This window comes from Micrococcales bacterium, assembly GCA_009784895.1.
Taxonomy (GTDB): domain Bacteria; phylum Actinomycetota; class Actinomycetes; order Actinomycetales; family WQXJ01; genus WQXJ01.
In genome coordinates this window covers 1-57,671 of record WQXJ01000003.1, presented here as the reverse complement: position 1 = coordinate 57,671, position 57,671 = coordinate 1, and the positions used below count along the sequence as shown (strand labels likewise).

At 63.5% G+C, this 57,671-nt stretch carries 44 protein-coding genes and 1 tRNA gene; 28 read left to right on the top strand and 17 right to left on the bottom strand.

Going from position 1 to position 57,671, the window contains the following annotated elements; genetic code table 11:
- Window positions 1–274: 274 nt before the first annotated feature.
- From FWD29_01145 to FWD29_01125, 5 genes are all read right to left on the bottom strand, one after another.
- Window positions 275–1,063: a hypothetical protein gene (locus FWD29_01145; protein ID MCL2802552.1), complete on the bottom strand. Its 789-nt coding sequence runs from the start codon at window positions 1,061–1,063 to the stop codon at window positions 275–277.
- A complete protein-coding gene (locus FWD29_01140; GenBank protein ID MCL2802551.1) occupies window positions 1,053–1,694 on the bottom strand; it encodes a hypothetical protein in 642 nt (213 codons plus the stop codon). Before FWD29_01140 ends, FWD29_01145 begins: the two co-directional genes overlap by 11 nt.
- Complete coding sequence (locus FWD29_01135) at window positions 1,691–4,486, bottom strand: hypothetical protein (protein MCL2802550.1); 2,796 nt, start codon at window positions 4,484–4,486, stop codon at window positions 1,691–1,693. The genes FWD29_01140 and FWD29_01135 overlap by 4 nt, the downstream gene beginning before the upstream one ends.
- A 152-nt stretch (window positions 4,487–4,638) precedes the next feature.
- Window positions 4,639–5,247 carry a GNAT family N-acetyltransferase gene (locus tag FWD29_01130; protein ID MCL2802549.1) on the bottom strand — a complete coding sequence of 203 codons (609 nt, stop codon included), beginning with the start codon at window positions 5,245–5,247 and terminating at the stop codon, window positions 4,639–4,641.
- A 20-nt stretch (window positions 5,248–5,267) separates the two neighbouring features.
- Window positions 5,268–6,212 (bottom strand): UTP--glucose-1-phosphate uridylyltransferase, encoded by a 945-nt coding sequence (locus tag FWD29_01125; GenBank protein MCL2802548.1) that lies wholly within the window; start codon window positions 6,210–6,212, stop codon window positions 5,268–5,270.
- Between the two features lie 261 nt (window positions 6,213–6,473).
- Between FWD29_01125 and FWD29_01120 the strand changes: the two genes are divergently transcribed.
- The 3 genes from FWD29_01120 to FWD29_01110 all read left to right on the top strand — a co-directional run bounded on the left by FWD29_01120 (window position 6,474) and on the right by FWD29_01110 (window position 8,557).
- On the top strand, window positions 6,474–7,211 hold the full coding sequence (locus FWD29_01120) for a 5-formyltetrahydrofolate cyclo-ligase (protein ID MCL2802547.1): 738 nt from the start codon (window positions 6,474–6,476) through the stop codon (window positions 7,209–7,211).
- A 65-nt stretch (window positions 7,212–7,276) separates the two neighbouring features.
- Window positions 7,277–7,651, top strand: coding sequence for an FmdB family transcriptional regulator (locus FWD29_01115; protein MCL2802546.1), 375 nt, complete (start codon window positions 7,277–7,279; stop codon window positions 7,649–7,651).
- A 273-nt stretch (window positions 7,652–7,924) separates the two neighbouring features.
- On the top strand, window positions 7,925–8,557 hold the full coding sequence (locus FWD29_01110; GenBank protein MCL2802545.1) for an SAF domain-containing protein: 633 nt from the start codon (window positions 7,925–7,927) through the stop codon (window positions 8,555–8,557).
- An 86-nt stretch (window positions 8,558–8,643) separates the two neighbouring features.
- Here FWD29_01110 and FWD29_01105 read toward each other — a convergent pair whose 3' ends face one another.
- Window positions 8,644–9,033, bottom strand: coding sequence for a hotdog fold thioesterase (locus FWD29_01105; GenBank protein ID MCL2802544.1), 390 nt, complete (start codon window positions 9,031–9,033; stop codon window positions 8,644–8,646).
- 378 nt (window positions 9,034–9,411) lie between these two features.
- Here FWD29_01105 and FWD29_01100 point away from each other — a divergent pair, with 378 nt between their 5' ends.
- On the top strand, window positions 9,412–11,025 hold the full coding sequence (locus FWD29_01100) for an acyl-CoA carboxylase subunit beta (protein ID MCL2802543.1): 1,614 nt from the start codon (window positions 9,412–9,414) through the stop codon (window positions 11,023–11,025).
- Entirely contained in the window at window positions 11,022–11,264 is a 243-nt protein-coding gene (locus FWD29_01095; protein MCL2802542.1) for a hypothetical protein, read from the top strand. Before FWD29_01100 ends, FWD29_01095 begins: the two co-directional genes overlap by 4 nt.
- Here the strand turns inward: FWD29_01095 and FWD29_01090 are convergent.
- Window positions 11,239–12,078 (bottom strand): Bax inhibitor-1/YccA family protein, encoded by an 840-nt coding sequence (locus FWD29_01090; GenBank protein MCL2802541.1) that lies wholly within the window; start codon window positions 12,076–12,078, stop codon window positions 11,239–11,241. The genes FWD29_01095 and FWD29_01090 overlap by 26 nt on opposite strands.
- Window positions 12,079–12,154: 76 nt before the next feature.
- Here FWD29_01090 and FWD29_01085 point away from each other — a divergent pair, with 76 nt between their 5' ends.
- On the top strand, window positions 12,155–13,078 hold the full coding sequence (locus tag FWD29_01085) for an ATP-binding cassette domain-containing protein (protein ID MCL2802540.1): 924 nt from the start codon (window positions 12,155–12,157) through the stop codon (window positions 13,076–13,078).
- Between the two features lie 89 nt (window positions 13,079–13,167).
- A complete protein-coding gene (locus tag FWD29_01080) occupies window positions 13,168–13,965 on the top strand; it encodes an ABC transporter permease (protein MCL2802539.1) in 798 nt (265 codons plus the stop codon).
- Between the two features lie 13 nt (window positions 13,966–13,978).
- On the opposite strand, the gene FWD29_01075 is transcribed toward FWD29_01080, so the two are convergent.
- Entirely contained in the window at window positions 13,979–17,656 is a 3,678-nt protein-coding gene (locus tag FWD29_01075; protein MCL2802538.1) for a hypothetical protein, read from the bottom strand.
- Between the two features lie 322 nt (window positions 17,657–17,978).
- On the opposite strand from FWD29_01075, the gene FWD29_01070 reads away from it, so the two are divergent.
- Genes FWD29_01070 through FWD29_01060 form a run of 3 tightly spaced genes read left to right on the top strand, consistent with a single transcriptional unit; the run spans window position 17,979 to window position 22,422 of the window.
- A complete protein-coding gene (locus tag FWD29_01070; GenBank protein ID MCL2802537.1) occupies window positions 17,979–18,893 on the top strand; it encodes an AAA family ATPase in 915 nt (304 codons plus the stop codon).
- On the top strand, window positions 18,890–20,035 hold the full coding sequence (locus tag FWD29_01065) for a DUF58 domain-containing protein (protein MCL2802536.1): 1,146 nt from the start codon (window positions 18,890–18,892) through the stop codon (window positions 20,033–20,035). Before FWD29_01070 ends, FWD29_01065 begins: the two co-directional genes overlap by 4 nt.
- Window positions 20,032–22,422 carry a DUF3488 and transglutaminase-like domain-containing protein gene (locus tag FWD29_01060; GenBank protein MCL2802535.1) on the top strand — a complete coding sequence of 797 codons (2,391 nt, stop codon included), beginning with the start codon at window positions 20,032–20,034 and terminating at the stop codon, window positions 22,420–22,422. Before FWD29_01065 ends, FWD29_01060 begins: the two co-directional genes overlap by 4 nt.
- Here FWD29_01060 and ilvD read toward each other — a convergent pair.
- The 4 genes from ilvD to FWD29_01040 form a co-directional block, all read right to left on the bottom strand.
- The gene (ilvD, locus tag FWD29_01055; protein ID MCL2802534.1) at window positions 22,378–24,231 is read right to left on the bottom strand and encodes a dihydroxy-acid dehydratase; all 1,854 of its coding nucleotides are present in this window, start codon (window positions 24,229–24,231) and stop codon (window positions 22,378–22,380) included. The two genes, FWD29_01060 and ilvD, sit on opposite strands and share 45 nt — an antisense overlap.
- Before the next feature lie 281 nt (window positions 24,232–24,512).
- On the bottom strand, window positions 24,513–24,953 hold the full coding sequence (locus FWD29_01050; GenBank protein MCL2802533.1) for a type II toxin-antitoxin system VapC family toxin: 441 nt from the start codon (window positions 24,951–24,953) through the stop codon (window positions 24,513–24,515).
- Complete coding sequence (locus tag FWD29_01045; protein ID MCL2802532.1) at window positions 24,950–25,201, bottom strand: Arc family DNA-binding protein; 252 nt, start codon at window positions 25,199–25,201, stop codon at window positions 24,950–24,952. Before FWD29_01045 ends, FWD29_01050 begins: the two co-directional genes overlap by 4 nt.
- A 51-nt stretch (window positions 25,202–25,252) precedes the next feature.
- Entirely contained in the window at window positions 25,253–26,767 is a 1,515-nt protein-coding gene (locus FWD29_01040) for a phospholipid carrier-dependent glycosyltransferase (protein MCL2802531.1), read from the bottom strand.
- A 58-nt stretch (window positions 26,768–26,825) separates the two neighbouring features.
- Between FWD29_01040 and rsmI the strand changes: the two genes are divergently transcribed.
- Complete coding sequence (gene rsmI, locus FWD29_01035) at window positions 26,826–27,755, top strand: 16S rRNA (cytidine(1402)-2'-O)-methyltransferase (GenBank protein MCL2802530.1); 930 nt, start codon at window positions 26,826–26,828, stop codon at window positions 27,753–27,755.
- Window positions 27,756–28,006: 251 nt separating this feature from the next.
- Here the strand turns inward: rsmI and FWD29_01030 are convergent, their stop codons facing one another.
- A complete protein-coding gene (locus FWD29_01030) occupies window positions 28,007–28,591 on the bottom strand; it encodes an isochorismatase family protein (GenBank protein MCL2802529.1) in 585 nt (194 codons plus the stop codon).
- Between the two features lie 190 nt (window positions 28,592–28,781).
- Here FWD29_01030 and metG point away from each other — a divergent pair, with 190 nt between their 5' ends.
- The 5 genes from metG to FWD29_01005 all read left to right on the top strand — a co-directional run bounded on the left by metG (window position 28,782) and on the right by FWD29_01005 (window position 34,891).
- A complete protein-coding gene (gene metG, locus FWD29_01025) occupies window positions 28,782–30,608 on the top strand; it encodes a methionine--tRNA ligase (GenBank protein ID MCL2802528.1) in 1,827 nt (608 codons plus the stop codon).
- A 78-nt stretch (window positions 30,609–30,686) separates the two neighbouring features.
- Window positions 30,687–31,586 carry a TatD family hydrolase gene (locus FWD29_01020; GenBank protein ID MCL2802527.1) on the top strand — a complete coding sequence of 300 codons (900 nt, stop codon included), beginning with the start codon at window positions 30,687–30,689 and terminating at the stop codon, window positions 31,584–31,586.
- Window positions 31,587–31,830: 244 nt separating this feature from the next.
- The gene (locus FWD29_01015) at window positions 31,831–32,967 is read left to right on the top strand and encodes a ubiquitin-like domain-containing protein (protein MCL2802526.1); all 1,137 of its coding nucleotides are present in this window, start codon (window positions 31,831–31,833) and stop codon (window positions 32,965–32,967) included.
- A gap of 32 nt (window positions 32,968–32,999) precedes the next feature.
- Entirely contained in the window at window positions 33,000–33,974 is a 975-nt protein-coding gene (gene rsmA, locus FWD29_01010; protein ID MCL2802525.1) for a 16S rRNA (adenine(1518)-N(6)/adenine(1519)-N(6))-dimethyltransferase RsmA, read from the top strand.
- Window positions 33,971–34,891: a 4-(cytidine 5'-diphospho)-2-C-methyl-D-erythritol kinase gene (locus FWD29_01005; protein ID MCL2802524.1), complete on the top strand. Its 921-nt coding sequence runs from the start codon at window positions 33,971–33,973 to the stop codon at window positions 34,889–34,891. The genes rsmA and FWD29_01005 overlap by 4 nt, the downstream gene beginning before the upstream one ends.
- Window positions 34,892–34,919: 28 nt before the next feature.
- Here the strand turns inward: FWD29_01005 and FWD29_01000 are convergent, their stop codons facing one another.
- The 4 genes from FWD29_01000 to FWD29_00985 all read right to left on the bottom strand — a co-directional run bounded on the left by FWD29_01000 (window position 34,920) and on the right by FWD29_00985 (window position 38,714).
- A complete protein-coding gene (locus tag FWD29_01000; protein ID MCL2802523.1) occupies window positions 34,920–35,462 on the bottom strand; it encodes a hypothetical protein in 543 nt (180 codons plus the stop codon).
- Window positions 35,463–35,568: 106 nt separating this feature from the next.
- Window positions 35,569–37,542, bottom strand: a complete 1,974-nt coding sequence (locus FWD29_00995) for an ATP-binding cassette domain-containing protein (GenBank protein ID MCL2802522.1) — start codon at window positions 37,540–37,542, stop codon at window positions 35,569–35,571.
- Window positions 37,542–38,084 carry a MarR family transcriptional regulator gene (locus FWD29_00990; GenBank protein ID MCL2802521.1) on the bottom strand — a complete coding sequence of 181 codons (543 nt, stop codon included), beginning with the start codon at window positions 38,082–38,084 and terminating at the stop codon, window positions 37,542–37,544. Before FWD29_00990 ends, FWD29_00995 begins: the two co-directional genes overlap by 1 nt.
- A 24-nt stretch (window positions 38,085–38,108) precedes the next feature.
- Window positions 38,109–38,714 (bottom strand): TetR/AcrR family transcriptional regulator, encoded by a 606-nt coding sequence (locus FWD29_00985; protein MCL2802520.1) that lies wholly within the window; start codon window positions 38,712–38,714, stop codon window positions 38,109–38,111.
- Between the two features lie 107 nt (window positions 38,715–38,821).
- Here FWD29_00985 and FWD29_00980 point away from each other — a divergent pair.
- From FWD29_00980 to FWD29_00925, 12 genes are all read left to right on the top strand, one after another.
- Window positions 38,822–38,893, top strand: a tRNA-Gln gene (locus tag FWD29_00980).
- Window positions 38,894–39,066: 173 nt separating this feature from the next.
- Entirely contained in the window at window positions 39,067–40,464 is a 1,398-nt protein-coding gene (gene glmU / locus FWD29_00975) for a bifunctional UDP-N-acetylglucosamine diphosphorylase/glucosamine-1-phosphate N-acetyltransferase GlmU (protein MCL2802519.1), read from the top strand.
- A 176-nt stretch (window positions 40,465–40,640) separates the two neighbouring features.
- Complete coding sequence (locus tag FWD29_00970; GenBank protein ID MCL2802518.1) at window positions 40,641–41,585, top strand: ribose-phosphate diphosphokinase; 945 nt, start codon at window positions 40,641–40,643, stop codon at window positions 41,583–41,585.
- Window positions 41,586–41,743: 158 nt separating this feature from the next.
- Window positions 41,744–42,307, top strand: a complete 564-nt coding sequence (gene ahpC / locus FWD29_00965; protein ID MCL2802517.1) for an alkyl hydroperoxide reductase subunit C — start codon at window positions 41,744–41,746, stop codon at window positions 42,305–42,307.
- Between the two features lie 250 nt (window positions 42,308–42,557).
- On the top strand, window positions 42,558–43,181 hold the full coding sequence (locus tag FWD29_00960) for a 50S ribosomal protein L25/general stress protein Ctc (protein ID MCL2802516.1): 624 nt from the start codon (window positions 42,558–42,560) through the stop codon (window positions 43,179–43,181).
- 16 nt (window positions 43,182–43,197) lie between these two features.
- Window positions 43,198–43,794, top strand: coding sequence for an aminoacyl-tRNA hydrolase (gene pth, locus FWD29_00955; GenBank protein ID MCL2802515.1), 597 nt, complete (start codon window positions 43,198–43,200; stop codon window positions 43,792–43,794).
- A complete protein-coding gene (gene mfd, locus FWD29_00950) occupies window positions 43,791–47,528 on the top strand; it encodes a transcription-repair coupling factor (GenBank protein ID MCL2802514.1) in 3,738 nt (1,245 codons plus the stop codon). The genes pth and mfd overlap by 4 nt, the downstream gene beginning before the upstream one ends.
- Window positions 47,529–47,603: 75 nt before the next feature.
- Window positions 47,604–48,398: a hypothetical protein gene (locus FWD29_00945; GenBank protein ID MCL2802513.1), complete on the top strand. Its 795-nt coding sequence runs from the start codon at window positions 47,604–47,606 to the stop codon at window positions 48,396–48,398.
- Between the two features lie 44 nt (window positions 48,399–48,442).
- The gene (locus FWD29_00940; GenBank protein ID MCL2802512.1) at window positions 48,443–49,066 is read left to right on the top strand and encodes a MazG family protein; all 624 of its coding nucleotides are present in this window, start codon (window positions 48,443–48,445) and stop codon (window positions 49,064–49,066) included.
- A 5-nt stretch (window positions 49,067–49,071) separates the two neighbouring features.
- Window positions 49,072–50,619 carry a Re/Si-specific NAD(P)(+) transhydrogenase subunit alpha gene (locus FWD29_00935; protein ID MCL2802511.1) on the top strand — a complete coding sequence of 516 codons (1,548 nt, stop codon included), beginning with the start codon at window positions 49,072–49,074 and terminating at the stop codon, window positions 50,617–50,619.
- Between the two features lie 6 nt (window positions 50,620–50,625).
- On the top strand, window positions 50,626–52,074 hold the full coding sequence (locus FWD29_00930) for an NAD(P)(+) transhydrogenase (Re/Si-specific) subunit beta (protein ID MCL2802510.1): 1,449 nt from the start codon (window positions 50,626–50,628) through the stop codon (window positions 52,072–52,074).
- A 593-nt stretch (window positions 52,075–52,667) separates the two neighbouring features.
- A partial coding sequence (locus FWD29_00925; GenBank protein MCL2802509.1) for an Ig-like domain-containing protein occupies window positions 52,668–57,671 on the top strand: 5,004 nt, incomplete at its 3' end.

Genomic DNA, 57,671 nt, shown 5'->3' with positions numbered 1-57,671 from the left:
GAGCCCGCGACGACTTGTTGGCCGGCTCGTCCGTCCGGACCGGCTCGATTAGCCTGGCTGCCTCAGAAAACCTGTCCTCCGTTGGCACCTGCGACGCCTGGTGACGCCGGCGGGCAACATGGGGCATCAGGTAGCCAAGGCAAAGCAGCAGAACCGCAATAGCGGCGGGTGCTGTGGGCATCGATTCGGCCATGTGACCCCAAGGTAGAGGCCCAGATGGCCCCCAAGGCGGACCCGGGCCGGAGTGTCGGACTGCAAATCACACTGATGTGATTTAGCCAACTTCCTCCGCAGGTTGAGTTAGCTGGTGTGTCAGTTTGACCGCCAAAACCGGCTGGCCGGCCGGATCCGGATCGAAACCGGCCGTCCAGCTGCCGGTGGCCGGATCAAGCTCGGTGCCAAGGGCATTGGAGCCGGTCACGGTCACGGTGTTGTGATAGGGCGAGGGCGAGTATTCCAAAACTAGGCACCAGGGCTGGTTGACCGTGGTGCCTGCGGGCCTAGCCACGGCTGACGCTTCGACCCCAATGATCTGGCCGTCCGCGTCGACAGGCGGAGTGGCCGGGTCCTCGGCCGCCTCGACGGTGCAGCCGGCGGCCCCCACCTGAAAGGCGGTCCAAGTCGCCAAGCCCAGCACGGTGTCAGGTCCGCCCACCGGCAGGGTCATGTCGAATGTCATGCCGTATTTGCCCGAAACGGCCAGGTCAACGTCAAAGGGCAGAGCCAAGACCTGATCAGGGGCGGCCATCAAGGCGGTGGCCTCATCTGGGCCAAGGGTGAAACCGACACTCGCGTCGGTCCCGTCAGAGCCGGTGGCAACGTCCGTCTGGCCATCAAAAGTGACGGCGAAACCAACCGTGGCCGGTGTCACACCAAGACCAGCGGCCGTGCCCTGAGCCGACCACAGAGCCAAAGACCATTGGGAAAACCAGCCAAGCAAAACAGCCAGCAGCCCAGCCGCGAGGCGGCGCTGCCAGCGGGTAACCCGGCCGGGGTGAGGTGGACGACCCGAGGCCCGGTGGGCGGGACCAGATCGCCCAGATGGCTCTATCTCAGTGTCCATCGATGAACCCCTGCCCTTCCCGGGTCTGGTGGGCTGCCAGCTTCAACTGGCCAAAGCTGGTTGCAAGCGTCAGGCCGCCGGGTTTGGTCGGGTCAAGATAAAGCGGGTCGCCTTCAGGGAACGTCACAGTCACAACCACCCGCCATTCGGTCGGTTCTGGGTTGACCAGATCAGCTACGGTCAGGGCCTGGCCCATAGTGGCTTCGCCACTAGCGGGGGCAACCTCCACCCCACTGGCACTTTCCAAATGCCAGGTCGAGCCGACGGCATCGGGCAATTCGCTCCAGTCGAGCTCAATCCAAACAGCCAAGTTGGAGCCAGAGAAGGTGCCGGTGAAGGCCTGGGTTATGACCAGCATGTCACCCGGGCTGGCGACGAATTGGGCCAAGGATTCCTGGTCCGCGCCTTGCAGCCCAGCAGTTGGGCTGGTCCAGGACAATTCCCCCAGAGTCAGGTTGAAGCTGCCGCCGGTAATAACGATTTCGTGACTGGCCTGGTTGGTCCACCAGGCACGAGCGCTACCGCCCAACAAACAAGCCAAAGCCAACGCCAGCATCGCGGCCAGGACTGAGCGGCCCCAGCGGCGCGCCTCGGCCCGGCGGCTGGGCTGGTGGTGCACTAACTGTCTCATTGGGCCACCGCCTGGCCCAGGCAGCCCATTGACTGCCCTGGCAACAGCACCGGGGCTGGGCTGGGGCAAATCACCTCAACTTTGGGGTCAGAATCGGCCACCACCAGGTCGCCCACGCCCAGGTTTTGGGTCGTCAACCGACTAGACGCGGTGCCCAGCTCGGTGTAGGTAACTGTGTAGGTCCACCACAGCGGAGTGCCAATGGCCAACCGGGAACCGTCAGCGACCTCGACCGCCCCAGCGCTGCCGTCCAAGATGTCTTCATAAGTGGCGCCTTTCGGCACATCGATCCAGGCCCGCTTAACCACGGAGATGACGGAGTCGACCGTGGTCACGGTGACCGGCTGAGCCGCCAACAACAGGCCGTCGTATTGCGGGTCGGCAGAACTCACGGTAAGCGCCAATTCGTCAGTCGGGTTGGCTGGGACCACCGGGGCGCTGATCGTGACGGCGGCGGATTCACTCTCGCCTGCCGTGATGGTGTAGGCCGGGCCCGGGTCCAGGACCAGACCTTCTAGCTCGGTGGGCAGGCCGATGTCGATCGTTACGCTGGCACCCGGCAGCGGCGCCCCGTCTTTTAGCCTCAGGATTGAGACGTAGGCCCCGGCGCTAGAACCGGCCATTGTCAGATCAGTCATGACCTGGGCTGGGTCGGCCGGTTCCAGTGGATTGGCAAAGGTGATGATGTTGTCGGTATCGGGTGTGGCGCCGGTGGTCGAAGCTTGATTGGTAATGGCGGTGCCGGCCATGGCGACAACCCCAGCGGGCAATGACAGTTCGATTGTGCCGGAATCATTGGCCTGGCAAGTCACCAGGTAGTAGTCATCATTGGGGCTCAGGGGCCCGCCCTGCTGCTTGGCCACTGAGACAACTTGGGCGCCGGGGGCGGTCGAACCAGCCAAGGAGAACATCGCCGCGGTTGGCCCGGATTCGAGTTGGACGTCAAAGCTGAGGCGGAACTGAACCTGGCGGGTCATGGTCTCACCAGCCTGGAATTCGGTGTCGCCATAGGCTTCGGCCTGCTCAATCAGCGCGGCGGGCTGGCAGGTACCGGCCAAAGCAATGGTCCTGGAGTATTGCGAAGACTGTGGCTGGGCCCTGCCGCCGCCTTGGGTCTGGAAGCGGAGATAGCCGGAAACCGTGCCGTCTGTGGCGATAGCCTCCGCCGGCAAGGGCACGTTCAGCTCGGTGGCATCCGTCACATTGGCGTAGGAGCCAAGAAAGACCTCGGCTGTCCGCTCAACCGTCCAATAGGCATCCAAAGTGACTGGTGTTTGCGGCAGGACGCTGCCTGGTGAGGCCGCGCTGGGCGGGACCACCTCGACGTGCGCGGCGCAGCCTTGCACCGTGGCAGAGGTGGGATACCAGGGGTTGATTTTCTGGTTGGCGGCAGTGTCCCAGTTGTTGAACATGACGGTGGTGGACGACCCGTTGCCGCCGGCGGTTTCCTCGGTGGTGGTCGTGGACGGGCTTTTGGTGGCCGGACCAAAGGTGTTGCGGGCCACGGTCACGATCCCGGACCTGTGGAGGCGGATGGTGGCGCCAACTCCTGCGGTGGCAAAGGTCGAACCGTAGCCGTCGAAATAGTTGTCAGTGATCCACAGGTTCGAAGCCGTGGTGTTGCCGGCCGTTGAATAGGGTCCCCACCAGTAAATGACCATGCCTTGGTTGGCAATGGTCGTGGTGAAAGTGTTGTTGTCTATCCGGTTTGCCCCGCCCAATTGCTGCAGGTAGGGCAGTTCGATCAGGCCGTCCGCGTTGTTGATCAAGATGACGTTGTCGGTGAAGGTGTTGCCGGAAACAACCAAGTCGTTGATGGGGCCCAAACCGGAGGCGAATGTGATGATCCGGCTGACGGTGGTGGTGCCCCGGTTGAGGTTGGAGACGGAAGAGTTGATCAGTTTGACCCCGTCCAACAGGCCAGTATGAGCGGACGCGATGACAGTGGCGGAGCAGCCGGTGCCCGATGACGAGTTGCAGGTCCCACCTATCGGGTTGGGGAAGTTGACGTTGTCGATGACTGTGTTGGTGGTCGTGGTTCCCGCAGTATTGTCAAAGGTGATCAAGCCATAGGCGGTGCCAACGGGGAAGAAGCCGCCAACGGTGTAGTTGGTTAGCGTGACGTTCTTGGCGCCGCCACGAATGGTCAAAAAGCGCCGCGGGTAGTAGCTGGCGGTGTTGACCGAGGACCCGCCGTCAATGGTGAGGTTTTCGGCCGTCGCCCCGGCGGTGATCGAGCTGCCCTGGGTGTACCAGTCAGTGAAGTTCTTCAGTGTCACATCCGAGCCGCTGACCAGCAGCCCTGTGGTGACCGCCCAGGTTGGGGGGATCAGGGAAAGGGCGTTGTTGAGGTCGATCGTCATTGGGCCAGTGACGTGGTAGTAGGCGCCCGTGTCTAGGCTCGATGTGGCCCCTGCGGGCACCATCCGGTTGGCCACGGTGGCATTGGGCACAATTGCGCCGCCGGGCCAACGGGGGTCGAGTGTGACGGTGACCTGGTTGGTATCTGCCAGAGCGTTGGCTTCCTCAAGGGCCGCTCGAAGTGTGCAACGCGGGACAGTGTCGCCTTCTAGCGTGACCGTGGTGCCGGTATCGCAGAGGCCGTCACCTGGATCGGTGTCCGGTCCGCCAAAATCGGCGCTGTTGACCAGGATGGTGATTTCGGCCGCCTGGGCCCTGTCTGGCCATAGAACGATGCCGCCAAACGCCATCACCAAAACGCCGGCCATCGCAACCAGCCGAGCAAGCTGATCCGATCGCCGGCCCAGCGGTATGGGTATCGAAGGTCGCATTTAGTGATCCTCGTGGCGGGGGTTGGGGTTTAGGGGGGTATCTGGTTCAACCAGGCCCAGACGCCGGGCATTCCCGCCGGCGGGCCATCTGGGGCTGCCTTTCAGCCAAGAGCGAAGGCCTCCTTGGCCGATGCCGTCCTCGCCTCGCGCCGCTAGCCGCCTGCCGCTTGCCAGTGGGCCAGCAGACCGCCGGGCACGTCCTCCGCATGCAGGGCAAAAATCAGGTGGTCGGCCCAGCCGCCAGCGACATGAAGATAGGCCGGCCTAACGCCCTCGCAGCGAAAGCCGAGTTTCTCTACCACCCGCAGCGAATTGGCGTTGGTGGGCCTAATCGGCACCTCGGCCCGGTGTAAACCCAGTACTCCAATGGCGTGGTCAAAGGCCAAGGCCAAAGCGGTGGGTGCGATCCCGCGGCCGGCCAGGTGCTGCGAGACCCAGTAGCCAAAAGAGACCTGCTGCAATGCGCCCCGCTCAATGCCGTTGCCGGTCAGTTGACCAGCCAATTCGCCCTCGAATTCAATCAGCCAGGGCAGCGACCGGCCCTGGCGGGCCAGGCGCAGCTGGAGCCCGGCGTAGCCAGCAAACGAGCTCACGGCGCTTTCGCTGGCACCTAGTGGACTGGTGGTGTCCCAGGGTTCAAGCCAGGCCTGGTTGCGTGATCTCAGTGCACCCCAGGCCCGGGCGTCGCGCCGGCGAATAGGCCGCAGCTTGACCGGCCCGGCAGTCAAAACCGCCGGCCAGGGTGGTTGGTCTAGGTTCAACAAGCGCCTTCGCCTGGACCCTAAGACCCGGTACTGCCAGGAGAGTTCATGCCCTCAGCGACGTACTGCCTCAACCAGGCGGCGAAATCTGCCCCCAAATCAGGATGGTCGCCGGCCAGGCGGACCACCGCTTTGAGGTAGTCGAGTTTGTCTCCAGTGTCGTAACGCCGGCCGGAGAAAACCACGCCGTGGACGCCGCCGCCATCGGCCAAGTCCATCCCCGAAAGTGTGCCCAAAGCGTCTGTCAACTGGATTTCGTTGCCCTGACCAGGCGGTTGGTTCTCCAACACGTCGAACACCTTGGGACTCAGAATGTAGCGGCCAACGATGGCGTAGTTGGACGGCACCTCATTCAGCGACGGCTTTTCGACCAAGTCGGTCAGGCGGAAAACCGACTTGGCGGCCAGGTGCAAGCCGGTCAGCAGCTGGGAGTCGACCGGCGTGGCCGTGGCCGAGCCGTACAGCGAGATCTGCTCGCGCGGGAACTCCATTATGGCCACAACTGACCCGCCCAACCGCTCTTGGACCGCAATCATGGCCGGCAACAAAGGATCGCGGGCGTCGATCAGGTCATCGCCCAGCAGCACAGCGAACGGCTCATCGCCCACATGTTCGCGGGCGCAAAAGACGGCGTGGCCCAAACCGCGCGGCGCGTGTTGGCGAATGGTGTGAATAGTGGCCAGCTCGGCCGGTTCGCGTATGGCGGCCAGCATGTCGGTCTTGCCCTTGGCCTCAAGGGCACGTTCCAAGTCCCAGGCCCGGTCAAAATGGTCCATGATGCAGTACTTGGATCGGCCGGTGATCAGCAGCACGTCGCTGAGATTGGCCGCCGCTGCTTCACGCACCACGTACTCGATGGCCGGCCTGTCTACTACCGGCAACATCTCCTTTGGTGTTGCTTTGGTGGCCGGCAAAAAGCGTGTGCCCAGGCCGCCTACTGGTATCACTGCCTTAGTGGTCTTCACCCTAATCAGCCTACTGGCGAATAGACGTTTTGGCGGGGTACCGGCGCCAGGACGCCCGGTCCACCTAACGCCGTTTGCCCGCAACCGCCCCCTCCACCCGCCACTGCCCTTCCACCCACAACCGCCCCCTCCACCCGCGCCCACCCCCCTTTTTCGCGAGACCGAGCTTTCGCACACGGCCTGGCGGCTGGCCTAGTCTCACCTTCCGTCGCGAGACCGAGCTTTCGCATACAACACGGCGGCTGGCCTAGCCTTGATTTCGTGGACAAACATCAGTGGCGTCAGGCGGCCTTGGTGCGACGGTCAGAATTGGCTAATGCCGCCTCCCGCAACGAGTGCACCACCTTTCCCCGGTCTGAGCTCGCCTTTTGCCGCGAGACCGAGCTTTCGCACACTGCCCAGCCCACCCCCCGCTTCGACCGTGAGGTTGAGCTTTGGCATATGCGGAACCTCGGCCTGGCTGGTTTGATGCCGGCGGCGGGGGAGACCGTGGCCTGTTACCAGTCGTTCGGATCTGAACCGCCAACCAGACAGCTGCTTTGCGACTTGGTCGCCCGAGGCCTTGGCCTGCTGCTGCCCGCGCCGGGCGCGTCGCTCCGAGAGCTGCGCTGGGGGCGGGCCACGGCCGCAACCTGCGCCCTGCCAGTTGCCCCACCAGGACAGTTGCCCAGTCCCCAGCCGCCCTATCTGCCGGCCACGGCATTGAGCCAGTGTTCCTTGGTGATGGTGCCGGCCTTGGGGGTCGACCGGTCTGGAACCCGACTGGGTCGCGGCGGAGGCTGGTACGACCGCGCGCTGGCCCACCGCCGGTCGGGGTCCGTGGTCTTGGCTGTGGTTTACCCATTCGAGGTTCACCCGGCCGGTACTCTGCCGCGAGAGTCTCACGACTTGTCCGTAGACGGTGTGCTGACCGCTGGCGGCGTGGAGCTGTTTGAACAGAATCGAGCCAACGGCAACTGCCCAGATGGTGAACAGACAGTTGGCACTTGGCCCGCTTGAGTGCTAGGAATGACGCCGGACAGTTTGCGTCAAGAATGGCGGCTCGCCGCTGTGGAGGAAGACCGGTGCCTACCTACTCCTACACCTGCACCCAGTGCCATCACGGTTTTGACCAGCGTCAAGACTTCCAGGAGCCGGCGTTGACGGACTGCCCTGAGTGCAGTGGCCTGCTGCGTAAGCGGTTCGGTTCAGTTGGAGTGGTCTTCAAGGGATCGGGCTTTTACCGCACTGATTCGCGCTCCGGCCGGTCGAAATCTGGTTCGGTTCGATCCTCTGGCCGGCCTGACACGAGTGAGACCAAAACCGGCGCAGCCAGTGAGGCCAAAACCGGTGCAGCCAGTGAGGCCAAGACAAGCGCTGCCAACGAAACCAAAACCGGTGCGACAAATTGCTCCGGTGGAGCCGGCGCGGCCAAGTCCAAACAGCCAGCCACCACCTGAACCGGCTTCCGGTTGGGCTAGCGCCGCCAGCCGTGGCCGCCCTGCAGACCGGTCGAAACCTGGATCCAAGAGCAGGCCGGCTGCCGCGCCCTAACTCAGGTGCGACTGGCGCTTGGCCTGGCCAAGGCCTGGCTCACTTTGACGGCGAAGCCCGGACGCGGCATCGGGCACTGCGCCCTAATCCGGCCGGTTGATAACGACCGTGTTGGGGGTTGTCCACAGCTCAGCCCCGTTTGGCCGGCCATTGTCGGTGCCGCCTCATAGCCTTTGTCCATGGCTGTTCGGATTGAGACCAGAGTGTTGCGAGCGGCGGCCTGGCGCTGGCGGTGGGTTGGCGTTGTCCTGCTGGCGGCGCTGGCTCTGCGGATCGCGGTGCCCGGTGTGGTCCAGGCCTTTCGCCAAACCAGTCCGGTGGTCGTCCTTGCCCACCAGGTTGAGGCCGGCGAGGAGCTACGCGCAGCTGACGTAACGGTGACACCGGTGGCCAATGGCCTGGTTCCGGATGGTGCCTTTGGCTCCGTTGACCAGGTCATTGGTCAACGTTTGACCGCCGCTTTGCCGGCTGGTTTGGCTCTGGTTCCGCCTCTGTTGGCCAAACCAGGTGCGGTCAGGGACGCCCCACCAGGCACGGTGGTAGTGCCAGTGCGGCTGTCAGATGGCGAAGTGGCTCAGGTGATACAACGCGGTGACAAAATCGATCTGCTTGGGTCGGCCGGGCCCACCGCCAGCGGGGCGGTTGAGCCGGCCCAGCGGCTGGCTCAGGGTGCCGTTGTGGTGGGCCGCCCGGCCGCGGCCGGGCAGTTGGACACGCCGGGTCTGGTGCTCCTGGCGGTCAGACCAACAGAGGCTGAGCTACTCAGCGGGGCGGCCTCCTGGGCCGTCATCAGTGCGGTTTTGGTTGGCTGACCAGGGGCCAGTCTGGGTGAACCTGGCTAAGGCCTCTCTGACCTTGGCCTGGGCCTCACTGGCTTTGGCCAGGTGATTGGCGGCGCCTAGGGTTGCTCGGGTTCGATCAGCAGGTTTGTGACGCGGACTGTTGAGACTCTTAGGCCTGAATCGTCGCTGATGACGATCTCGTGACTGGTTGTCCTGGCTCCCAAATGCAGCGGAGTGGCCACACCAGTGACGGAACCCTGGCGGGCCGGGCGGTGGTGGGTGGCATTCACATCGACCCCGACGGCTACTTTGCCCAGTTCAGCCGCGTGCAAACAAGCCGCCCACGAGCCCAGGAACTCTCCGAGCGCCAAGGAGGCACCGCCGTGGAGGCGACCGAAGGCCTGACGGTTGCCGGCTACTGGCATGCGCGCCACCACGCGCGCAACCGATTGCTCTTGTACTTCGAGACCCAGTTTCTGGTCCAGTTCGCCCAGTGTGACCTGCATGGTTGAAGGCTAGCTCATGCCTGAACGCCCGTCCCAATGAGGTGGCCTGTTCGCCAGTAGCCGGCTTTCGCCTGGATCCTGGTCATCACCCCAGGTGATCGCGCTGTCGCTGACTGGGCCGGTCGGCAGCACTGATTCTTGACTGGGAGGTCGCTTAGGCGGCCGGCTCGGTTTTTTCGATTTCGTCTGGTCCACGGCACCACCCTACCGACCGCTGCGGTTTGCCTCAGGGTTGGGGGAAGGCGGTAGACCCTGCCGCCCCAGTTGTGGAGTTCCTACAAGACTTGGTCAATGTCTCCTGCAGCGATGTCCACCGCTGGACCTGCAACCTAGGCTGAACCACTAAAGACCCTAAGTGTCCAGGAGGATTCCAGCCCTATGACTTCGATTGCTGATCAAGCCTCGAAGCCAACCAGTAAGGGCCGCACCGCGGCCCAATTGGCTGACCATTCTGACCGGATCGACCATGCCGTCACTCAAGCGGCCCAAACGGCTGCGGAAAAACAGCACGCCAGAGGCAAACTCTCGGCCCGCGAGCGGATCGACCACCTGCTCGACCCCGGCAGTTTTGTCGAACTCGACGCCCTAGCCCAACACCGCGCCACCGCCTTTGGCTTGGAGCGCAACCGACCCTACGGCGACGGTTTGGTCGCCGGCTACGGCAGCGTTGACGGACGTCAAGTCTGTGTCTTCTCCCAGGACTTCACCGTTTTTGGCGGGTCGTTGGGTGAGGCGCACGGCGCCAAGATCACCAAGGTGCAAGATATGGCTCTGCGCCTGGGTCTGCCGATTATTGGTATCTCCGATGGCGGCGGCGCCCGGATTCAAGAAGGCGTGGCCGCCTTGACCCAATTCGCCGAGATCTTCCGCCGTAACGTGGCCGCCTCCGGCGTCATCCCACAGATTTCCCTGATTCTGGGGCCCTCGGCCGGGGGTGCGGTTTACAGCCCGGCGCTGACCGACTTTGTCATCATGGCCAAAGGCACCAGCCACATGTTCATCACCGGCCCGGATGTCATCAAGGCCGTCACCGGCGAAGAGGTCGGTTTCGAGGAGCTTGGCGGCGCCACCACCCACACCACCAAATCTGGGGTGGCCCATTTCGCCGGCCAGGATGAAGAAGAAGCCATCGACTTTGCCAAGACCTTGCTTAGCTACCTGCCCTCGAACAACCTGACCGAAGCACCGTCCTACCCGGCCCAAGTGGCCCCAGACTTGACCCCTTCGCCGGACGACCTGGCTTTGGACACCCTGATTCCGGATGAGGACAAAGCCCCATACGACATGCGCACGGTCATGGAGCACATCTTGGATGAAAGCGACTTCCTTGAGCTCCAGGTGGACTATGCCCCAAATGTCGTCACCGCTTTTGGCCGGGTCGAAGGCCGCTCGGTTGGCATAGTTGCTAACCAGCCGCTGGCCATGGCCGGCACCCTTGACATAGCTGCTTCGGAAAAGGCTGCCCGGTTTGTCCGGACCTGCGATGCCTTCGACATCCCAGTTTTGACATTGGTGGACGTACCTGGTTTCCTGCCCGGCACCGACCAGGAATGGGATGGCATTATCCGCCGCGGCGCCAAATTGATCTACGCCTACGCCGAGGCCACTGTGCCGCTGGTCACAGTCATCACCCGCAAGGCCTACGGCGGTGCCTACATTGTCATGGGCTCAAAACAGCTGGGCGCAGATATCAACCTGGCCTGGCCCTCAGCCCAGATCGCGGTCATGGGGGCGGAAGGTGCGGTCAACATCCTGCACCGCCGCGCCTTGGCGACTGCCGAAGAAGAAGGCAACGCCGCGGCCCAGCGCCAGACCCTGATCGAGGAATACACCGAGGCCCTGATCAACCCATATGAAGCCGCCGGGCGAGGTTATCTCGACGCGGTGATTGCGCCATCGGACACCCGGGTCCAAGTCAGCGCCGCCCTGCGCGCGCTGCGCACCAAACGGGTCGCCACCCAACCCAAAAAACACGGAAACGAGCCACTATGACCCCCACCTTTGAAGTGGTCAATGGCGAGGTCACGGCCGAGGAACTGGCCGCCCTAACGGCCTCGATTTTGAGCCTTAGGCCAAGCAGCGCCGCCCTGACCGCAACTCAACCGACCAGCTGGCGCCAGCCCAATAGCTGGAAAACCGCCGTCTCTTTCCGCGCCCACCGCCCGCTGGCCCAGCCGCGCCGGGCCGGTAGCCAGCGCAAAACTGCTAGTTGTTGCGCAGAATGGCGATGATCCGCAACAACTCCAAATACAGCCAAACTATGGTCACCATCATGGCGAAGGCGGCCGTCCAGGCCAGCTTGCGCGGCTGACCAGATTCGACAGCGACTTTGACGGCCTCGAAGTCGAGCACAAAACTGTAGGCCCCAATCAGCACCACCAAAATGCCAACGACCAGCGCCAAGGGGATTCCGGCCACCTTGTACTGGTACATGCCAAAGCCATCAACTGCGCCCGTTAGCACCAAAACCAGGTTGATCAGCGCGAAGACGATGTAGCCAGCAAAGGCAATGAAGAAGATCTTGGTCGCCCGGCCGCTGGCCCGAACCTTGCCGCTGGCAAATAGCGCCAAAGTGACGCCGAAGACCGCGCCGGTGGCCGCCAGCGCCTGGACTACCACGCCGGCGGTGTATTCCTCGTAGAACTTTGAGATTCCGCCCAGAAAGACACCCTGGCAGGCGGCGTAGGCCAGGATCAGCGCCGGGCTGGGTTCGCGTTTGAAAATGTTGACAAAGGCCAAAACCAGCCCGGCGATGGCGCCAATAGGCCACAGCTGCGGCGCGACCATCCAAGTGGCGGCCCCCAGGATGACCACAACCGCCAGTAGACCAGCGGTTTTGACGATGACATCGTCATATGTAATGCGCCCGGTCTGGGCGGCACCGGCGGCGGGCGCGGTGTACATAGCCTGGAGTTGCTCGGCCGCCAAAGTGGTTTGAGCTGCGGCCGGAGCCTGTTGGGCGGCGGCCGGATTGGCCTGCCGTCCCATGGTCGCAACAGGGCGGGGATTGAAGGCTTGGTTGCGAGCGAACACCGGGTTAGTCATGTCGCTAATGATAGCTGGCGGTCTGGTCAGGTAGTTTGTCTCCCATGCCAGGTCCAACGCCCGGGGGAGTCACCCCATGATCCAGACCGAAGCCCTGACCAAGGTGTTCGGCTCGAACGTGGCGGTCGACCACCTATCGGTCACGGTTTTTCCGGGGCTGGTGACCGGATTCTTGGGGCCAAACGGTGCCGGCAAATCGACCACTATGCGCCTGATGGTGGGCTTAGACCGGGCCACATCCGGACGTGCCCTGGTCAACGGTCAGGCCTACCGCAAACTGCGAGACCCGTTGGCCCAGGTCGGGGTGCTATTGGACGCCAAGGCCGTCCACCCTGGTCGCAGCGCCCGCTCCCATCTGCGGGCAATGGCCGCCACCCAAGGTATTGGCCGGCGTCGAGTCGAAGAGATGATTGAGCTAACCGGTCTGGGCTCCGTGGCCTCCAGGCGGGTGGGCAAATTCTCGCTCGGAATGCACCAACGCCTCGGCATTGCCGCCGCTCTGCTCGGTGACCCGGCCGTACTGATCCTGGACGAACCGGTCAACGGGCTCGACCCGGAGGGTGTTGCCTGGGTGCGTCAACTGGCCCGGGGCATGGCCGCCCAGGGCCGGACCGTCCTGATCAGTTCGCATCTAATGAGCGAAATGGCCCAAACTGCCGACCGGGTCATCATCATTGGCCGCGGTCGCCTGATCGCCGACACCTCAGTGGCAGACCTGATCGCCCGCACCTCGGGGCAAACCAGTTTGGTCCGCAGCCCCCAGGCGAGCCAGCTGTTCGAGGCTCTGACCCGCCAAGGCGCCAAAGTCAAAACCCAGGCCGAAGGCACGCTGATCGTTGACGGCTGGCCCACTGCCGCCATCGGCGATCTGGCCGCAGCCGAAGGCCTGACGCTGCATCAGCTGACCTCTCAAACCTCGACCCTGGAGGCCGCCTACATGGAGATCACCCGCGGCGCGGTCGAGTTTCGCTCCGGTTTGCCAGGCGGTGGTGCCCGATGACGGCGCCCCAGCCGGCCGCTCCCCTCGCGCCGAGCGGACCGCCGCCTGCCCGTCCGCCAACTGAGCCCAGCGCGCCCGGACGCCACCGAGTGACCTTCCCCAGGGTCGTTCGAGCCGAATGGATCAAACTCCGCACGCTGCGTTCGACCTGGTGGGTGGCCGGGGTCTACCTGTTCTTGACCATTGGCGGCAACACCTTGGCGGTCTATGGCACCTTCTGGGACATGGATGTTGGCAGCGACACCGAGGTCTGGGACGGCATGAACCAAAGGATTTCGGAGTCCTTAGCTTCGGCCATAGGCAATATGACGGCGGTCATGGCCCTGATGGTGCTGGCGGTGCTGGGGGTACTGAGTGTCACTAACGAGTACTCCTCCGGCATGATTCGCTCCAGCTTTGCCGCCGTGCCGGGGCGCTCAATGGTACTGGCGGCCAAAGTGTTGGTAATCGCAGTGTTGACGATGGTATTGGCGGCCTTGGCCGAGCTAGTTGGCTTGGTGGTGGCGCTGCTGGTGTCATTGAACCGGGTGGCCTCGCTGGTGATGACCCCGGTGGCGGCGCGCTGCCTGGCGGGCGGCGTGGTGGTGGCTGTTCTTTACGTCTTGATTTTCCTAGGGCTCGGCGCCTTGCTGCGGTCCAGCGCGGGCGGGCTAGCCTGCGCATACGGTGTAGGCGTGGTGGTGCCGCTGATCATCCTGCCGCTGCTGGCCATCATGATTAGGAGCATTGGCAAAGCTATCCAGTTCTTTCCCATCGGGGCGATGGACATTGTCAATGTTTACAAGTCGACCGATATTGGCCCCTGGGGCGGTCTGGCTGTCTTAGTGGGCTGGGCGGTGGTCAGTCTTGGCCTTGGCGCCTGGCGTTTCTCACTGCGAGACGCCTAGGCCAAGACGCTGGTTAGGCGTCTGCCGCCGGAGAACAGGCGGCCTGGACCACGGTGCGGGCCTCGGTCTCCGGGTCCATGAAGACCGGGGCGCTCCAGGTTTGGACGGTGCTCCAGCCCAGGGACTCGAGTTGGCAAGGCCAATGGCGCAATTTGGTCCGCAGCGATGGTTCCGCCACAAATGCGGCATCGTCGCTGAGCACAGCGACGTCGGGATTGTCGGTGGCGGGATCACTAACCACCATGGGAATGACCTTGGTTTGACAGCGGCCGTAGCCGGTTGTGACGCCTAGGCCCCGGCGTTCGATCCGCCGGGCCAAATCGGAGAACAGGGCTTGAGTTGGCCGGGCCGAGCCGTTCATGGTGATGTTTGAGTGTTGCGCTAGATCAAGCACCCGCTTGAACAGCGCCGGCCCGGCCCCGTGTAGCCGGTCATCGTCTAGGTCGGAGGACTTCAGGCTGGAGACCACCGCCAGGCGGCGCTCGGCCCCTACCAGAGCTCCGGCCAAAATGGCGGCGCCTTCGTCGCCGTCAAGCTGATCAAAGTCGTAAAGCACATTGCCGCGCGGTGAACGGGCAAAACCGCAGGCCAGGACGACCGTCTTGGCGGTCAGGCCAGAGGCGGCGACGGCGTCGGCAACCATCAGCTGAGCCTGGCCGCCGTGGGCTGGCTCGGCTAGGGCGGCTTCGATCAGTTCGTCGCCGGCTTTGACTAGGCGGTTTAGGGCAGTCAAGAGGCGTTCGGCCTGGTCCGGACCGGCGCCAACTACGGCCAGGGACTCACCGGGCCAACGCTCAAGGTAGGAGTGGACCAGATCGCCAACCAGGTCAATTTCCTCCACTGGCGCGTCGATACCACTGCCGCCACGCGCCACGCGGCCCACGCCGTCAACGTAGTGCCAGCTCAGGGCCTCGACGCTGGAAGGCATTGGTAGCAATGGACCGAGCGTGGCGTAGCCGACCGATTCGAGAAGCCTGGCCAGGCGCGGGTCGCGTTCTTGGCCTTCAGCTGGTAGCTCAACTTTGGGCATGACCTGCGCTGCGGCCTGGGTCAACGAACCAGCTGCCGCCCGGCCAGTGTCACCGAAGACCACAACCTGGTGGCCGCGACCCAGGGTGGGTACGGCCACGGCTGTGCTCATTGCATCGGCGCCGTCGACGATCACCAAATCGAAGACCGGGCCGCCAGTTTCGGTCAGTGGGATGGCTCCGGGCACCATAACCGGGCCCGCCATGATGCATGGCCGGGCTTTGAGCGCCACGTTGGGGGCGTCGGCAATGACCTGGCGCAAGGTGGCGCCAGCCGGGGCGTGGGCCAGCTTAAAGGCCTGGCCTGGATAGTTCTCCGCCGCCTGATCGCGCCAGGCGCAGATGGCCGCCCTGATCGGAGTTGGTTTGGTGGCGATATGGGCTACGTCGAGTTCGCAATACGACTCAACCAGGCTGCCCAGCTTGTCGCCGCCAAATTCAGCCAAATCCGGATTGGCCTCCAGTGCCGTGGCCAGGGCGGTCGACCACCAGGCCAAATCTGCTTCGCGGCCAACGGCCGCGATCTCGGCCGCGGCTTCGACCTGCTCAGGGTCGACTGGGCCGACCCGGCGTGAGGTTAGGTCGCCCAGCAGCTCGCCAAGGCCAGCCTGGTGGAGTTTGACGGCCAGTTGGTTCATCTTGGGCAAAGTGTCCAACCAGCCCCGGTCTTGGTCGAGCCGATCGAGTCTGGCGATCAGGCCGTCGAAAGGCAAAGTCACCAGTGACTCGCCCTGGGACTTGGTCAAGATTGCGTCTAGGGCGTCGAGATCTGAGCGCACGGTGGCGTATTCGGCCTCGACCTGGGCCATGCCAGCAGGCAGTCTGGGCCAGGGCACGTCCGGCGCCCAGCTGAGCCAGATCTGGCGCTGCTCGGCCACCTGTTCCAAGGCCTGGTGCAGGTTGTCTACTCTGAGCCCTGGACGCACCAGGTCCTTGGCCTGCTTGATCAGCCGCCGCCGGGTGCGGTTCGACATTTCAGCCTTGTTAGCGGCACGCCATTCGGCCGTGGCCGTAGCTGCCACCATGTCGCTAGGAGACCGCTCAAAGACTTCTGGAATGAACTGGTCGAGGGCTTGGCGCACACCCACCAGCATGTCCAGTTGGTCGCCCCAGCCGGCAATGGTGGTTGATTCGGCCAGCTCGGCCTCGCTGGTGACCTGCTTCATTTGGTCAATGACCTGGGCTAACGATCCCACCCGCAGGCGGTCCAATAGGGTCAAGGCTTGGTCGGACTCGGACTCAGACATGACCGCTGCGCCGAACCACGCGGTCGCCTCGGCTGAAACCCGGAACATCCCAAGGCGGGCGCCCTGTTCTAGCCAGCTACGGACCTCGTCCCTGGCTGGCGAATCCAGGCGCGCCGCGGTTTGTAGATTGAGACGAACGGTGGTGCGGGCAGAGGGATAGTCCTCAGTGATGCGAGCAATGGCCTCTAGGGCGTCATAGGCCGAGACATCCAATTGGCCCATCGGCTGGTGCAGCGCGTCAATATAGGCCGAAATCTGCGCGCTCCGCTCAGTCAGGGCAGACCTGATGCGCAAAATGCCAGCCGCATCAACCGGCGCGCTGGACACGTACATGCCCTTGACCAGGTGCGCAACAGAGCGGTTGGGCCAACCCGGGGCCGGTTTCAGATCCAGCAGCCCCTCGCCTAGGCCGTGTGCCTGCAAGGTCCGCGCCACCGCCTGAGCCGAACGCCGTTGGCCGCCAACGTAAAGCACCGAACGTCCCGAACCAATTGAGTCGGCAATAACGGCTGCCACTGTGGCCGGCCCAGCTGGTCCTGGTGGCGTGTCTACCAGCACTGATGCCCCAGCGGCCACCACGTCGACAACGTAGGACTGGCTGGGAGTCAAATCGCCCACGCCACGCTCGTGGTCTGGTGGGCGGTCGCCTTCCAGGCGCGGCGCCAGGGCCGTACCGAGCAGGCGAATCTGGGCTGATTCGTCGCCCGCCAAGGCTGCAATCACCGGATGACGCTGCAACAGCTCCAGACCGTAGTCGATATCCCGCATCAGGGTCTGGCCAGGGTGTTCATAGACACCGACAATTGACTTGTTTTTGACTGTGAAGTCGCCGTAGGCCGCTTGCCCCATCGCTTCGACGGCCCGCAATACCGGGGTTGGATTGAAAGCTGAACCGGACAATGCGTCACGGGCTAACGCCGCCGGATCAACCGGAATACCACGCCCAGTCAAAGCTCGGACCAATTCCGGATTGATTGATACCGAAGGCTCTAGTTCCAATTCGAGGCCGTGGTTAGTGTTGCGAATATCAATCCCACGCAGCATCACCGGCACACGCATTGGCACTTCGCTGCCGTCAACGTCTTCCACGGTCCAAAAGGCAATGCCCAATCCAAGTTGAATTGGCGGCAGCCCGTAGCGTTCGGCATGTGCCTCGGCTAGGGCTTTGACTTGGGCGGCCTTGAAACCGGCGGCCCGGGCCTCGGCTTTGTCGCGGACCAGCGTGGAGATGAGTGTGGGCCGGCCGGCATACAGCTGGGCAATACCGCTGGGGTGGGCCGTCGTCAGGTTCAGAACCGTGTTGCCCAAAGCCGCAATATCGCGCATAGCGCTAGTGCCGCCAAGGGTCGATAACTCGGCATTCCAGCCGTCGAAAACCCGGCCCATTTGGGCAGCCCTAAGGTCTTCTGCCGTCACAGGGCGCGGCCCAGTGACGGCCCGATTTGTCGCAGCTCGCCTTAATCCGGCAAAGAAAGCAGGCCTCACGGGCACAAACTTAAGCCGACATGTCTCCAAGTGGTGGGAGGCGCGCCTGTCCCTGGCCAAGTGGCGGCAGTGGGTCCAGGTAGACTGGCCTGTCGAGCCAATGGCTTCTCCACCCCAACCCGAGTGAACCAGGATTCAGATGCTGCCAAGGCCGTCGCCAGAGTCAGTCGCGCCCAGGTCAACTGCCAGAACACGCCCTGACCCAGCGATCTGGCAGGCCGTGGCACGGCAGGCCGGCGCCATCGAGGCCAATATGGCCCGGGTGATTTCCGGCAAGCCTAATGTCATCAGGTTGGCCGTGACCGTCTTTTTGGCTGACGGCCACCTGCTAATCGAGGACGTACCAGGCGTCGGCAAAACCATGCTGGCGCGGGCCTTGGCCGCCTCGGTTGGTGCCACCGTCCGCCGGATCCAGTTCACGCCCGACCTGCTGCCTTCTGATGTGACAGGCGCCCCGGTCTACAACCAAGCTGCCGGTTCATTCGAGTTTGAACCCGGCCCGGTGTTCGCCAACATTGTGATTGGCGATGAGATCAACCGGGCCAGCCCGCGCACCCAAAGCGCCCTGCTGGAGTGCATGGAGGAGGGCCATATCACCGTCGACGGCACCTCTTACGCCCTGGAACAGCCATTTCACGTGGTGGCAACGCAAAACCCAATCGACATGGAGGGCACATACGCCCTGCTAGAGGCCCAGCGCGACCGCTTTATGGCCCGTCTGGCCATTGGCTACCCGGACCGCGAGGCCGAGCGTGACATGGCCCAAGCCCGCCAGCTGGCTGAGCCAATCAGCTCAATTGGACCGGTCGTGACTTTGGCCGCGGTTCAACAGATGATCGCCGCCTGCCACCAAATCCACACCGCCGAGGCGGTCACCGACTACGCGGTCGACCTGGTCAGGGCCACCAGGTCGCACCAAGGCTTGAGATTGGGAGCCTCACCACGGGCGGCAGTTCACCTGCTGGCGGCCGCGCGGGCCCACGCCGCTTTGGCCGGCCGGGGGCATGTCCTGCCCGATGACGTCCAGGCCTTGGCCGGGCCAGTGCTGGCACACCGTTTGGTCACCAGGGCGCCGGTGCGTGGCGTCGACGCCGCAGCCCAGTCCATCGGCGTGGTGGCCGAGGTGGTCAAATCCGTGCCGGTGCCGGTGCCCATCGCAGACAAATGAGACGGCGCGGCCAGGTGGCCGTTCGGCTGACCGGGCGTGGCTGGTGCCTGACCGGTGCCGGGCTGGCCGGCTTGGCCCTGGCGCTGGTGTTTGACCGGCGCGACCTGCTGCTAGTAGGGCTGGCGCTGGTGATCTCGGTGGCGGCATCCTGGCTAGTTGGGCGTTTTGGTCGCAACCGGTTGGACTTGAGGCGGCAGCTGCCAGTGGCGCCGGTGGCCTGCGGTGTGCGGCTACCTGTGGTCTTCCATTCGCCTGGGCCGGGGCTTAGGGCGCGCGACTGGCCGGCGGTGGTCGATGTCACGCCTACTGGCGTGATGCGAACCGGCCGAGCGGAGGTAGCCGGCCACAGCCCAGCTTTGGTCTACTGGCTGGGCCTTGGTGCCAGAGGTGCCTGGCGTATTGGGCCAGCTTTGAGCCAGCATCTGTCCCCTCTGGGCGTGGCCTGTGTGCGGCGTGTGGTCTGCCCGCCCGGTCAGGTGTTGGTCTCTCCCCGGCTGATCCACGTGCCGCTCAGCCCGTTCCCGGCGGAGAGTCAGGAACGCGAAACCCTTTTGGGCCGGGCCGGGCCGCTTGAACTCGACCCGATTTCGGTGCGGCCCTATCAAGTGGGCGACCCGCGGTCCAGGGTGCATTGGCGTTCAACGGCGCGGCGGGCCGAATTGATGGTTCGTCAAGACCGGCCCCGGTCTAACACCACTGTCTGGCTGGTGGTTGATACCACGCAGGCCGGTTCGGCCAGGCAGGTTGAACTGGCGATTTCCGCCGCCGCCAGCGCCTTGATCCGACTAATGGCCAAGGGGCACCCGGTCCAGGTAATGACCACTTTTGGCCAGGTCCTGGGTCCCTACGGCCTGGGCGACCAGGATCTGGCTCTAGCTGATTTTGCCCGCCTACAGGTCCGGTCCGGGCCAGAACCGAATTGGGTCGCCGCCTTGGCGGATCAACTGCCATTGCGCGAAGGCGAGACGCCAGTGTTGGTGGTACTGGGCCATGCCGGTGGCTCCCGGACCCAGGCACTTGACCGGTTGGCCAACCTAACCGGCCCACCCCAGGCCTTGTTGGTCGGTCCGGCGGCGGCATTAGCCGGCACTTTGACGGCCAATGGTTGGCAGGTCAACCTGGTTAGGGCGGATGTCACGTGACTGGGTCAAAGGCTCTTGGGCAGCGTGACCGGGCGGAACGATCCGACCGCAGTGACGGGCGTGACCGGGCTGGCCGCCGCGACCCTAACATCAAGGCGGCCATGTCACGGGGGGTGTTGTGGAGCACCGAATTGTGGCAGCCACCCGGACGTGGAACGAACCAGGATTGGGCGGTCTCGGTTGGTCTAGCCGTCTTTTTGGGCTCAATCCTGTGGCCCTTATCCGGTTTGGTCGCCGGCACCACCTGGATAGCGGCCTACCTGGCCGGGGTCGTCGGGGTTCTGCTGATTGGACAAATCTTTGCCGCCGGAGGGGTGCGGCGCTGGTTCGTCACCGTGGCCCAGCTGGTGGCCGCGCCGCTGGTGGCGTTGTTCTTGGCAGCCCCGCCGTTTGGACCGTTTGGCCTGTATCCCGGATCTGAAAGCTGGCTGCACCTCGACGCCTTACGCGGTCAAGCGGCTAGAACCATCGACTTAGGTGTGCCGCCAATCGCCTCCGTCCCAGGCATTTTGGTACTTGCCGGGGTGGGCGGGGGATTGCTGGCCGCCATCGTCGACTGGTACGGCCGGACGGTCAAGGCGCCGGCCGTGGCTGGTTTGGTGGCAGCCTTACCGGTGACGCTGGCCGTGGCTTTTGTGCGCCAGCCAATCGCGGGCTGGCGCCTGGCTGTGCCCCTGGCCGCCTTCCTGCTTTTGCTGGTGATCAGCGCCCCGGGCCGGCCGCGGGTCAAGGCAGCCGGTTTGGTCATCACCGCCTTGGCTACCGCCTTGGCCCTGCTCGTTAGCCAGGCGGCGCCGGGGCTGCAATCCTCAGCCTTGTTCCAGCCCGGGGGACGGGCGGGCGGAGGCGGCACAGGCGCCGAGTCGACCTTGGTGGACTTGGGCCGCGACCTGCGCCGAAATTCGAATGCGCCCGTCGCCCAATACGCCACTGACCTGCCGCAGGGCGTCTACCTCAGGTTGACCACGCTCAACTGGCAAGCCGGCGGCTGGGCCGCCAGTGAGCAGCTTTTGGCTGTCCCATTCGAAGACCAGCACCAGGCCATCAGGGCGAACGCAACTCTGGAGGCAACCGAACACTTGCTCGACATCGACTTGATCGATCTGGGTGGCGATTACCTGCCGCTGCCTTGGGTCACCACCGGAATCGAGGGTCTAACACCGCCGGCTTGGCTTGACCCAAGTGACCTGACCGTTCAGTACGAGCGCGGTGAGGCCCCGGAGATGACCTATCGAGCCACCTTTTCGCTGGTGGATCTGACCGCCGCGGCCAGCCCGGATTTGGCCAATCCGTACTTGGCCAGCCTGGGCCAGCTCTGGCCCTACCTGGAGCTGCCTTCATTGCCGGAGATAGTCGAGACCACCGCGCTGCAAGCCGGGGCCGGGTTGACATCACCTTTAGACGCGGCCCAGGCGCTTGAAGCCCACTTCCGCAGCGGCGACTACAGCTACTCAACCACCACCCCTTTGCGACAAGACTACGACGGTGACTCGACAGAAGTAGTGGCCCGCTTTTTGGAGGTCAAATCTGGCTATTGCATCCATTTCGCCGTGGCCATGGCTCTGATGGCGCGGGTCTTGGGAATACCAAGCCGCATCGCCACGGGCTACCTGGCTGGTCGACCAGACGGTCCGCCCGGCCCCAACGGTCTGACAACCTTCACCGTTAGGGCCAATCAGCTCCACGCCTGGCCCGAGCTCTTCATCGATGGGGTTGGCTGGGTGCCATTTGAACCGACCCCGCCTTCTGCCGCCGGCCAGACCCCAACTCCCGCCAGCCCCAGCCCCACCGCTAGCCCCAGCCCCAGCCCGTCGCCCAGGCCAACTGCTGCCGCCAGCCCCAGCCCAAGTCACGGCCCGGCTCCAGATGCTGATTCTGGGTCGCCATTCCACTGGTGGCACGGCGGCTTGGTGGTGTTGCTACTGATGGGGCTGGGTTTTATTCCGGCCGCCCTGCGTCCATTTGTCCGATGCCGGCGCTTACGTCGCGGCCTGCCCGGCGCCTGGCGAGAGCTGGTCGCCAGCGCGGTTGACCTGGGCTTGGCCGGACCTCAAAGCGAGACGGTGGTCCAATTTGGCCAGCGGCTGGCCAACCGCCTAGACGAGGCCGCCAGTTCAGGCCGGCTCGACCTAACAGCCCAGCAGGAGACTTTGGCGACCTTGGTCGACCAGGTCACCACCCTGGCCTACGGCGACCAAACCGCCCTGGTCGACCAGGGCATCCTGCCGGCTCCGGGCGAGGTAAGCCAGCTTCCCAGCCGGAGCCAAATCCGAGCCCTGTTGCGGGCCTTGGCCCGGACAGCCGGGCCAGCCGCCCACCTGCGAGCCCGCCTCTTGCCCGCATCAACCAAGGCGGCTGATGTCGCGCACCGCCCCTTTGTCGGCTGAGCTAGCCAGGGCGGCATAGACCTGCAAGGCCTGAGAGACAGGCCGGTCGCGGCCAAGGGGCAAGTAACCAGGACCGCGTTCCATTTGATCGCGGCGGCGGGCCAGTTCATCCGCTGGCACATCCAGCTCCAGACCCCGTCCCGGCACGTCGATCCGGATCAGATCGCCGTCTTCGACTAGGGCGATCAACCCTCCGGCCGCGGCCTCGGGCGAGATATGGCCAATCGACAGCCCGGAGGTGCCGCCGGAAAACCGGCCATCAGTTATCAAGGCGCAGTCTCTGCCCAGGCCGCGGCCCTTGAGATAGGACGTCGGGTAGAGCATTTCCTGCATGCCGGGCCCGCCTGCCGGTCCTTCGTAGCGGATCACCACCACGTCGCCGGCTTTGACCGCGCCGCCCAAAATGCCTTCAACAGCGGACTCTTGTGATTCGAAAACCACCGCCGGGCCTACGAACTGCCAAATCGACTCGTCCACCCCGGCGGTCTTAACCACCGCCCCGTCCAAGGCCAGGTTTCCGCGCAGGACCGCCAAACCGCCATCGGCTGAATGGGCGTGCGCCGCATCACGCACCACGCCCGCCGCCGCGTCAAGGTCAAGCGACTCGAAATACTCTGACTGGCTCATGCCATCAGGCGAATAACGCCCACCCGGCGCCGCCAAAAACAGTCGCCGCGCCGCGTCGGAAGCCTGGCCGGAGCGCACATCCCACTGGTCGAGCCACTCGGCCAGCGAGCTGGCGTGAACGGTGCTAACCGAATCGTCCAACAGCCCAGCCCGGCGCAACTCGCCCAGAATGGCTGGAATCCCGCCGGCTCGGTGGACGTCTTGAACCAAAGCGCTGCCATTGGGAGAGATCTTCGCCAAACAGGGCACGCGCCGCGACAATTGCTCGATCTGGTCCAGGCCAAAGCCAACCCCGGCCTGTTGGGCGATCGCCAAAATGTGCAGGATTGTGTTGGTCGACCCGCCCATAGCGATGTCGAGTGTCATGGCGTTGGTGAGCGCCGCCTGGGTGGCGATAGCTCTGGGCAGGACGCTCTGGTCGCCATCTTGGTAGTGGCGATTGGCCAGTTGGACTATGCCGGCGGCCGCCCTTTCGAATAGCTCCCGCCTGGCGGTGTGGGTCGCCACCAGCGTGCCATTGCCCGGCAGGGCCAGGCCCAAGGCCTCGGACAGGCAGTTCATCGAGTTGGCGGTGAACATCCCTGCACAAGAACCGCAGGTGGGGCAGGCGGCCTCTTCGATGCGCTGCAGGTCTGCGTCGGTGGTGGCCTGGTTGGCGCTTTCACTCATGACGTCGACCAGGTCAAGGCGCTGGCGGGTTTGGCCGTTGGTCAAGGTGGCGCTGCCGCCCTCCATTGGCCCGCCGGAGACAATGATCGTGGGCAGGTTCAACCTCATGGCTGCCATCAGCATGCCCGGGGTGATCTTGTCGCAATTGGTGACGCAGATTAGAGCATCGGCCCGGTGGGCTGAGACCATGTATTCGACCGAATCGGCAATCAGGTCCCGGCTGGGCAGCGAGTAGAGCATGCCGCCGTGGCCCATGGCAATGCCATCATCGATGGCGATGGTGTTGAACTCCCGGGCAATGCCCCCGGCTTGGTTGATGGCCTCAGAGACGATCCGGCCGGCCTGGGCTAGGGGGGTGTGGCCGGGCACAAACTCGGTGAAAGAGTTGGCCACAGCGATAATCGGCTTGCCAAAGTCTTCGCGGGCTACCCCGGCGGCGCGCAGTAGGGCGCGGGCGCCGGCCATATGGCGCGGCTGAGTCAGCAGATCAGAGGGTTTTGGCAGCTGTGGCATGACTTGGGTCTTTCTGGCTCGTTGCGTCCCCCAAGCCTACGCTGGGATGCGAGCTGCCCCAGTGACACGACAAAAGCACAGCTCAACCCCACATTTGCAGCGAGACCGAGGTACCGCACACGGCCAAGCCCGTGACACTGAGGTGGGGGCCGGCATCGGGCAACAGGCAATGCTCTGCCAATGCTCAACTTCGCGACAAAAGTACAGGTCAACCCCACATTTGCAGCGAGACCGAGGTACCGCACCTGGCCCAATCCGCGAGACAAAAGCGGATGTGCCACTTAGCCGCCCGTCCAAGCCTCAGGGCCATCCCACGGGTTGACCAATGGCACTTCAAAGCGGGCGAAGTCACCAACGTTCCGTGTTGCCACCGAGGCGCCAAGCACCACCGCTGTGGCCGCAATTAGAGCATCAGCGAAGGGCGCCGGATCAGGCACATGAAAGGCAGCCGCTGCCGAAGCAACCTCCCGGCTGACGGGGACTACCCGGCCTTCGAATGCCTCAACCAACATTTCTAGCCAGTCCCGGTAGACCAGGCCCTGCGTCGGGTCCCGGCGCTCGGTCAGCAGACAGCCAACCTCCATTTCGTGCAGGGTGATGACCGAGATGAAAGCTTTCGCCAGTGGAGCCGCTTCGGCCCAAGCCGCGAACGCTGGGCTTGCCCGGCCGGTCCTGGCTCGCCGAAGCTCGGAGGCGACCATGGTGTCAAGGACCAGTTTCATCTAAGGTCAGCTGGCCGTGGGGTATCAGCCGATCGCACGTATGGGGTCGCCAGATCAGCCAGATCGGCGCGACCTGACAGGTCGGCCAGGACCGCATCCCGGGTCCAACGCAGCAGCCGGTTGGTGCTGCTTTGAAGGATCTGGCGCGCCTCAGCCTCCATTGACCGGCCGTGGTGGGCAGCGATCTCCTTTAGCCCTTCGTAGGTTTCAGGCGGTAGAGCCCTCACCGTTAGCGTGCGTCGTTCCAAGCCGCACCCCCTTGCTCAAGCTGCATGCAGCAATGCTAGCACTATTGCTAGCTAGTACCAGGACGGTAGCCAGTAGTGGAACTGCCAATACCAATCCGCAATCGAAGCGCCGGTCCAAATAGGCCAGAACAAGGCCGCAGCGGCCAGGATTAGGACCACAGCCGACCCGGCCAAAATCCGGCCAACCTCGCCGCGAGAGGTTGTTGCGCCCGGTGGTCCAAGCAGTTTACCCAGCCCAAAGGTCAAGGCCAGCGCCACATACGGCACAAAGACCACTGAATAGAAACTAAAGATGGTGCGGTCGGCAAAGAACAGCCACGGCACCCAGCCGGCGATGTAGCCGGCCAGGATAATCCAAGCCCTTCGGTCAGCCCAGATCACGGCCGCCCATAGCACCGCGCCCAAGCCAACCAGCCCAAACCACCAAATCAGCGGGTTACCAAGGGCGGTGATGGCCTGGGTGCAAGCACCGGATCCGCAGGTCGGTTCGTGCTCGAGAAACATCGAAGTTGGCCGCCACTGGATCATCCAGTCCCAGGGCTTGGACTGGTAGTCGTGCGGTTTGTCGAGCGTGGTGTGAAAACCCCAAGCCATCTGGTGGTAGGCCACCAGTGAGCGCAAACCGGGTGGCAGCCAAGTCAGACCTTGGCCCGGGTTGGCGGCGGCCCACCCACGCATGTAGCCGGATTTGGTCACCAACCAGCCGGTCCAAGAGCCCAGGTAGACCACCAAGGCTACTGGCACCATCAGCGCAAAGGCTTTGATCCCGTCGCGCAACACCCCGGCCAGGGGCCACCAGCGAACGCCGGCTTGCCGCCGGGCCCAACAATCCCAGACCACCACCAATAGACCCAGCACGGCCACGAAATACAGCCCGGACCATTTCACGCCACAGGCCAGGCCCAGTGAGACCCCGGCCGCCAGCAGATACCAGCGCATACCCAGGCCTGGGCCCAGGCGGCTGCGGTCATAGAGCGGCTGGCCCAGTCGCCCGTGGCCCACCGGTCGCCGGCGCAGCGCCGCCAAGCGGGCATCCATCACGGCGCGGTCCTTTAGCACTAACCACAGCGCCAGCAGCGTGAACAGCGTCAAAAAAATATCAAGCAAGCCGGTGCGCGCCAACACCAGCGACTGCCCGTCGACCGCCATGAACAGCCCGGCCAGGGCGGCCCAGACAGGTGAGTTGAAGAGCCTCCGGGCAATCAGCATTACCAGCAGCACACACAAAGTGCCGGCCAGGGCGGCGGAAAAGCGCCAGCCAAAGGCGGATTCGGGTCCAAACAGCCACATACCGAAGGCGATCAGCCATTTGCCCAGGGGCGGGTGGACCACGTACTGGCCGGTGGTCTGGAGGAAGGAGAAATCGCCGGCTTCGAATGCTGGGTTGGCGTCCTCCGCCCAGCTCAGCTCGACGCCATGGTTGAGCAGCGAATAGGCGTCTTTGACGTAGTAGGTCTCGTCAAAGATCAGCTTTTGTGGGAAGCCCAAGTTGACGAACCGCATTAGGGCAGCTAGGACCAACACCGCCAGCATCGGCCACCAATTGGGCAAGCGGGCCGCGGTCATGCGCAGCCTGCCGAGGTGGCTGGCGAGCCCAGGTCTCACGGGCCTATATGGTACGGGCATGGATCGAACTGACCGGACAATAACCGGTTTGGTCATCGCCGCTACGCCGCTGGGCCGGGCCGAAGACGCCTCAGCCCATCTGTGCCGCCTGCTGGTCCAGGCCGATGTAATTGCCGCTGAAGACACCCGCAAACTGCTCGATCTGGCTCGCCGCCTCAAAGTCCAGCCTGGCGGGCGGATTGTCTCGCTGCATGACCATAATGAGCGTTCCCGGGTGGAGCAGCTGCTGGCGGCGGCGCGTTCGGGTCTGGTGGTCTTGGTGTCCGATGCCGGTACTCCCTTGGTTTCAGACCCCGGCTTTGTTTTGACTCGGGCGGCGATTGATGCCGGGCTAGACGTGGGCGTGGCACCTGGTCCAAGCGCCGTCACCACGGCCCTGCTGTTGTCTGGCCTGCCGGCCGAACGCTTCGTTTTCGAAGGCTTCTTGCCTAGATCCAAAGGCCGGCGCGGCCGGCTGGAGGAATTGGCGACCGAGCGGCGCACCATCGTTCTTTTCGAGTCGCCGCGCCGCCTTGGCCAAACCCTGGCCGAGCTGCGCGACCACCTTGGCCCAGACCGGCCCGGAGCGGTTTGCCGCGAAATGACCAAGGTTCACCAGGAGGTTCGTCGCGGTTCGCTGGCCGAGCTAGCCGACTGGGCCAGCCACGGCGTACTTGGCGAGGTCACAGTGGTAGTCGCCGGCGCCCAAACCAGCCAGGCGCGCGGCACCCAAGCCCAGGGACCGCAGGCGGTAGTGGCAGACCTTAACCTTGAAGGCGGCCAAGAGGTGGAGACCCCTGACGTCCCACAGGCCGTGGTGGTGGCGGTAGAAGCCCGCGTCGAGGCCGGCGACAGCCTCAAAGACGCAGCCGCCGCCGAGGCCGCCGCTCACGGTTATTCGCGCCGGGCCGTTTACCAAGCGGTCCTAGCAGCCCGCCACCAAACCTAAAGCTCAGACCCCTCCTCCACTGCGGGACTGAGCTTTTGCACGAAACCCAAGGGCCCAAAAAAGAGGGGCGGGGTAAGGGGCGTCGTCAGGGTTTGGCTCCGGGCATGTGACTTTGGCGATGCGTCGCATCGCCCCAAGTCACGGCGCGAGACGACGCCGCTTTCTCCGCACCGGCCCATGTCCTCCGCCCCGGCCCATGTTCTCCGCACCGGCCCCCATGCCAAAGCTCAGTCTCGCGGTATTAGTGCAGGTCAGGCTACGGCGGTGGTGGGTTCGAGTTTGACACCGGCTGCGGCCATGCGCTCGCGGGCAGCTTGGCCCAGCTCTTCGGTGACCGGCACGGTCAGGTCGGTCAGCACCCGGCAATCCAGCCCGTGTTTGACCGCGTCAAGGGCGGTGGCCATGACGCAATGCGATTCGGCAATGCCGACTACGTCAACGGCCTTGATTCCGGCCAGGTTCAGCAGCTCAACCAGGGGCAGACCCAAAGCGTCGACGCCCTCAAAACCGGAATAGGCGGCGGCGAATTGTCCTTTTTTGACCGAGACATTGGCCCTGAGGTCAGCCAGGGCCGGGTGAAGTTCGGCGTTGGCGCTGCCAGCCAGGCCGTGCGGTGGCCAGGAGTCGACATAATCTGGCTGGTCAGCGAAGTGGTCGCCGGGTTTGATGTGCCAGTCCTGAGTTGTCACCACCAGGCAGTAGTTATCCGGGTGGGCGGTCACAAAACCGGCGATGGCCTGGGCGGTGGCATTGCCGCCCTCCACCGGCAGTTCGCCGCCTTCGCAAAAGGTTGGCTGGACGTCAACAATGATCAGAGCGCGGTGGTTTTGGGCCATGGCCCAATCCTAGAGGGGTGCATTTCCGTCTGCGTTGACAGCCTTAGAGGTCCGCCGGTGCCGCATCGCCAGGCGGCGGCCCGCCTCTTTGGGCGGTGCTGCCTAAGCGCTGCCGCCGCAGCTGCCAGGCGCAGACGCCCCAGATCGCAGCCGGCAAAGGTCGCCCGCCCATCCCCTAAGCTTGGGGGCCATGACACGGGTGCTTTCCGCGGTGGCTTGGCCTTATGCCAACGGGCCGCGCCATATTGGTCACGTTGCTGGGTTTGGTGTGCCTTCAGACGTTTTCTCCCGGGCGGCCCGGATGGCCGGCCACGAAGTGCTGATGATTAGTGGCACCGACGAGCATGGCACACCGATTCTGGTCCAAGCCGAACAAGACGGCGTTAGCCCGCAGGCTCTGGCCGACCGCTACAACCGGGTCATTGTCGAGGATCTACATAGGCTTGGGCTGAGCTATGACCTCTTCACCCGTACCACCACCCGCAACCACTACCAAGTGGTACAAGAGATGTTTCGTCAGGTGTACAAGAACGGCTACCTGGTCGAACGCACTACCAAAGGCGCGGTTTCACCCTCAACCGGCCGGACTTTGCCGGATCGGTTCATCGAAGGCACCTGCCCCATTTGCGGCGACGATTCGGCCCGCGGCGACCAATGCGACAACTGTGGCAATCAGCTCGACCCGGTCGATTTGATCAGTCCCCGCTCCCGTATTAACGGTGAGACTCCCAAGTTCATCGAAACCGAGCACCTCTTCCTGGACCTGCCGGCTCTGACCGATGCCCTGGCGACTTGGCTGGGCTCGCGCAGCAATTGGCGCCCCAATGTGCTCAGGTTTTCGCTCAACCTGCTTGATGAAGTTAAGCCCCGAGCCATGACTCGCGACATCGACTGGGGTATCCCGGTGCCCCTGCCGACCTGGGAAGACCAGTCCGCCAAGCGGATCTATGTTTGGTTCGACGCGGTGGTGGGCTACCTCAGCGCTTCGATCGAGTGGGCCAGACGGCGGGCACTGGCCGGCCAAGGTGACAGCGAGGAGTGGCGCCAGTGGTGGAACAACCCCGAGGCCCAGGCCTACTACTTCATGGGCAAGGACAACATCACCTTCCACTCCCAGATTTGGCCGGCTGAGCTGCTGGGCTACGACGGCGAGGGCTCGCACGGCGGTCAGCCGGGCAGATTTGGCCGCCTGCAACTGCCCACAGAAGTGGTCTCTTCGGAGTTCCTAACAATGGAGGGCAAGCAGTTTAGTTCCTCCCGTGGGGTCGTAATCTACGTCTGTGACCTGCTGGAACGCTACCAACCAGACGCTTTGCGCTATTTCATCGCCGTGGCCGGTCCTGAAAACCAAGATTCGGATTTCACCTGGGCTGAATTCAAACGCCGCAACAACGACGAGCTTGTCGCCGCCTGGGGCAATCTGGTTAACCGTACGGTAAATTTGATCCACAAGAACCTTGGCGCCATCCCGGCCGCGCACGGGCCAGAAGCGCTGGAGCAGGCCGACCGAGCCGTCTTGGCCGCCACCGAGGCGGCTTTCACCGAGGTTAGCGACCTAATTGCGCGGCATCGGCAAAAGGCTGGTATCACCGCCGCCATGAAAGCGGTTGCCCAGGTCAACGCCTACCTGGCCGAGACCGCGCCCTGGAAACTGGCCAAGGGCGACGATGCCGCTCGCTTGCGTATGGCGAGCATCCTCCACACCGCAGCCCAGGCGGTCAGCGACTGCAATACGCTGCTGGCGCCCTATTTGCCCCATGCTGCCCAGGCCGTTGACCAGGCCTTGGGCTTTGTGCGTGATTTTGGCGGCAAGGTGCGGATCGAGCAGGTCACCGATTTGGATGATCCATCCAGGTCTTACCCGATTTTGACCGGCGACTACGGCCAAGCTGTGCCCCGCTGGCGACGCGAGCCAATCCCGGCCGGCCAAGTGGTACCCAAACCCAGCCCGGTTTTCGCCAAGCTAGATGACTCGGTGGTGGAAGAGGAACTCGACCGCCTGCGCTCCCAGGGCTAGCCGGCCGCGCCAGGCGGCCCCACCACCGGCGAGCTCAGCAGCACCAACACCCGCGAGGTTGAGGCCTGGCATGATGTCATGCGAAAGCTCGACCTCGCGGTTGGGGTGGGCGCGGCGGACAGGGGGACAGCCAAATTGGCCAAGGACCGTTCATACCCGCCGCTGCCGGAACCCCTGCCGGCGCCGGTGGTGGATAACCACACCCACATTGAGCCAGGCCAGTGGCCCAGACCGGCCCTGAGCTTGGATAGTCAAGTCGAAAAGGCTAGCGCCGTGGGGGTGGATCGGATAGTCCAATGCGGCTGCGACCTGGACTCGGCCTACTGGACCGCCACCGAAGCGGTCAAGAACCCCGCCGTACTTGGCGCCATTGCCATTCACCCCAATGAAGCGCCCAGGCTTGAGGCCAAGGGCGCCTACCAAGACGGACTCAACCAGATCCGCCAATGGGCCATCGACAACCCGCGGGTCAGAGCAATTGGCGAGACCGGCTTGGACTTCTACCGCACCGGCCCCGAACACCACCACACCCAAATCGAAGCCTTTAAGGACCACATCGCCCTGGCCAAGGAGTTGGGCCTGGCCCTTCAAATCCACGACCGTGACGCCCACCGCGAGGTGGTCGAAACCCTCGAGGCGGTCGGCGCGCCGGAACGCACCGTTTTCCACTGCTTCTCGGCCGGCGCCGAACTCGCCAGTATCTGCGCCGAGCGAGGCTGGTACTGCTCCTTTGCCGGAACCATTACCTTCGCCAACGCCAAAGGCCTGGTCGAGGCGGTCGGCGAGCTGCCGGCATCGGGCGTGCTTCTGGAAACCGACGCCCCCTACCTGACGGCCGAACCGTACCGCGGCCGGGCCAATGCCCCATACCTAGCGGCACTGACTATGCGGCGCCTGGCCAGCGCCATGTCAATGCCACTCGAGGCCGCATGTGCCCAGGTCAGCGCGAATTCTGAGGCGGTCTACGGAACCTGGTGAACCCGCCCAGGCGGTCAAAACCGCCTAGTTGCCGTCCACAAACCTGGCCATCGGATTGGCCTGATCAGCCAAAATCCGCTAGCGTCGATGTTGGCAGACAACCCGAGCCCTCCCGGGGAGATATCGAAGTTTGGTTCTGAAGAGTTCTGGATCCCGTGCGGCATCCCGGACGCATCGCGCCAATGGGCGCCGCGCGTCTGGCCGCCGGCGGGCACTTGGCTGGACCGCCAAGGTCACGGCGACCGTGCTGGCGGCCGGTGCCCTGACCGGTTTTGCCACCGCTCACAAGACCGTCACCTTAACCGTTGACGGCGAGTCGACCCAGGTAACCACTTTTGGCGGTTCGGTTGGCTCGGTGCTGGCACAGGAAGGCGTCACCTACGGCGAACGCGATCTGGTGGCACCGGCGCCTGGAGCGGCCGTGCCGCGTGGCGGCGAAATCGTAGTTCGGCTGGCCAAGCCGCTGTCTTTGAACATTGACGGAGCCCAGCGGGTGGTCTGGACCACCGCCGAGACAGTTGACCTGGCCTTGGCGGACCTGGGCGTGCGCGCCGCCGAATCCCAGTTGTCTGTCGCCCGGGGGGCTGCGGTTGACCGGCAGACCAGCGTGGTCACTGTCTCCACGCCCAAGGTGATGATGGTGGTGGTCGACGGGGCCAAGTTGCAGGCGCAAACCAACGCCGCCACCGTCTCCGATGCCTTGACTGCGTTAGGCGTAGTTTTGGGGCCAGATGACCAGGTCAACCCGGCACTTGACCAGCCGACCAAGCCGGGCCAGACCATCACAGTAGAGCGGGCCTTCATCACTGACGGCTCCCAGACAATCGTCCTGCCGTTCGAAAAGGTCACCAAGAAAGACGCCACGATGGCCAAAGGCACCACCAAGGTGGTTCAAGAGGGCAAGGCCGGCCAGCGGCTGGTGACCTATGTCGCCACCATGGCCGGTGACACTGAGCTTGAGCGCACCGTGGTCATGGACACCATTGTGGTGGCGCCGGTTGACGAGATCACCTTGGTTGGCACCAAGGAGGCGCCAAAGCCCACCAATGTGCCCAATGTGCCTATCAATGTCTCTCCGGGCAGTGCCCAGGCCATCGCCAAGGAAATGATGGCCAACCAGTACGGCTGGGGCGATGACCAATTCGCCTGCCTGGTGGCCTTGTGGGAACGTGAATCAGGCTGGCGAGTTAACTCCTCCAACCCGTCCTCGGGCGCCTATGGCATTCCTCAAGCTTTGCCCGGCTCAAAGATGGCCTCGGCCGGAGCCGATTGGCGCACCAACCCGGCTACACAAATTGCCTGGGGCTTGGGTTACATCAAGGGTCGTTACGCCACACCCTGCGGCGCCTGGGGCGCGTTCCAGCAAAAGGGCTGGTACTGAGCTTCGATGATGCGGCGCCGGTTGGCGTCAGCCTGCTTGGCCCCTCCGAGGTCCTGTCCTTGTGCCGGCGCCTGGAGTTGCATCCGTCCAAATCACTAGGGCAGAACTTTGTAGTAGACCCGGGCACGGTCTGCCGGATTGTCAAGTTGGCCGATGCCGGCCCCCACGTCATTGAAGTAGGCCCCGGTTTGGGTTCGCTGACCTTGGCCCTGTTGGCGGCCGGACACCATGTCACGGCTATCGAGCTTGACCCTGTCCTGGCGGCTCAACTGCCCCTGACAGTGGCTGGGCGGGCGGCCGGCCTGGCCGATCGCCTAACTGTGGTGACGGCCAACGCTTTGGATGTGACTGAGCTGCCGGCCAGCCCTAACCCCACCACTACCCCCTCCAGCCCAACCAATTCCCGCGAGACCGAGCTTTCGCATACCCCCACCCAAGCCCGCGAGACCGAGCTTTGGCATAATCCGGCCGCCTTGGTGGCCAACCTGCCCTACAACGTGGCTGTGCCGCTGCTGCTGACCTATCTCGAGCGCTTCGACTTCATCACCAAAGCCCTGGTCATGGTCCAGGCCGAGGTAGCCGCCCGCCTGGTGGCCAAACCCGGTTCGCGGACCTACGGCGTACCGAGCGCCAAACTGGCCTGGTGGGGCACGGCCCGCCTGGCCGGCCAAGTGCCCCGAAACGTCTTCTACCCGGTCCCAAGGGTTGACAGTTCGCTTGTCCTATTCCAACGTTGGGGCCCAACTGACGAACCCCACAGCAGCCTAAGTGAGCTTGGGCATCTCAAGGCGGCCCAGTACCCGGCAGTGGCCCGGGTCATCGACGCCGCCTTTGCCCAGCGGCGCAAGACCTTGCGCTCGGCCCTGTCGGGACTGGCCGGTTCGAAAGAGGCAGCCGAGGCTGCCCTAATCAAGGCCAAGGTTGAACCGTCGCAGCGTGGCGAGCAGTTAGCTGCCCCCGACTTCGCCAGAATTGCCGGGGCTCTTGGACTGATGGAGGCGCCATGACGACCCAAATAGCCGATGTCACCGTGACCGCCCCGGCCAAAATCAACCTGCTGTTGCTGGCGGGATCACCCAGGCCAGATGGCTACCACCCGCTCCTGACTGTCTTCCAGGCGGTTGACTTGTACGAAGAGGTGACGCTGCGACCGCCGGTGGCCGCCAAAATCGAGGTGGTTGTGAACGGCCTGGACAGCGCACTGGTGCCAATGAGTGAGGAAAACCTGGCGGTTCGAGCCGTCCGCGCGGTGGCTCAAGTGGCTGGTGTGCCAGCCGAGGTCAAAATCGACATCACCAAGTCTGTGCCGGTGGCCGGAGGACTGGCTGGAGGCAGCGCCGACGCGGCCGCTGCCCTAGTGGCGGCCAACCGTTATTGGCAGGCCGGACTTGATAAGGCGGCACTGCACCAACTGGCCGCCGGCCTGGGCTCGGATGTCAACTTTTGCCTCGATGGCGGCACGGCTCTGGGATCGGGGCGCGGCGAACAGCTCGAGACCCTAGATTGCCCGGCCGCCCTGCATTGGGTTTTGGCCACTCGGCCAGGGGGTGGGCTATCGACTCCGGCTATCTTCGATCGCCTTGACAGCGCTAGGGCTGGGGCCGAACGTAGCCTGCCCACTCAGCCGCCACGCCAACTGGTCGAGGCTCTTGGCCAAGGTGAGGCCGGTGACATCGGCCAATGGCTGCGCAACGATTTGCAGCCAGCCGCCACCGAAGCTTGTCCGCCTCTGGTCGAAACCATCGCGTTGGCCAAGGAAGTTGGGGCGCTGGGTGCCATCGTCACCGGTTCGGGGCCAACTGTGGCCGTGCTGGCGGCCGGCCCGGCCCACGCCAGGCATTTGGCCACTGTGATTGGCCAGTCCAACCCCGAATTGCGCTGCCACACTGTCACCGGTCCGGCGCCTGGACCGCTGGCCCGCTAGGACCCCAGCGCCTGGTCAAGTCTTATTGCTAACGGCTGCGGTTACCGGGTTTGATCGAGCGCAGCAGGCCAGGTGAATCGGCGCCGGTCGCATCGATGCCGGTCCGGCGCCCTGCCAGCAAGGCGAATCTGGCTTGGGCCCGTTCGAGCCAGGTCTCGACCGCGACGGCCTCGAGTCCCAGCACCAGGCCAATCTCCGGCCGCGCCAGTTCATCCCAGTAAGCCAGTTGCAGGATCTCTCGTTCCCGCCGGCCCAACTGGGCCAGGGCCTGGCGCAAAGCGCCTGCCTCTTGACTATCTGCCGGTTCGTTTGGCAGCGGAGCGCCGCGCGAGCCGGCGATCGCCTCCATGATTGTGCGCCGGCCCGAGTCTTCCCGATAAGTCTCGTCAACGACCTGTTGGACCAGCTGGAAGGCTTGGTGCAGATCGGGCGCTGCGTTCTGGCAGGCCAGGCGATCAAAGACCCGCCCGGCCAGCACCTCTGGGTCGGCTTGCATGGCCCTCCACTCGCAGGCGGCCACCACCAGGGTGTGGTATTCGGCCCGGAATGCTGACTGGTTCGCCTCAGCCACTTTGTCCAACCTCCTGCCTCGGCTCGCGGCACCGGCATCCTTGGCTGCCGCGAGACTGTGCTGTTGGACATTCTGCCAAACCTGCCTCCCGCCGGGACTGGGCTGGTTACAGGCCGGCTTGGTCGGCCAGGACGAGCCAGCTGTCTTCTTCTGCGGCGATGGCCTCAGTCAGTTCGGCTAGACGGGTGGTCAGCGGAGCCAGGCCGGCGAAATCGGTCGGGTCGTGCTGGATCAATTGCTCGTTGACTTGGTCGCGTTGGGCTCGCAGCCGCTCCAGGCGTCGTTCCACCGCCGCCAATCGTTTCTTGGCTGCCCGGATGGCTTTGGCGTCCGATGCCGGGGCTTTGGTGGCGCTGTCATCTTGGCCAGGACTGGTGCTGGGTTTATGCGAAGGCTCAGTCTCGCGGGTCGGGGGTTGGCCGGTGCCGGGCTTGGGCCAAACCTCGCTCTGGCGGGAAGAGGGCTGGTTGGGTGAGGTTTTATGCCTAGGCTCAACCTCGCCAGTGGCAGGCGGGCTGGTGGAGGACAGCTCGATGAATTGGTCAACGCCGCCCGGCAGGTGGCGCAGGTGGCCGTCAAGGATGGCCCACTGACTGTCGGTGGTGCGTTCCATCAGGTAGCGGTCGTGTGTCACCACGATCAGCGTGCCTGGCCAGGAGTCCAGTAGGTCCTCAATGGCGGCCAGCATGTCGGTGTCTAGGTCGTTGGACGGCTCATCCAGGATCAAAACATTGGGTTCTTCCATCAGCACCATGGCCAACTGCAGCCGCCGCCGCTGGCCGCCTGACAAAGACCGGACCAAAGTCGCCATATGGGCCGGGCCAAATCCAAGGCGCTCCAAAATGGCGCCAGGCGTCATCTCTTGACTGCCCGCGCTCCAACCGGGTGTGGCCTGGCGGCCACCACCGGTCCAAGCTCCGGCCGCCCGGCCACCTGATTGGTAGCTGGCTTTCATCCGGGCCATGACCTGGCGAACCGGCTGATCCTCCCATTCACCTAGTTCACGCAGGTCTTGATGCAGGGTCGCCGCGCGGACAGTTTTGCCGCGTTTGACCCGTCCGGACATGGGTTTCATTAACCCTGCGACCAGGCTTAGCAAGGTGGTTTTGCCAGCGCCGTTGGCGCCGAGCAGGCCAATCCGGTCGCCGGGGCCAATCAGCCAATTGACGTGGCTTAGTACCGGCCGGCCATTGAAGCCGGCGGTGACGTCATCAAGCTCGGCCACGTCTTTGCCCAGGCGGCACATGGCCAAACGTTCCAGTTCGACCTGGTTGCGCGGTGGCGGCTCATTGGCGATCAGGGCCTCGGCCAAGTCCAGGCGGAACTTTGGCTTTGACGTCCTGGCTGGAGCACCGCGGCGCAGCCAGGCTAGCTCCTTGCGCAGCAACGACCGGCGGCGCTGAGCCTGGGCAGCTGCCTGTTGGTCGCGTTCGACTCGGCGCAGCACGTAGGCGGCGTAACCGCCTTCGAAGGCGGTCACCTGGCCACTGTGCACCTCCCAGGTTGCATTCGAGACCTGATCAAGGAACCAGCGGTCATGGGTCACTACCAGCAGGGCGCCGCGCCCAGGTGGCCAGCGCTGCCGCAGGTGGCCGGCCAGCCAAGTAATGGCCACCATGTCTAGGTGGTTGGTCGGTTCGTCTAGGCATAGCACATCCCAGCTGCCCAATAGGATCCGGGCCAAGGCCGCTCGGCGCATCTGGCCGCCGGATAACTCACCTACCGGCGTCTCGAGCCGGACATCGGCCAGCAGGGCAGTCATGATCTCGCGGGCCTGGCCCTGCCCTGCCCAGACGTGGTCAGCTGCGCCGTCAACCACCACTTGGCGGACGGTGGCCTGGGCGTCCAAGTGGTCGGTCTGTTCCAAAAGGCCAATCGTGACATCACCAGGGTGGGTGACCCGGCCGGCATCGGGCAATAGACGCCCAGCCAGCAGACCCAGCAAGGAGGACTTGCCGTCGCCGTTGCGACCGACTACACCGACCCGGTCGCCATCGCTCAGCCCCAGGGAGACCTGGTCCAAGACCACGCGATTGGGGTAGGTCAGCGACAGCGACTGGGCGCCAAGCAGATGAGCCATCAGCTGGCGCGGCCGCCCGGGCCGGCTGAGCCCTCAGCCTCGAAACGGGCCAGCAAGGTGCCCAACATGGCCGCCAGATCGCCGCCCTGGCTCTGGGCCAGCGGTGCCATCAACTGGGCTTCGCGTTGGAGCAGATCGGCCAGGGCACCGTCCACCGCGTCGCGGCCGGCATCAGTCAAGCGAACCTGGGTGACCCGGCCGTCGGCCGCGTCAGAGCGGCGTTCAACCAGGCCGCTGGCCTCGAGGCGGTCAATCCGGTTGGTCATGGTGCCACTGGTGACCATCATCTGAGCGGTCATTTGGCCCGGTCTCAGCTCGTAGGGCGCTCCGGCCCGGCGCAGGTCCGCCAGCACGTCGAACTCCCAGCTTTGCAGGCCGTGACCGCTTAGAACCTCGCGGCGAGCCTGGTCCAGGTACTTGGCCAGAAGCGTGATCCGGCTCCAAGTTTCCATTGGCGCCACTTCCAGATCCGGGCGCTCGCGGCGCCAGGCCGAGATCACGCGCTCGGTGGCGTCAGACCGTCTCTCGGAAGCTGCGGACACGGACTTCACACTACAAGCAGCTGGCTATTGGTTTTTGGGGTTGGCCACCCGCGGCTTTGACTCCATGCCGCGCAGGCCGTTCCAGGCCAAGTTAGTCAAATGGGCCGCCACTTGGGTCTTATCCGGCTGACGTTCCTCCAGCCACCACTGGCCGGTAAAGGCGATCATGCCGACCAACATTTGGGCGTAAATCGTCGAGTTAGCTGGTTCGAGCTTGTGAACGGCAAATTCTTGCCTAAGTAGCGCGCCGACCTGACCGGCCACATCACCCAGCATTGAGCTAAACGGGCCGGTGGCCTGGGCCATGGGTGAGTCGCGTACCAGGATCCTGAAACCGTCTTCGTGATCCTCGATGTAGTCCAGTAGCTCCAGCGCGGTCCGCTCGACCACCCGTTTGGGATGACCCTCCGAGCTAAGCGACCGCCGCAGCCGATCCGAAAGCTCCTTGACCTCCCTATCAACCACCACGGCGTAGATGCCCTCTTTGCCGCCAAAGTGTTCGTAAACCACCGGCTTGGAGACCTCGGCCCTGGCCGCGATCTCCTCCACTGAGGTTGAGTCGAAGCCCTTTTCGGCGAACAACGACCGTGCCACCAGCAATAACTGCTCGCGTCGTTCGTGGCCGGACATACGGGCTCGCTGGGTCTTGGCGCGGGGCATGGCACTATTCTGCCGGATCGGCGACTTGCCGGCTGGTTCGTCTGTTTGGCGATCCGTGGCAAACTAGGTAGGCGCATTCCGCCTTGGTGTAATAGGCAGCACAGGGGTTTTTGGTGCCCTTAGTCCAGGTTCGAGTCCTGGGGGCGGAGCGGCCGCGTCGGTCAAGGCAGATGCCAAGTGATGGCCTGGGCCAACGGGACACAACAGCACAGCCTGGTTCAAGGAAATAGCGTCATCGCCCGTTCCTTGGCCGCCAATCGAACAGGAGTTTTGCATGCTCAAACCCGTCGTTTTAGTCCTTGCCGCTGGACAGGGCACCAGGATGAAGTCGATCAAGCCAAAGGTGCTGCACCAAGCTGCCGGCCGGAGCCTGCTGGGTTACGCCATGGCCGCTGGCGCTGAGCTTGACCCTGAACGAATCGTGGTGGTGGTGCGCAACGGCCGCGATGAGGTGGCGGCGGAAGCACTGGCATTGGACCCCAACGTGCTGGTGGCGGACCAAGACGACATTCCCGGTACGGGACGGGCCGTCCAATGCGCCCTGGTCGCCATGGACGCGGCCGGCGTCAAGGCCGCTGGGGGAGTGTTGGTGATGGCCAGCGACACACCACTGTTAGACGGGCAAACCCTCAAAGCCCTGCTTCAAGCGCATCAGGCGGATTCCAACGCCATCACCATCCTCAGCGCCGAGGTCGAGGACCCCTATGGCTACGGCCGCATTGTTCGCGGTGGCGACGGCCAAGTCGAGGCCATCGTTGAGCAGCGCGATACGACCGAAGAACAGGCCAAGATTTGCGAAATCAACTCGGCCACCTATGTTTTCCAGGCCCGCGCCCTGCACCAGACCCTGGATCATGTAGACAACGACAACGACCAAGGCGAGGTCTATTTGACTGACACCGTTGAACTTGCCCGCCAGGCGGGCATGCCAGTGCGCGCCCTGATTTGCGAGGACCCCCATGTCATTCAGGGCGTCAATGACCGCCAACAACTGGCCCAAGCGGCCCAGGAAATCAACGCCCGCCGCCTTGAGGCCGCCATGCTGGATGGTGTCACCATCGTCGACCCGGCCAGCACCCAGATAGGACCTGGGGTCGAGCTAGCCCCGGATGTCACCCTCGAGCCGGGCACCGATCTGAGGGGCAACACCAAAGCCGAGGCCGGCGCCGTCATCGGCCCATATACCACCTTGACTGACTGCCAGGTCGGGGCTGGCGCCAAGGTCGACCGGACCGTGGCCAACCAGGCCGTGATTGGCCCGCGCGCCAACGTTGGCCCTTTCACGCATCTGAGGCCCGGCACGGTCCTAGGCGCGGACACCAAAGCCGGTTCATTCACCGAGCTCAAGGCGGCCGATATAGGCGACGGAGCCAAAGTGCCGCATTTGGCCTATGTCGGTGACGCCATAGTGCATCAGGCGGCCAATATTGGCGCTGGCTCAATTTTCGCCAACTACGACGGCGTCAAGAAATCGAAGTGCGAGGTTGGCCCGGCTGCCAGGATCGGCTCAAACAACGTGCTGGTGGCCCCTATCAACGTCGGAGCCGGCGCCTACTCCGGTGCTGGTGTGGTCATTCGCGGTGACGTGCCACCGGGCGCATTGGCGCTGGGCGGCAAGGACCAGCGCGTCATCGAAGGCTGGACGGCGGCCAAACGCCCCGGTTCGGATAGCGCAGAGGCCGCGGCAAAGGCTCAGACCAAAGAAGACGGCGCGGCTTAGTCACCTGGCGGCCACCCCGCCCCTCCGGGCGCTAAGCTGTGCTTGTCAGCCGCACTCCCTCGGGGGCAGGGCTTCCCACTGGCAACGTCAACTCCATCTCCACACCCACCCGAACGCGCAACAGAGGGGACAGGGCCTTGGTCAGCGGGATCGTTAGCCACGACACAGAAAAGCGGATGGTACTGATCGCAGGCAGAGCCCACCCAGAGTTGGCCCAGGCGGTGGCTGACGAGCTGCACTGCGATCTGGTGCCAACTTCCGCCTATGACTTTGCCAACGGTGAGATTTACGTTCGCTTTGGCGAATCGGTTAGGGGCGCCAGCGCTTTTGTGCTTCAGTCGCATACCAGCCCAGTAAACCAATGGTTAATGGAACACCTGATCATGTGCGACGCGGCCAAGCGGGCCTCAGCCAAGTCGACCACAGTGGTGGCGCCGTTCTACGCCTACGCCCGTCAGGACAAGAAGCACCGTGGCCGCGAACCGATAAGCGCCAGGCTGATGGCGGATCTGTTCACAACCGCCGGGGCCGACCGTCTAATGGCGGTTGACCTGCACACCTCCCAGATCCAGGGTTTCTTCAACGGTCCGGTTGACCACTTGTGGGCTTTGCCGGTCTTGGCCAACTATGTGCGCACCCGGGTAGACCGCTCGAAGTTGACTATCGTCTCGCCCGATGCCGGACGGGTGCGTTTGTCAGATCACTGGTCGGATCGCTTGGGGGCGCCTCTAGCGATAATCCACAAACGCCGTGATCCAACGATGGCCAATCAGGTCAAAGTGCATGAGCTGGTCGGTGAGGTTGAAGGCCGGACCTGCGTCATAGTCGATGACATGATCGACACTGCCAGCACCATTGTTCAAGCTGCCCAGGCCCTAAAGGACAACGGCGCCGCCCAGGTCTTGGTCGCCTCGACCCATGCGGTCATGTCTGGGCCGGCCGTTGAACGGCTGCAAAAGTCGTGTATCAGCGAGGTTGTGGTGACCGACACGCTGCCACTGGATGAGGACCAGCGTTTTGAGAAGCTGACCGTATTGTCGATTGCGCCGCTAATCGCCCGGGCTATCCGCGAGGTTTTCGACGACGGCTCGGTCACATCACTGTTTGACGGCAACGCCTAGTAGTCCTGTTCTTGGCCGTAGACTAGCCGCCAGGCGCCCAGGCCAGACCTCACCCGCCGTGGCGGAATGGGAGGACGGGAATTGGCAAAGGGCTCCGGTCCTTTATAGTTACCATAGCTACCCCCAGACAGGGTCTAACCAAAGGAGTTCAAGACAGCATGTCCCGTCTCAACACCCGCATCCCCGAGTTCGCCGCCACCTACTACCAGAACGGCGACTTCCACGATATGACCGACCAAACGCTGCTGGGTCACTGGTCCGTGGTCTTCTTCTATCCGGCCGATTTCACTTTCGTCTGCCCCACCGAACTAAGTGACTTGGCGGACCTGTATCCCCAGTTCCAAGAAGAGGGCGTGGAGGTCTACTCGGTTTCCACCGACACCCACTTCTCCCACCTGGCCTGGCACGAGAGCTCTGAGGCCGTGGGCAAGATCGCCTTCCCCATGGTGGGCGACCCGACTGGGCAAATCTGCCGCGGCTTTGAGGTCATGATCGAAGATGCCGGCTTAGCCGAGCGTGGCACCTTCTTAGTTGACCCCGAGGGTCAAATCAAGGCGATTGAGATCTCCGACGGCCCGGTTGGCCGCAACGCCGCAGATACGCTGCGCAAAGTCAAGGCCGCCAAATGGGTTGCGGCAAATCCGTCCGACGCCTGCCCAGCCAAATGGGCCTTTGGCGGCGAGGTGCTCAAGCCTGGTGCCGATCTAGTCGGCAAGATCTAGTCCAACTCCATCAAGCGGTAGCGGGCCAAATCCGGCCCAGGGTCGCTTTCGGCTGAGACTCGAGCCCGCGGAGGTGGAGTATGATGACCCGGTTGCCTAGGCGAGGGAGGCCCTTTGGGCCTCCGTGATCGACACGGCGCGCGCCAAGGGCCTTTGGCCCAGGCCAGCGGCCGGCGCGCATCTTGGCCCGGGCTGATGAACTAGTTGAAGACAAGCCCGGCAAACCGGGCCACAAGTTTGGAGGAGTCCGGTGGTAGAAACCCAACTCGTAGCTGAGGCGCGGACCGAATTTGGCAAGGGTGCGGCCCGCCGCACCCGCCGGGCCGGGCTGGTGCCGGCTGTAATGCATTCACGTGGCGAGATGCCGATTCACGTATCGCTACCTGGCCATGGCACCTATTTGGCTTTGCGCCAGGCCAACGCCGTGCTGGAGATCGAGCTGGACGGCAAAAAGAGCCTGACCATTGCCCGCGAAATCCAGCGCCACCCGGTGACTGACGTGCTTGAGCATGTCGACCTGCAGGTGGTCAGGCGGGGCGAGAAGATCGAGGCCGATGTGCCCATGCGGATCGAAGGCGAGCCAGTGGCCGGCATTGCCATTTTGGATATGCAGGAACTGCGGGTCAGGGCTGAGGCCCTGCAAGTGCCGGATCACATTGCAGTGTCGGTGGACGGCCTGACCGAAGGCGACGTCATTAGACTGGCTGACCTGGTCTTGCCGGCCAACGTCGAGGCTCTGGCCGAGCCGGAAGCCGTCATTGTGACTGTGACCGTGCCACGAGTGATCGAAGAAGAACTGCCCACCGAGGTCGAGGAAGAAGACGAAGAGCTGGCCGAGGCCGAGGGCGAAGAAGCACCAGCCGAGGAAGAATAACCAAAGCGATAAGTCGATGTGGCTGATTGCAGGTCTGGGCAACCCTGGGGCCAAATACGCCGCCACCCGGCACAACCTGGGCTACCTGGTAGCTGATGAGCTGGCCGCCAGGACCGGGGTTGGGTTTGCCAGCCGGGCGAACGGGCGGGCCTTGGCGGCGGCCGTGCGCATTGGCCTGGGGCCTGGCGGCGTGCCTGGCCCCAGGGCGGTGTTGGCCAAACCGCTCAGCTACATGAACCTTTCCGGTGGCCCTGTCAGCCAGTTGGTCGCCTACTTTGGTATTGACCCCGAACACGTCATTGTGGTTCATGACGACCTTGACCTGCCGGCCTTCGAACTCAAGCTCAAACGCGGCGGCGGCGAGGGCGGCCACAACGGCCTGAAGGACATTTCCAAGGCCTTGGGTACCAAGGACTACATCAGGGTCAGGGCCGGTATTGGCCGGCCCCCGGGCCAGGTGGCGGCGGCGGACTATGTGCTTGGCCCCTTCCCTCAGGCCCAGAACCCGGACGTGGCGGATTTGGTCGAGCGGGCGGCCAACGCGGTCGAAATGATTGTTCTGAAGGGCCTGGACAGTGCCCAACTGAAGTTCCATTCGAAAGACCAAACATGAGCCTGGCCAATCTGAGCCAGATCCTGCGCCAGGAGTCAGGCTTTGGCCGGGTTGTCGAGCGGGCGGTGGCACGCCTATCGGCAACCGAGCCGGGCCAAAGCGACAGCCCGGCCCAGGCAGATCAAGACAAGACCGACCGCACGGCCAAAACAGGTTCGAGCCAGACCGACCGCCTGGCCATTTCGGCCGTGGCCGGCATCTGGCCGGCCCTGCTGGCCGCCATGGTCCAAGCCCCAAACAAGGCCGGCGGGCCACCGGTAGTGGCGGTGACGGGTTCAACCACCGCAGCGGAGGAACTAGCCAAAGCCGCCGCCGCCTTCATTCCGGCGGACACTATCGCCGTCTTGCCGGCACCGGAAACACTGCCCCACGAACGGCTGTCGCCCAGGCCGGACACTTTGGCCAGGCGAATGGCCGTCTTCCGCCGCCTGGCCCACCCAGACAAATCCGGCCCTCACGGGCCCATCAGCCTGCTATGCACGCCAATCCGCTCAATCCTCCAACCTGTCATCAGCCAGCTTGGCGAGGTGCCGGTGGTCAGACTGCAGACCGGCCAGCAGGCTCAACTAGGACAGATCGCAGACCAGCTGGGCCGCGCCGCCTACAACCGGGTCGACATGGTCACCAGACGCGGCGAGTACGCCGTGCGGGGCGGCATCTTGGATGTCTTTGCCCCCAACGAAGACCACCCCATCCGGATTGACTTCTGGGGTGATGAAGTCGAGTCGATCCGGTTTTTCGCCGTGGCCAGCCAACGTTCCAGTGACCCAGCACCAGATGGACTCTGGGCGCCGGCCTGCCGCGAATTGCTGCTGACCAGTGACGTCAGGCAGCGAGCCAAAGACCTGGCTAGCCAACTGCCCGGTCTAGAAGATATGGCCACCCGGATCAGCCAGGGTTTGGCGGTCGAGGGCATGGAGGCACTGACCCCGCTGCTAGTGGAGCAAATGGTGCCGGTGGTGGACCAGCTGCCGCCCGGCGCGCTGCTGGTCTTGGTTGAACCTGAGCGTCTGCGCCGCAGAGCCGAGGACCTAGCAGCCACCGACGCCGAGTTTCTGGCCGCGGCCTGGGAAGCGGCCGCCCTAGGAGGGTCAAGGCCCTCCGCCGGGTCGCACGCGGTAGACGCGGGCCAGCTAGGGGCGGACCGGCCAGCATCAACCGGCACCTTCTGGGACATGGACCAGTTGCAGGCCCACGCCACCGCCGCTGGCCACAGTTGGTGGACGCTGGGTAGCTTTGGCCTGCCCACCCAGGGTGAGGTTGTAGGCGAAGACGGGGACACGGCATCGGCCCGGATGCCCGATGCCGCCGCTCAAGTCGAGTTCGTAGAGGTGGCAGCCGGGGTTGCGCCTGGTTTTCAAGAACGCCTAGGCCAGGCCATCGACCAGCTGAAACAGTGGGTCCACCAGGGCTGGCGGGTGGTCTTGACAACCGAAGGCCACGGACCGGCTAAACGACTAGTCGAGCGCCTTAGTGGCGAAGACGTACCGGCCAGGTTGGTTGAGGCCATCGGACCAAAGGTCGAGCCTGGGCTGGTCCACGTCACCACTGCCGCCGGGGCTGGCTACGTCATTGACAGTCTCAAACTGGCCGTCATTTGCGAACGCGACCTGGCTGGCCGGGCCGGGCCCACCACCCGTTACATGCGCAAGCTGCCGGCCAGGCGGCGGGCGGGTGTCGATCCGCTCCAGCTCAGGGCCGGTGACCTGGTGGTACACGAGCGTCACGGTGTGGGCCGGTTTGTCGAGCTGATTAGCCGGACGGTTGGCAGCGGCGCGACCAAGGCGACCCGCGAATACCTGGTTATGGAATATGCCGCCTCGCGTCGCGGCCAGGGCCCAGACCGGCTTTATGTGCCAACCGATTCGCTGGACCAAGTGACCAAGTACATGGGCGGGGAGAACCCGGCGCTGTCGAAACTGGGCGGTGCGGATTGGTCCGCCACCAAGGCTAGAGCCCGCCGAGCCGTCCAAGACATGGCTGGCGAGCTCATCAGGCTCTACGCCAAACGCATGGCCACCAAGGGTTTCGCCTTTTCGCCTGACACACCCTGGCAACGTGAGCTTGAAGACGCCTTCGCTTACGTTGAGACGCCAGATCAACTGGGCAGCATTGACGAGGTCAAAGGCGATATGGAGCGCCTGGCGCCAATGGACCGCCTGATCTGCGGTGATGTTGGCTACGGCAAAACCGAAATCGCGGTTAGGGCGGCTTTCAAGGCGGTCCAAGACTCCAAACAGGTGGCCGTGCTGGCGCCCACCACGTTGCTGGTGCGCCAGCACCTCGAGACCTTTGCTGACCGCTTGGCTCCGTTCCCGGTGACGGTCAAACCGCTGTCTCGTTTCCAATCCGAGCGCGAAGCTGAACAGACCAAGACCGAGCTGGCTCAGGGTCAGGTCGATGTGGTCATCGGCACACATGCGCTGCTGACTGGCACTGTCCGCTTCAAAGACTTGGGTCTGGTCATAGTCGATGAGGAACAGCGATTCGGGGTTGAGCACAAGGAGACACTGAAGGCCCAGTGGCCCACGGTCGACGTGCTGTCAATGAGCGCCACACCGATCCCGCGGACCTTGGAAATGGCGGTTTCCGGCATCCGAGAAATGTCGACCCTGGCCACACCGCCGGAAGAGCGCCAGCCGGTTTTGACTTTTGTGGGGCCGGCCACGCCTGGGCAAACGGCCGCCGCCATCCGGCGCGAATTACTGCGCGACGGCCAGGTCTTCTATGTCCACAACCGAGTCCGTTCTATTAACAAGGTGGCCGCCCAGGTCAGCCAGCTGGTGCCGGAAGCCCGTGTGGCGGTGGCCCACGGCCAGATGAGCGAAAACCAGTTGGAGCAGGTCATTATCGATTTTTGGGACAAGAAGATTGACTTGTTGGTCTGCACCACCATCATTGAAACTGGACTCGATATTGCTAATGCCAACACTTTGATCGTTGACGGGGCTTCGAAGTTTGGCCTGCCGCAGCTGCACCAATTGCGCGGCCGGGTGGGCCGGGGCAGGGAGCGGGCTTACGCCTATTTCCTTTACCCGGCCGGCGAGACCCTGACCGAAACAGCCCATGACCGGTTGACCACTATTGCCACCCAGTCTGAGCTGGGCGCCGGTATGCAGGTGGCGATGAAAGACCTGGAGATCAGGGGCGCCGGCAACTTACTGGGCGGCGAACAATCCGGCCATATTGCCGGGGTTGGTTTTGATCTGTACCTCAGGATGATTTCTGAGGCCGTGGCGGCCTCCAAAGGTGAGGCCCAGCCGGCAGCGGAGGTCACTGTTGAACTACCTGTCGACGCCCACATCCCGCAGGACTACATTGACCACGACCGGTTGCGCCTGGAGGCTTACACCAAGATCGCGGCGGCCTCGAACCAGAGAGATTTGGATGAGGTCCAAAGCGAATTGGCGGACCGCTACGGCACACCGCCCGCCCCAACTGAGGCTCTATTCGATGTCACCCGGCTGCGTTGGGCGGCCCGGGCGGCTGGAATTAGCGAGATTTCGGCTCAGGGCCGCTATATCCGTTTACACCCGCTTGAGCTTCCCGAATCGAAACAGCTCCGGCTCTCGCGGATCTGCAAAGGTACGGTCATCAAACCGGCCCTTCGCACCGTCCTGGTGGCCTTGCCCAGGCCGGCCCAACTGGGCCAGGCTGCGGCGGTCGGCCCCGACTTGGTACGCTGGCTGACCGACCTGGTCCAGGACCTGGTCACAGAAACCGAGCCGAATTGAATCATAGGATGTATTGCGGTGATGCGCCGGCCAGGCCGGATGCGCCGCCGGTGCCATGAAGAAGGGAAGCCCCCCGTGAGCTCTGCAAGACGACTGCGCGCAATTGTTGGTTTGGTTGCGGCCGCGCTGGTGATGACTGGCGTGGGCGGCTGCGCCCAAGGTGGAGGCAAAAACGCGGCCGATGACGAAACCGTCGCCTTGGCTTTTGGCGACCGGCAGTTCACCGTGGCTGAGGTTAAGCAAGCCACTGACCAGATCAACGCCTTCACCCGCGCCGTGGCCAGGCAGTATGGCGAACCGGTGGTCAAGGACCAAATCCACGTCGCCACCAAGAGCCGCAACGAGGCGTTGGCCGGGTCGAGCTGGGGTGAGGTCGACCAGCAAAACAAGGTCTTGGATGAAAATATGGACCTGCTCAGGGCCATGAGAACCGGCACCGGCAATCCGGCGCAGGTGATGACGCCACTGACGGCCAGGGGCGCCGTTCACATGCTGGGCTGGTTCTGTTATCTACAGGTGATCCTGCCCATGGCGGGCACCCCCATGCCGGTCTTTGATATGCCCCAACTAGTCCTGTACTTGACCGGGCTGCCGGAAGAGTCGGTTGACATGGACGCCTTGCCAAAGCTTGACGACACCGCCTTGTACATCATGACTGGCCGGATGTTTGTCTGGGCCTATGCCACCGGACAGACCCAGTCGCCGGCTGGTCTTTTTGGCCCAGAGGTCGACGACGAGATCATCGCCGAGGTCAAGCTGGCCCCGGAATACGGCACCTTTGGCTTGGATCCCGGCGCGTCGCTGGATCCCACCGGTGAATTCCCTTGGCTGGTGCCTTTCGCCGAACAGGTCGCTGAGCCGGCTCCATGAGCGCAGCAGGGTCCGGGTCTGGAGTACCGGGTGGATGTCAGGGGGTGGCTTATCTGGTCCAGACCATGGACCGGTTGCGTGCCCCTGGCGGTTGCCCTTGGGATGCTGCCCAGGACCATTTGTCGCTAGTGCGCCACTTGCTCGAAGAGGCCTATGAGGCGGCTGACGCGATCGAATCTGGCGACCGGCAAGAACTGCGTGAGGAACTGGGCGATGTACTGCTGCAGGTCGTCTTTCACGCCGCCATTGCTGCCAGCGAGCCGGATCCGTTCAACCTAGATGACATTGCCAACGAAGTGGCGGATAAGCTGGTGCGTCGCCACCCTCAGGTCTTTGGCCCAGCTGAAGATTCAAGTGCGGCCCTGACTCCCGACCAGGCCCACGCCCGCTGGGACCAGATCAAGGCCCAAGAAAAGGCCCGGACCTCGGTTTTGGACGGCATCCCACTGGCCCAATCGGCTCTGGCCAGGGCCCAGAAGGTGGTGGCCCGGGCCAAGCGGGCCGGTCTTGAGGTCAAGACAAATCAAAACGACGGTTTGGGCGAACGGCTAATTGGCACGGTGCGACTGGCGGAAAGCCAGGGCCTCGATGCCGAAACGGAACTACGTCAGGCCACGCGCAGCCTCGAAAAGCAAATCATGCAATTGGAAAACCAAGGAAAGGACTAGATGGAATGCGAATAGGTGTTCCCAAGGAGTCACTGACGGGCGAGACCAGGGTCGCGGCCAGCCCCAAGTCGGTGGCACAGCTGATCAAATTGGGCTACGAGGTGGTGATCGAGTCCGGCGCCGGCGCCCAGGCGGCCTTCCCGGATTCGCAATTTGCCAGTGCCGGCGCCCAGGTCGTGGCCAAGAACGAGGCTTGGGCGGCCCAAGTGGTGACCAAGATAAACCCGCCCACCGAGGCGGAGATCGGCCTGATGGCCGAGGGCGCCACACTGATCAGCCTGGTCGAGGCGCCTCGGTCGCCGGAACTGCTCAAGGCCCTGGCGGCGCGGAACCTAACCGTGTTGGCAATGGACTCGGTGCCGCGCATTTCGCGGGCCCAGGCGCTCGACGTGATCTCCTCGATGGCCAATATTGCCGGCTATAGGGCCGTGATTGAGGCGGCTGAGCAATTCGGTTCTTTCTTCACCGGCCAAATCACGGCCGCCGGCAAGGTGCCGCCGGCCAAGGTTTTCGTTTCCGGTGCCGGTGTGGCCGGCCTGGCCGCGATTGGCACGGCCGGGGCCCTTGGGGCCATTGTCAAAGCCACCGATATTCGCGCCGACGTGGCCGAGCAAGTCATCTCGATGGGTGCGGAGTTTGTCGAGGTCGAGGCCGAGGCTCAGGAGTCGACCGACGGTTACGCCAAGGAGGCCAGCGCGGATTATGCCGCTGCGGCCGGGCGGATGTACGCCGAACAGGTCAAGGACTGCGACATTGTCATCACCACCGCCCTGATCCCGGGCAAGCCGGCGCCGCGGTTGCTGACTGAAGAAATGGTTGCTTCAATGAAACCCGGTTCGGTGATTGTTGACATGGCCGCCGGGGCCGGTGGCAATGTCGCCGGGTCAGTGGCTGACCAAGTCGTCACCACAGCCAATGGTGTCAAGATCATTGGCTACACCGACCTAGCTGGGCGCCTACCTACCCAAGCCTCGCAGCTGTACTCCCAAAACATTGTCAACCTGATGAAGCTACTGACCCCTGGCAAAGACGGCGAGCTGGTGTTGGACCTAGAAGATGTGGTCCAACGCGGCACCTTGGTGGCACATGAAGGCGCGGTTACTTGGCCGCCACCGGAGGTGGCCGTTTCGGCCGCGCCGGCTGCCTCCAGCGCCCCGGTCACTCAGGCCGCCGAGATCAAAATTGTGCATGGTCAAAAGCGTGACCCCAAGGTCCAATTCACCGCCATGGGCATTTGCCTGGCAGCTGTGCTGGCCCTGTTCTGGGTGTCACCGACCGGTCTGCTTGGCCACTTCATGGTCTTTATGTTGGCGGTGGTGATTGGCTATTACGTCATTGGTAACGTTCACCATTCGCTGCACACCCCGCTGATGAGCGTGACCAACGCCATTAGCGGCATCATCATTGTCGGCTCGCTGTTGGGGTTGAAATCGGCTGACCATTCGGTGGCCATCGCCGTACTGGCCATTGGCGGCCTGCTATTGGCCTCAATCAATGTGTTCGGTGGGTTCTTGGTGACCCACCGCATGCTCAAGATGTTTACGAGGGGCTGATAGAAGATGTCATATTCACTTCTGACTGGCTCCTACATCATTGCCGGCCTACTGTTCATCCTGGCACTAGCCGGCTTGTCCAAACACGAGACCTCGAAGCAGGGCAACACCTTCGGCATCATCGGCATGTCGCTGGCCCTGATCATTACCATCCTGGCGACCGTTTTCAAGGTCAAGTCCAGCGAAGGCCTGACAGTCATGCCGGCCGCCCCCACCTGGGTGATTATCGCCATCGTCGGGGCCATGGGCCTGGGCGCGGCTTTTGGCGTCTTCAAGGCCCTGCGGGTCGAGATGACGGGTATGCCAGAACTAATCGCCCTACTGCACTCCTTTGTTGGCCTGGCCGCCGTGCTGGTGGGCTGGGTCTCCTATCTGGAGCCAGGTCACGCGGGGGATAAGGTCCACTACGCCGAGCTCTACATTGGCATTTTCATTGGCGCGGTCACCTTCACCGGCTCGATCATCGCCTACCTGAAACTAAGCGCCAAAATGCGCTCGGCGCCGTTGGCTCTGCCCAAACACAACATCATCAACCTTGGTGTGGTGGCCGTATTCATTGGCCTGACGGCCTGGTTTGTGGCCTTGCCCAATAACTCCCATGTCGGTGGTTCCAACCCGACACTTGGTCTGGTCTTGACCGCAGTGGTGACGCTACTGGCACTAGGGCTGGGTGTGCATATGGTCACGGCTATTGGCGGCGGAGACATGCCCGTGGTCGTCTCGATGCTGAACTCCTACTCCGGTTGGGCGGCTGCGGCGGCCGGCTTCACCCTGGGTAATGATCTGTTGATCATCACCGGCGCGCTGGTCGGCTCGTCTGGCGCCTACCTCAGCTACATCATGTCCAAGGGCATGAACCGGCGATTCTTGTCTGTCATTGCCGGAGGCTTCGGTTCAGATGGTCAAGTCGTGGGCGAGGCCAAGGAATACGGTCAGCACAGCGAGCTGGTCGCCACCGAGGTGGCTGAACTGCTCAAAGAGTCCAAATCGGTCATCATTGTGCCGGGTTATGGCATGGCCGTGGCCCAGGCCCAGGGCTCGGTCGCCAATCTGACGCAGAAGCTGCGTGATAGGGGCATTGAGACGCGTTTCGCCATCCACCCGGTGGCGGGCCGCCTGCCCGGCCACATGAACGTGCTGCTGGCCGAGGCCAAGGTGCCCTACGACATCGTCCTTGAAATGGATGAGATCAACGACGACTTCCCGGACACCGACGTTGTCTTGGTGATTGGCGCCAACGATGTGGTCAACCCCGAGGCGCTGACCGACCCGAATTCGCCCATCGCCGGCATGCCGGTGTGCCACGTTTGGGAGTCAGGTCAAGTCGTTATTTTCAAGCGGTCAATGGCCACCGGTTACGCCGGGGTGCAGAATCCGCTGTTCTTCCGGGACAACTCGGCCATGTGCTTCGGTGATGCCAAAGACCGGATGGAGGACATCATCCACGCGCTGTAACTACAGTCACTTTTTGGGCCGGTACCGGGCCGCTCGAGCTCGGTGCCGGCCCGTGTCTTTGCCTCCAGCCCACTGAACCGGCCAGGCAGGTGTCTTAGGTCAAAATGAGGGGTAATTACCTAGTGGCCCATTCCGGAAGCGGCAGCAAACAGCAGTTTCCCCATTTGCAGCTGCGTAGTAGCACCCACCTTACGGGGCCCAAGCAGACCTGGAGTGTAACTTGAATTCCGTCACCTATTACTGCCGATAGGGACCGAAAAAGGAGCACAAAATGCAAGAAGGTAGCCTCGCCTTCGAAGCCGGAGGGTCACCCCTTCGGAGCGACAGTGGCCGGCGTGCGCCACGCTGTTTGCCTAGGTGCAAACCGAAAGCACCCCACTTAGTTTGGGACCCCCTCAACCACTGGGCGCATAGGCCTGTCTGAGTCTCCTAGCGGCGCATACTTGCGCCGTCTAATGCCGCGCGCCGTTGTCGCGCCGCAGCTCTAGCCAACCTGGTGCCGCCTGCTGTAGTCCAGCTGCCAGTGCCCTTGGCTCCAAAGCTGACCCCCATCCGAATCCTGGCTAAAAGCCTCATTTGCTAAAGGATCACACGTGAATACCAGTTCGCCCAACACCCACCCCATCACCACCAGCGGTAGCAAACTCAGGAGCCTTGCCAAGGTGACCGCCTGGACAGTGGCCGCCACTTTGGCCATTGGAGGTCTAGCCCTGATCCAAAGCTGGGTGGAGCAGCCTCCCGAAGCCCAAGCGGGTGTGCCTGGGCAGCCGCGCATCCCCCAGGATCCCACGCCGGTGTTCTCAGAGACCTTTGGTGATGGCACCGTGGGCGGCCCGCTGTCCTTGAGGAACTATCCGCCAGGCGGGCCGGCCAGGTACACGGCAGATACCGCCTGGCTGCCGCCCCTTCCTGACGACGTTCTGCAGCAAGGCGCCTGCAATGGCTGGGTACTGAACAACGGCAACATGACCTCGCCAACTTCCTTGCAGGACCATGGCTGTGTCCGCAGCACCCAGTACATGTGGAACCAGCTTAGGGCGATGGCTCTGGCCATGGGTCAGGCTCAAGGGCAGGGTTCGGCGGCTAGCTCCAACAACGCGCTTTCCGCCGCCACCAACAAGACCAATGAGACGCAGGCGGCTGGCTACATGCTGCAAAGCGCAAACAATCTGGTCCCCGGTGTGCCAGGTGGCAAGTTCTATGGTGTCTCCGCCTGGTTTGCAGCAGTCAACTGTTACTACGAGGATCCGCCTCGCAACTACCAGGATCCGCAGCTCCGGTTTGAACTGGTGGTCAATGGGGCCGTCACCCAGCTGGCTTCAAACCTCAATCCCTGTGTCAATGGAACAAGAATTGGGAACGCCACAGTTAATCACCTGCAGGCCAAACCAGTTTTGCTGGGCACCGGCACTTTTGATCTTGGTTTCCGCCTTTACAACGCCCAGGCTTCCGGCACCGGCAACGACGCCGCCTTTGACCTGCCGGAAATCATTGACATGACGCCACAGCTAGATTCAGAGTTCAAGCCGCCAGCTATCCCTGTGGCTGGTGACAGTGTCTTGACCTTTACCATCACCAACACCACTGACCTACAAACCAAAGAAGGTTGGTCCTTCTCAGCCCCGCTACCGGCCGGTGTCACCACCAACGGTGCGACCACAACCACATGTACTGGTGGCTCGGCCACAACCGCGGGCGGCGTCGTTACCGCCAGCGGCAACCTGTCCGCCGGTCAAAGCTATTGTGAAGTCTTGGTACCGGTTACCGCCCTGAGCAATGGGACCTATGTGCTGCCCGGGACGACTGTGACCATGAATGGTCTCAATCCTCCAGCCGACGCCACCTTGCGGACCTCTCAGTTGGAGCTGGCCGTCTCGGCCAGCCCAACCCTGGTGACGGCCGCTGGCAACACAATCACCTACACCTTTGACGTCACCAACACCGGGGCTGCTGCGGTCAACGACCTGCAAGTCGCCAGGACAGCGTTCTCAGGGACAGGCTCAATTGGCGCCATCACCTGTGCCGCCACCACATTGGCTTCGGGTGCCTCAACCACCTGCCAGGTCACTTACACCGTCACTCAGGCAGATCTTGATGCCGGCCAAGTCCAGTTGACCGCCCGGGCCTCGGCTCTAGCCCAAGACGCTGAGGTTCGCACCCTCTCCGATCCAGATTCGGTCACGGTCCAGGCCACCGGCAACCGCAGCCTGACTGTGGCGGCCAGCGATCCAGGCACCATGAAGATGCCAGGGGACTCGATCACTTTCACCTTCACGGTCCGCAACACTGGCGCCACAACCCTGCAAAACCCGGTGATTGAGTCGCAGTCGTTCACCGGTTCTGGCGGCGCTCCCACGGTGACTTGTGTCGCCACCAGCCTGGCACCTAGCGCCACTACCACCTGCAGCGGGACCTACACCGTCACGGCCACCGATATTGCCGCCGGTTCGATTGTCTTCACCGTGGTGGCGGCGGGCACCGATGGCGGTGGTCGAGTCGAATCAACTCCAGCCACCGCCACCGTGCCCTACGAGGTTGGGCTGCCAGATCCAGCCAAATCCACTCTTGAGCTGGATAGGTCCAGCCAGGCTGTGCGCGGCCCGGTGGTGGCCACCGTGACGCTGCGTGACGCCAACGGCTACCTGGTGCCCAATGCCAGGGCCGACTTAAGCGTTAATGGCAGCGCTACTTTCGGTTTGGCCGATTCGCCCCGGGAGGCTTCGACCTACTGCCTCACTTCCGACGTACCGGCCACGCTGGGCACCTGCCAGGTGACCCTAACTGACAAAGTGGCTGAGACCGTCAGCGTCGCCGCCACCGTGACTGGCACGGCCCTGGGCGGCAATGGCGACCCGGCCAAGGCCAGCCCCCAATCGGTGGTGTTTACGGCTGGGCCCGGTGACCCGGATGAGTCGTTGCTGACCGTCACTCCGCCCGGTCCGCTGACAGTTAGCACCGGCGCGGCCAACACCTACACGGCCACTGCCACGATCAATGACAGCGACGGCAACCCGGTGTCAAGCCAGACTGTCAGCTTCACCGTCACCCGGGCCGATGGCTCGGCTGTTGACACGGCCAAGACTGTGCTTTCAGCGGCTTCATGCGACACACTGGCCGCGGGTAGCTGCTCTGTCACGCTGACATCAACCGAGGCGGGTTCGTTCAGGATTCGCGCCACCATTGCGCATCCGGTGACGAGTGTGCAAACCGACGTGACCAATTCTCCGGCCACCGTTGTTTACGAACCGAGCGGACTGTGTTTGCCGCCGCCGGCCACGGCTTTCGAACTAGATAACACTGGTGACAGGTTTGCTGACGGCACCGACTATCGCAACGCGACGGTGCGGTTGCGGGACTGCAACGACAACCCCTTGACTGGGAAAGTCTCCGACTTGTCGGTTTCGGTGACCCTGGGAGGTAGCACGCTGACCCAAGGCACCGATTACTGGATCGACAACCTGGCTGAGACCGCTCCTGGTAGCGGCGACTACACCTTCCGTATCAGGACTATCAGGGCCGGCACTCTGCAAGTCACCGTCACCTACAGCGAGGCCGGCACGCCACAATCATTAGGCACCCGGCCAGCCACCTTCAAACCTGAAACCAAGATCTGTGTCGAGGGCGACCCTGATCCGGCTTGTACGTCTTATTCCAGTTTCGTGATCACACCTAAGTCGCCCATGCCTTACGCGGATTGGCAGTTCGCTTCCAAACTGCCGAGCACGTGGGGTTTCTATGAGGGTGTTATCACCCTAGTAGGCCGTAACGACAACCCGGTGACCGACGGGGTAGGCCGGATCACCATGTCCGATGTCACCGCCGCGCCACTCAGGCTTAACGGTGCCCGTTTCTGGTCGACCCAGTCTGACCCGCCGTTGACCGGGGCCGACAACGCCCTGGCTGTCACCTGTTCCGTGCCGCTAGTGGCCGGGGAATGCGAGACCGGGGTTTACACGATCCGAATCTATTCGATCTACGCTGATGTGCGTCAAATCAAAGCTGCCGGCACCCAAACCGGCGGCGGGTCAGTCGATATTGGCACCAAACCAGCCGAATTCGACGTCTGGTCTGACCCGGATCATAACCAAACCAGGATGCTAGTCAGCCCTGCGGCGTCTTCCGGCTTGACCCCGGACGGGACCGCGGCTTACACGGTGACCGCCGAGGTAATGGACGAGAACGGTCACAACGCCATCGAGGACGAGCCGGTCACCTTTAGTGTGACCACCTCGCCCAGCACACCGACGGCGGGTGGCGCGACCATGACCCCAGGGGCCGCGGCTCAACCGATCTTGACGTCACCTTTGGGTTTGGCTGTGGTGACGGTGACTGCGGTGGCACCGGAGGGCGACTATGTTGTTTCGGCCAAATACAACGGGGCCGATGTCGGCCATCCGGTGAGCCTGCCCGCTAACCAGAAGTCCCCCCAAACGTTGACTTTCCGGGAAGGCGATGACCCGGACTTGACTAAGACCACGAAACGAGTCTCACCCGATCCGATTGTGGCTGACGGCAATGACACGGGAACTATCACCGTGATGATGATCAGTACAACCGGTGTGCCTATGACTGGACGGGAAGCACAACTATCTGCTACCGGACCGGCTGGTGTGGCCCTAACGTTCTCGGCGTTCAGTCCAACATCGACACTGGGTGAGTACACGGCCACGGTTAGTGGCACCGATAGTGGCGATCATTTGATCCGCGTGTTCTATCAGGGCACCACCGAGATCACCACGTTGGCGACACCGAACCCGAACACGATCGCTCATTTCATTCCTGGTCCACCCGACCCGGGTAAATCGTCTCTGACAATCGCACCGTGTGTGGCGATTACGCCGGCCCATCCGGGTGTGTTCGCTGACGGTAATGATTGTTACGAAGTCACCGCCGTACTGGTTGATGCGAACGATAACCCGGTGACCGACTGGTATGACGCCACACCAGCGCTAAACCGCTACTCAGTGGCCGTGACGCCAAACGGTGCGGTCCTAACGGATCCGGTGCAGGGCCCTAATGGCACGTACAAGATCCAGGTCACCTCGACCACACCGACCACCTATAGTCTCGACTTCTCGTACACCTGGCCGGGTCAAGCCCCGATCGCTTTGACCCCAACCCTCTCAGCGGCGTTTATCGCCCAGTATTGGGATGTCACCCACTCCTACTTCACGGCTACGCCTATCCCACCGGCTGAAACCGAAGTGGGCACGGCCGGTGCGGTTATCACCTTGTATGCCTTCAACGTGGCTGACCAGCCAGTCGACCTAACCAGTAGTGAACTAGCCGCCCTGGCAGCCAAAGCCGAGTTGCCGGCTGGTACGGCCGCGACTATCGGCGCGTGGACCCGCCAGGCCTTGGGTGTCTATACGGCTACTGTCTCGGCAACGGTGGCCGGGGATTACACCGTCTCGGTGTGGACAACCCAGAGTGGCTCAGCTGTGGACGTGCCGTATCAGACCAACCGGCTGCTGAGGTTCAAACCTGGTCCGGTTGATTGGCAGAAGACGTTGAATTCGTTGGACACTGATCCGAGCGCGAATATGGCTGACGGGCGGAAACTGGGTTGGGCTCGTATCTGGGTGCAAGACCAATAC

Excerpts from the sequence above, each read along its gene's own strand:
- FWD29_00935 (MCL2802511.1), top strand. The coding sequence starts at position 49,072 with ATGCGAATAGGTGTTCCCAAGGAGTCACTGACGGGCGAGACCAGGGTC.
- ahpC (MCL2802517.1), top strand. The coding sequence starts at position 41,744 with ATGTCCCGTCTCAACACCCGCATCCCCGAGTTCGCCGCCACCTACTAC.
- FWD29_01090 (MCL2802541.1), bottom strand. The coding sequence starts at position 12,078 with ATGACTAACCCGGTGTTCGCTCGCAACCAAGCCTTCAATCCCCGCCCT.
- FWD29_01095 (MCL2802542.1), top strand. The coding sequence starts at position 11,022 with ATGACCCCCACCTTTGAAGTGGTCAATGGCGAGGTCACGGCCGAGGAA.
- rsmI (MCL2802530.1), top strand. The coding sequence starts at position 26,826 with ATGGATCGAACTGACCGGACAATAACCGGTTTGGTCATCGCCGCTACG.
- FWD29_01070 (MCL2802537.1), top strand. The coding sequence starts at position 17,979 with ATGGCCCGGGTGATTTCCGGCAAGCCTAATGTCATCAGGTTGGCCGTG.
- FWD29_01145 (MCL2802552.1), bottom strand. The coding sequence starts at position 1,063 with ATGGACACTGAGATAGAGCCATCTGGGCGATCTGGTCCCGCCCACCGG.
- ilvD (MCL2802534.1), bottom strand. The coding sequence starts at position 24,231 with ATGCCACAGCTGCCAAAACCCTCTGATCTGCTGACTCAGCCGCGCCAT.
- FWD29_00970 (MCL2802518.1), top strand. The coding sequence starts at position 40,641 with ATGGTACTGATCGCAGGCAGAGCCCACCCAGAGTTGGCCCAGGCGGTG.
- FWD29_01020 (MCL2802527.1), top strand. The coding sequence starts at position 30,687 with ATGCGAAAGCTCGACCTCGCGGTTGGGGTGGGCGCGGCGGACAGGGGG.
- FWD29_01050 (MCL2802533.1), bottom strand. The coding sequence starts at position 24,953 with ATGAAACTGGTCCTTGACACCATGGTCGCCTCCGAGCTTCGGCGAGCC.
- FWD29_01110 (MCL2802545.1), top strand. The coding sequence starts at position 7,925 with ATGGCTGTTCGGATTGAGACCAGAGTGTTGCGAGCGGCGGCCTGGCGC.
- FWD29_01065 (MCL2802536.1), top strand. The coding sequence starts at position 18,890 with ATGAGACGGCGCGGCCAGGTGGCCGTTCGGCTGACCGGGCGTGGCTGG.
- glmU (MCL2802519.1), top strand. The coding sequence starts at position 39,067 with ATGAAGTCGATCAAGCCAAAGGTGCTGCACCAAGCTGCCGGCCGGAGC.
- mfd (MCL2802514.1), top strand. The coding sequence starts at position 43,791 with ATGAGCCTGGCCAATCTGAGCCAGATCCTGCGCCAGGAGTCAGGCTTT.
- pth (MCL2802515.1), top strand. The coding sequence starts at position 43,198 with ATGTGGCTGATTGCAGGTCTGGGCAACCCTGGGGCCAAATACGCCGCC.
- FWD29_01040 (MCL2802531.1), bottom strand. The coding sequence starts at position 26,767 with ATGACCGCGGCCCGCTTGCCCAATTGGTGGCCGATGCTGGCGGTGTTG.
- FWD29_01030 (MCL2802529.1), bottom strand. The coding sequence starts at position 28,591 with ATGGCCCAAAACCACCGCGCTCTGATCATTGTTGACGTCCAGCCAACC.
- FWD29_01140 (MCL2802551.1), bottom strand. The coding sequence starts at position 1,694 with ATGAGACAGTTAGTGCACCACCAGCCCAGCCGCCGGGCCGAGGCGCGC.
- FWD29_00930 (MCL2802510.1), top strand. The coding sequence starts at position 50,626 with ATGTCATATTCACTTCTGACTGGCTCCTACATCATTGCCGGCCTACTG.
- FWD29_01100 (MCL2802543.1), top strand. The coding sequence starts at position 9,412 with ATGACTTCGATTGCTGATCAAGCCTCGAAGCCAACCAGTAAGGGCCGC.
- FWD29_00985 (MCL2802520.1), bottom strand. The coding sequence starts at position 38,714 with ATGTCCGGCCACGAACGACGCGAGCAGTTATTGCTGGTGGCACGGTCG.
- FWD29_01105 (MCL2802544.1), bottom strand. The coding sequence starts at position 9,033 with ATGCAGGTCACACTGGGCGAACTGGACCAGAAACTGGGTCTCGAAGTA.
- metG (MCL2802528.1), top strand. The coding sequence starts at position 28,782 with ATGACACGGGTGCTTTCCGCGGTGGCTTGGCCTTATGCCAACGGGCCG.
- FWD29_00995 (MCL2802522.1), bottom strand. The coding sequence starts at position 37,542 with ATGGCTCATCTGCTTGGCGCCCAGTCGCTGTCGCTGACCTACCCCAAT.
- FWD29_01085 (MCL2802540.1), top strand. The coding sequence starts at position 12,155 with ATGATCCAGACCGAAGCCCTGACCAAGGTGTTCGGCTCGAACGTGGCG.
- FWD29_01005 (MCL2802524.1), top strand. The coding sequence starts at position 33,971 with ATGACGACCCAAATAGCCGATGTCACCGTGACCGCCCCGGCCAAAATC.
- FWD29_01135 (MCL2802550.1), bottom strand. The coding sequence starts at position 4,486 with ATGCGACCTTCGATACCCATACCGCTGGGCCGGCGATCGGATCAGCTT.